The sequence below is a fragment of the Streptosporangium canum genome (genome assembly GCF_900113865.1).
Classification (GTDB): domain Bacteria; phylum Actinomycetota; class Actinomycetes; order Streptosporangiales; family Streptosporangiaceae; genus Streptosporangium; species Streptosporangium canum.
The window spans coordinates 1-54203 of record NZ_FOQY01000038.1 but is presented as its reverse complement, the minus strand read 5'-3'; the positions used below and the strand labels follow the sequence as shown (position 1 = coordinate 54203).

The window sequence follows — 54203 nt, the reverse complement described above, 5'->3', positions numbered from 1 at the left end:
TGGTTTATGCCCGAAGATGAAGACATCAGGACTGGTAGACATTGTGTTTTCGTCCTGCATGCCCATTTGGTCTTCGTGACGAAATATCGGCACGACGTGTTCGCCGACCGGCATCTGGCGCGCATGGAGGAGATCATGCGGGACGTGTGCGCCGACTTCGGAGCCGAGCTCCGCGAGTTCGACGGGGCCGGCGGCCACGTCCACCTGCTGGTGAACTTCCCGCCCAAGGTCGCCCTGTCCAAGCTCGTCAACAGCCTCAAGGGCGTTTCCTCCCGGCGGATGCGCGGGGAATTCCCCGAACTCGCCGCGCACTACTACCGGGCCAGCCGCCTCTGGTCGGGCTCCTACTTCGCCGGGAGCCTCGCCGGCGCCCCCGTCGCGGAGCTCCGCCGGTACGTCGAGCGGCAGAACCGGCCCGTCCGGGGAACGCCCCAGGATGTATCCCTGTGAGAAGCCCGCATCATGCCCGTGGCCGGCTCCCCAGGAGGGAGCCGGGGCTCCGGGCGGAGGTCATTTGTCGGAGCTGATGGGTAACGTGCCGTTCATGAGCGACGCGCAGCACAGCCCGATCGAGGGCGAGCAGTGGCGGCCGGGCGACATCGTGCTGGACGCCGACGGCGGCCTGTTCACCCGAGCCGGAGCGGAAGACCAGGCCAGGGGCCGGCCGTGGGGCTACCCCGGCGACCGGGCGCGCCTCGTCACCGGCGAGACCCGTCTGCCGGAGGGCGGCCTCCCGGAGACCGCGCCGGCCCGGCCGCTGACGCTCCTCGTCCGCGACGGCCAGCCCGTCCTGCCGGTCGTCCCCGACGACGCCTCCGGCGTGACCGGCACCGGGGCCCGCGACGCGGCGACGTCCACGGGCGTGGGCGGCCTGTTCCTCGCCGCGACCGCCTTCGACCCCGACGGCGCCGGCGACTCGCGGGCGGCCAAGCTCCGCGCCGGCCTGCTCGACAGCGTCGTCATCGTCGACAGCCCCCAGGTGCTGGGGGAGATGTTCGGCGGAGCCGCCGACGGCCTGCTCGTGGAGCTGGCGAACTGGCACGAGCGCAGCATGGGGGAGAACGCCTGAGGCCGCGTGGCGCGGGCGTCCGCCGTCCAGGACGCCACCGGCCGGATGCCCCCGAGGCGGAGCGGACCCGGCGCGGTCCACGGGGCCTGCCGAAGCCGGCCACCGCGCCGAGCGCGACGCCGGGCACCGGGCGCACCGTGCCAAGCGGTTCGCCGCTCCCGGGCCGAACCCCTCAGCGCCGGGGCGACGGCCAGGCGTTGGGGCGGCAGCCGTACAGCGACTTGGTCTGCTGGAGCATCACGGGGGCCCGCCTGCCCGGTCCCGGGCACGGCTGGTGGCCGTGGCCGAGGCCGTGGCCGACCTCGTGGTTGATGACGTACTCCCGGTAGGAGGCGACGTCGCGGCCGTAACCGCGCACGCCCGTGTTCCACCGCACCGCGTTGATGACCGCGCGCCCGTCGTTCCAGCACGAAAGCGTGCCGAAGGTGATCAGCGGATGGCACCGCCGGTCCGTCATCGCGGGGCTGGACAGCGACACCCTGATCTTCACCGGGCCGCGCTCCACCCGCTGGAACCGGAACCCCCAGCTCCGCCGGTCGTTGAGGATGCGGTGCACCTCGTCGGCGAACGCGCGTCCCTCGAACGGCAGGCCGCGCTCGACCTCGACCAGATACCGGATCACCTTGCCCGTGCGGCCCGCGGGAGGCCGGGCGCCGCCGGGGACGACCGTGTAACGGCCGCCCGCCGACTTCGGCACCGCCATCTTCGGCGGTTGCCGCCGCCCGTTGGCGAGCAGGAACGTCTGCTCGGCCTCGGGCGCCGCCGTCGGCTCCGGCGGCGGGGTGGGCGTCACCGAGACCTCGGGCAGGGGGGCCGCGGGCGGCGCGGCCCTGTCGGGGAGGGATATCGGTCCATCGGGGACCGGTGCGAGGTGACCGCTCAGCAAGGCACTGCCGCCGACCAGCAGCGAAGCTGAAATACTCAGGGCAAGAACCCACACAACGGATTTAAGGTCACAACGCTTTACGTTCCTGAACATAGGCCGTAAACCTTATTACCTCCATCGCTGTTGTCGATCAGGCCGAGGAGGTCGTGATCGGGCAGTGGCGTGACGGCGGATCGGCAGCCGACCCTCCGTCGCCGGTGCCGGACGGCGGCGACCGAACGGAGACGCCATGACGACGCAGACCACGCAGACGTCGCAGACCACGGAGGAGTTCGCCGAGCGGCTGCTCCGATCCGCGCTGGGCGCCTTTGAGGTGCTCTCGGTGCACCTGGGGGACCGGCTGGGCTGGTACCGGGCACTCGCCGGGCACGGACCGGCCACCGCCGCCGAGCTGACCGCCCGCGCCGGCGGCCACGAGCGATACGCCCGGGAGTGGCTGGAGCAGCAGGCCGCCTGCGGCATCCTGACGGTCGGCGAGGACGGCCGCTTCACCCTGCCGGAAGGCGCCGCGGAGGTGCTGACCGACGAGTCCAGCCTCGCCTACCTCGCGCCGCTGGCCCGGATGATCGCCGGAGCCGCCGCGCAGACGCCCGCCCTGCTGGAGGCATACCGGGACGGCGGCGGCGTCGGCTGGGCCGCCTTCGGGCCGGACGTGCGGGAGTCCCAGGCCGAGATGAACCGGCCCTGGTTCGAGCAGGCGCTGCCGGACGCCCTTGCCGGGGTGCCCGACCTCGACGCGCTGCTGCGCCGTCCCGGCGTCCGCGTCGCCGACGTCGGCTGCGGCGGCGGCTGGTCCACCATCGCCCTGGCCAGGGCCTACCCGCAGGCGGTCGTCGAGGGGATCGACATCGACGGCCCCTCGGTCGAGCTGGCCGTGCGCAACGCGGGCCGGGCCGGAGCCGACGTCGCCTTCCGCCACGGCGACGCGCACGCGCTCGCCGGGAACACCTACGACGCGGTCTTCGCCTTCGAGTGCATCCACGACATGCCCCAGCCGGTGGACACGCTCACCCGGATACGGCGGGCGCTCAGGCCAGGGGGGACGGTCGTCGTCATGGACGAGGCCACCGCCGTCTCACTCACCGCGCCCGCCGACGACACCGAGCGGCTGCTGTACGGCTTCAGCCTGCTCATCTGCCTGCCCGACGGTATGTCCCACCAGCCCTCCGCCGGCACCGGCACCGTGATGCGCCCCGCCACCCTGCGCCGCTACGCGGTCGAGGCGGGCTTCCGCGCGGTCGAGGTCCTGCCGATCAGCGACTTCGGGTTCTGGCGCTTCTACCGGCTGCTGCCGTGACCGTCCGCGCCCGGGAGCCGTCCCCGGAGCGCGCCGGCGGCGGGGGCGCGAGGTGGCCGGCGCCGTCGAGCTCCAGGTAGGCCTTGTCCAGCGAGGACGGCAGGCTGTTGTAGAACGGCTTCGAGTGCGAGGCCACCGGGGCGATCGTGTCGTTCTCGGCGCGCAAACCACGCAACCGCGTGGGCCGGAAGGCGAACCGCCAAGCAACAGCGGCTCAGGCCATCGTGCAGACGGAGCCCGAGCTGGCTGGAATCCCCCGACTTCAGTCGTGGGGAGCGCTTCAAGTTGAAGACGACGAAGCCCTGGGAGGCGATCCGGGGCGCGAGCCAGGCCATGCTGGACTTGTCGGCGGTGTAGCCGGGGGCGATGGCGACGGCCCCGAACGTCCCCTCGCCGGTGCCGGTCGGATAGTAGATCGTTCCTCCGCCGAAGCCGGTCACACGCAGTGACGAGACGTCGGTCTCCGCGATGGCGAACGGGCCCCGGACGGCCTCGATGCTGGAGACGGTGAGGTTGGGGCCGCGCTCGTACGGGTTCGCCGCGACCTGCGCGGCGGGGGCCGTGAAGGGCGCGGCGTAGGCGGCGGGGGCGCTCGTCCGCGGCGGCCCCGTGGCCTGCGCCGCCGCCCGCCCGGCCGCCGCGGGACCGGTGATTTCACCGATGCGCGGCCCCGGGACCGTCCTCCCGGCGGACCTTGACGGCCAGAGGCCACGCGCACCGCGTCCCGGTCCGGGGAGGGGGCGCCGCCGCCGCCCGCGCGCCGGCTCACCGCCCCGGCGCGGGTGCCCGGAGAGAGGTTCGGAGACGTGGATGAGCCTTCTGCCGTCCGTGAAACGCCGGCATGCCGGCTTGATCGGCTGCGCTCCACCCGGTATTCGGTGCGCGCGGTCCGGCCGGCCGCGACTGGCGTGTCCGCCAGCGGGCATCCTCTTGGCATGCCGTGTTGTCTCCGGAGTACGGCTTTCCGGCGACAACACGGATCGGACTTGTGGCTGGTGATCAGCTCTGAGCGGCCGGTCGCCGGCGGAGGGCCGGTCACCAGCGGAAGGAGGCCGTCATGCAGCATTTCGACGTGGCGATCATCGGTGGCGGGCCGGCCGGGCTGACGGCGGCGATGGCGCTCAGCCGGTCCCTGCGCCGGGTGGTGGTCCTGGACTCCGCGCGCCCGCCCCGCAACGCCTTCGCCGAGGAGATGCACGGCATCGTCGGCCTCGACGGGGTGAGCCCCGGCGAATACCGCCGCCGCGCCTGGGACGACCTGAAGAAGTACGGCATGGCCGAGCTGCACGAGGTCACCGGCACCGACGTGACCCCCGATCCCGAGGTCGGGTTCACCGTCACCGCCGAGGACGGCCCTCCGATGTGGGCCCGGCGGGTGCTGCTCACCGCGGGCATGGTCGACGTCCATCCCGAGATCGAGGGGTTCGGCGCGTGCTGGGGCAAGACGGTCATCCGCTGCCCGTTCTGCCTGGGCTGGGAGAACCGCGACCGCACCTGGGGCGTGGTGACCGGCGACCCGGAGTTCGCCGCGACCGCCGTCGCCGGGTTCTCCGCCTGGAGCGACGACGTGATCGTCCTGACGGACGGCGCCACGCCGGCGGGCGAGTGGGGTGGGGAGGTCGTCGAGGGGAAGATCCGCAGGCTGCACCACATCGGCGGGGACCTGCGCGCGGTCGAACTGGCCGACGGCACGGTCATCGACCGGCAGACCCTGCTCTGGCAGCTCGACCAGCGACCCGTGCCGCTGATCGCCCACCTTGCCGAACGCCTGGGCCTGGCGACGGACGAGGACGGCTACGTGGAGGTCGATGACTCCTTCCACACCAGCGTGCCCGGTGTCTACGCCGCCGGAGACCTCGTCACCGAGGCGCAGGCCGCGGTCGAGTCGGCCGCCGGCGGGTCGGGCGCGGCCTTCCAGATCATCGCCGACACCGGGAGGCCCTAGCGGGCCGTTCCCGGTCCGCTACCCGTCGGCGGCCCAGCCGTGAACGCCTCTCAGGACGGTGGCGACGCGGGTGAACCGCTCGCGGTCCAGGACCGAGCCCTCACGCCGGATGTCGTCCTCGTCGAGCTCAAAGATCCGGTCCAGCCGCAGGTAGGAGACCCGGTTGTCCTGGTCCCAGCGTCCGGGGCCGATCTCCAGCCACTCGCGGGGGTCGCCGCCACCGCCGCGGCTGGACAGCATCATCGCCAGCAGTCGTCGCCCGTGACGGCCGACCACCAGCAGAGGCCGGTCCTTGCCCCGGTCCGGATCCTCCTCATAGGGGACCCAGGCCCAGACGATCTCGCCGGGATCGGCGAACCCGTCCAGGTCGGGGGAGTAGTCGATGGTCGCCGCCCGGGCCACGTCGTAGACCTCCCGGACCGCGCCACGGGCCGGTCGCGGGTCCTCACCAAGATCGCGCATCAGGGTATTTTATTGGACGCCCGCCACACGGACGGCTGCGCCCCCTCTCGCGGCCGGCACCCGTCCGCAAGAGCCCGCGCCGTCATGCCCCGTTCCGTTCCGCGCCGTCACGCCCTGTTCCGAGCCGTTCCGAGCACGGTGACGAGCGGGAGGAATCCGCCTGCTATCCCCGTGCCTACGAGTTCAGGGCCCGGACAGCCGCCTCGACGGGGGTGTCGCCGCCGATGAGCTCCAGGGTGCGGCGGTGGCCGGCGGGGGTGTCCAGCAGCGCGGCGATCACCGTGGCGACGTCGTCGCGAGGCACCTGGCCAGGGGGCAGCGGCGGATCCGAGAGGGTGACCAGAGCCGTTCCGGGAACGTCGGTCAGCGCTCCGGGGCGGAGTATCGTCCAGTCCAGGTCGCGGCCGCGCAGGTCGTTCTCCGCCTCGGTCTTGGCCGTGATGTAGGCCGCCCAGACCTCGTCGCCGCCCGGCTCCGGCGGCTTGCCGGCACCCATGGACGAGATCTGGACGAAGCGGCGGACCCCGGCGCGCTCGGCCGCGTCGGCCAGCAGGACCGAGGCTCCGCGGTCGACGGTGTCCTTGCGGGCCGCGCCGCTGTTCGGCCCCGCTCCGGCGGCGAACACCACCGCGTCGGCCCCCGCCAGGTGAGCGGCCACCTCCTCCACCGAGGCCTTCTCCAGATCGCACAGGACGGCCCGGGCCCCGGCCGCCCGGATGTCCGGCTCGTGCTCGGGCCTGCGGATCAGCCCGGCCGGCTCGTCGCCACGTCCGGCGAGCAGCCGCTCCAGCCGTAGAGCGATCTTCCCGTGTCCACCCGCGATGACTATTCGCATGTCAGTCCCCCTCGGATGATCCTCGCACGGCCCCGCGGCCCGCGTCCCGGAGGGACACGGGCCGGCGTCGCCCGGCGCGGCCACCGTGACAGCCGTCACACCGTTCGAACCAGGGGGCGCACGATGCGCCGCACGACAGGCACGCCGGCGCCTTCACCAGCGGCCCGCGCCCGGCGACCAGGTCGACGATGCGGGCGGACGCGGCCTCCTCACCGGCGGCGGTCTCCGCCGGGTCCACGCCGCCGATGGCTCCGAACGACTGTGCCGCCGTGCGCAGATCGCGCATGGTGGCGGCGTACCGTTCCGCGTCTTCGAGGTCCAGGCGGGAGACCGCCGGCTCCGGCAGCGTCAACGCCCGCAGCGAGCCGCCGTTCAGCACGGCTGAAGCGATCCTGCCGAAGGCCCCGCCGGGGTCCAGGGGAAGGTTCATGAGCCGCCACACCGTCAGCCCGTCGCCGGGCCAGGCCGCGTCCACCGCTCCTCTCACACCGGCGGAGGCACGGGCCACCTGCCACATCTCCAGCAGGGAGTCGACGGGTGCGGGGTCCAGCCAGGAGTGGAAGGGCCGCTCGTCGCGGGCGGCCTGGTACCAGCCGTTGAGCGCGTGCGGGATCTCTCCCGGCCTGGGATCTCCGAGGTCGTGCCAGGCGGGGCGGAGACGGGCCCGGGCGAGCAGAAGATCGGAGGGAGCGCCGTTCGCGACGTGTACGGCGGCGCGCACGAGATCGGCGTCGGGGGAGAAACCGCAGACGCCGCTCCTGTAGACGGCCACCAGGCCGTCGCCCGCGCCGTGGCCCCGGCGTCCGGCTCGCCCGGCGATCTGGGCCGCCTCCCACAACCGCAGGGGGCGGCGCCGCCCGCCGTCGAACTTGCCGGTCTCGGCGAAGGCCACCGCGCGGAGCGGCAGGTTGACTCCGTGCCCGATCACGTCGGTGGTGACGATCACCTCCACCTCACCGGCGACGAGCCGGCGGATCTGCTCCCGGCGAGCCAGTGGGCTTCGTCGATCACGAGCACGTCGCCGGAGGTGCGGGCCGACTCGGCGGTGCAGCAGAGGATGTCGGCCTCCGGGTTGATCCGTTCCTCACCGGTGACGAGGCCGAGCCGTTCGGGCCGGACGCGCTCTCGCAGCCGCTCGTACGCCTGCCTGGCGAGCATCCGCAGGGGCGCGGCATAGGTCCCCTTCAGGCCGTGCCCGGCCTGGGCGAGAAGGAACTCGAGCCCGTCGTGGGTCTTTCCCGAGTTGGTGGGGCCCAGGCGCAGGACCACGTGCTCCGGCGGTGTGGCGCGTATCGGCAGGCGTGCGCGGGCACGTGCCTCGGCCTCCCGCCGCAGCGCGTGCCGGCGGTGTGCCTCCTCCTGCCGCGCCCGGAGCTTTTCGGCCCTGCCGTTCGCGCCGGTCATGCCTCTCCTCGTGAAAACGGAGTCGGCGGGAGCCGGAACCCGGCGTCCGGCCACGGGCCTGGACCGTGGAGTGCGGACATCGCGATCGTGTGGGGCGGGAAGGCGGGCCGGTCGTCGACGGGACCTTGGCCCGGCTTCCCGGGGCCGGCCTTCACCGGCTGGGGCGCAGGACGCCCTTTCCGTAGATCATGAATCCGATCATGCCGGATGTCTCCCTCATGCCGCAACGTCCGTACGGCCCTGGAGGGCGCGGGGAGCTGCGCCGCGGCGCGCCTCAGCGGGTGGGGTCCTCCGGCGGGTACGGGCTCCGCCCGGCCCGGATCGCCGCGGCCATCCGGGCGGTGTGGGCCTGTACGGCCCGGTGCAGGCCGGGGCCGAAGCTCACGCGGGCCACTCCGCTCGCGGCCAGTTCCCCGAGTGACGGAGTTCCGGCACGGAACAGGATGTTGATCGGGCCGTCGATCCCCTCGGCCAGCGCCCGGATCTCGTCGGCCCCGGAGGCGAAGATCGGGTAGACGCAGTCGGCGCCGGCCCGCAGGTAGCGGCGGCCGCGCCGGACGGACTCGGCGAGCCTCTCGGCGGGGGTCCCCTCGCCGTGCAGGTAGATGTCGACCCGGGCGTTGATCACCAGGTCGGTGCCCGCCTCGGTGGCCGCGGCGCGGACCGCCGCCAGGAAGGCGGCCTGCTCACCGGCGTCGATCATCTCACCCGTGCGGGGGTCGGAGTCCTCCAGGTTGCAGCCGGCCGCGCCGGTGGCGGCGAGCCGTTCCACCAGCTCCGCCGGCTCCAGCCCGTAGCCGCGCTCCAGGTCGGCGGTGACGGGGACGCCGGCCACCCGGACGATCCGGCCGACCGCGGCCAGCATCTCCTCGACCGGCGCGGCCTGTCCGTCGTCGTAGCCGAGTGCGGAGGCGACCGCGGCACTGCCGGTGGCGAGCGCCGGGAACCCGGCCGCCTCGACGGTGCGGGCCGACGCGGCGTCCCAGACGTTGGGCAGCACCAAGGGGGCGCCCGGTACGTGCAGTGTCCGGAGCGTCGCCGCTCGCTGTGCGGCTGTCGGGTTCATCGTGTCATCGGTGCCGGTCTCCGTCGTCATGGCAGGACTCTAGAGGAGCTGTGGACCGACTTTAAGAGCCGATAAGGGGGCGATCCGCTGGGCCACTTCCCGGAACCCCGGTGGCCTTCACACGTGCCCGGGAACGGAGGAGACCCCCGGCCCCCTGTCGGGGCCGGGGGTCTCCCGAGCCGGTCAGGCGCTCTTGCGGCGCTGGGCGCGTAGGATCGCCAAGCGCTCGTTGAGCACTTCCTCCAGGTCCTCGATCGTGCGGCGCTCCAGCAGCATGTCCCAGTGTGTCCGCGGGGGCTTGGCCTTCTTGGCCTCCGGCAGCTCGCCGTCGACCCGGATGGCGGTCGCGCCGCACATGCGACACTCCCAGGTCGCCGGGATCTCGGCCTCAGCGGCGAGCGGAACGTCGAATCGATGGCCCTTCGGGCAGGTGTAGGACACCTCCTGGCGCGGGGCCAGATCGGTGTTGCGGTCGTTCTCGTAGCTGGTCGCCCCGAGCCGGGTACCGCGTAGCGCACGCTCGCCCATGTCTGAATGCCTCCTGAGGGCCCCGTCGTGAGGGGTTCGTCTCCCACGGCGTACAACGCTTGATACCGTGTGTGGATTCCCACACATGGGGTGATCCAATCGCGCGTTCTTGACCCGGTCTGCGACAGAGCCCTTTCGGAGACGTTCTCAGACGCGGTCCGGCACCTCGTTTCCGGCGGCCCGGATGGCCTTGGGCAGGTTGACGGCGGCCAGCAGGACGAAACCGACCACGAAGAAGATCACCAGTGAGATGATGCCCAGGCGGTAGCTGTCGGTCAGCTGGAGCGCCAGGGCGAGGGTGAAGGAGCCGAGGAACGTCGAGCCCTTGTCGCTGATCTCGTACAGGCTGTAATATTCCGCCTCCTTGCCCGCCGGGATCACGTGCGAGAACAGCGAGCGCGACAGGGCCTGGGTGCCGCCCATCACGATCGCGATGGCGAAGCCGAGCGCGAAGAACGCCGGCGCCGAGCCCTTGGGCAGGAAGTAGGCCACCCCCACCACGACCGTCCAGCCGACCAGCGCGCTCATCACGACGCGTTTGGCCCCGTAGGAGGCGGCCAGGCGGCCCAGCAGCAGGGCGCCGCCGAAGGCGACGAACTGCACCATCAGGATCGCCCCGATCTGCACGCTCTGGCCCAGTTCGAGCTCCTTGTCGGCGTAGGTGGCCGAGAAGGAGATGACGGTCTGCACGCCGTCGTTGTAGATCAGGTAGGCGACCAGGAAGCCCAGGGTCAGCGGGTAGCGGCGCAGCTCCACGATCGTACGGCCGAGCTGACGGAAGGAGCCGGCCACGGCCTGCCCGGCGCTCTCGGAGCCCGAGGCGAGCGCGCGCCGGTTGCGCAGCCGCAGCAGCGGGATGATCGTGAACCCGGCCCACCACAGACCGGCCGAGGACAGGGCGATGCGTACGGCCTGGCCCTCGGTCACGCCGAAGGACTCGTGGCCGAGGAAGAGCGCGAGGTTGACGGCCAGCAGCAGGCCGCCGCCGAGATAGCCGAAGCCCCAGCCCTGGGCGGAGACCCTGTTGCGCTCGTCCGGCGTGGAGATCTCCGGCAGGAACGAGTTGTAGATGACGAACGCGGACGCGAACGCGGTGCTGGCTGTCACGAACAGCGCGCCGCCCAGCAGGTAGCGCCCGTCGGACAGGAACCAGAAGCACATCGTGGCCCCGGCGCCCAGGTAGGCGAACAGGCCCATGAGCTCCTTCTTGCGGCCGGTGTGGTCGGCCAGGGCTCCGGCGACGGGCATCAGGATGATCTGCAGGATGGCCGCGGTGCCCACCACGAAGGAGTAGTAGGCGCTGGGCCGTACGTCGAACCAGAGCACGTCCACATACGGGCGGCCCTGGGCGGCGGTCTCGGCGATCGTCGTCAGGTACGGGCCGAGGAAGACCGTCATGACGGTGGTGGGGAAGGCGGAGTTCGCCCAGTCGTAGAAGTACCAGCCGCGCTGTTCACGGCGGCGGGTCTGGGGGGAGTCCTCGACGACCTGTTCGGCGGTCATGGGCGATCCTCGGTTCACTGGGGGGATTTCTCGGGGGTACGGCTCACGCGGCGAGCCGGCCGGGGTGCCACTGGCCGCGCGCCTCCAGAACCTCGCGGAGGCCGGAGATGTTGTCGGTCATCACGCCGTCCACGCCGAGGTCGAGCAGGCGCCCCATCAGCCGGGTGTCGTTGATGGTCCACACGTGGATCTGCATGCCGAGGGCGTGTGCCGTACGGACCAGGGAGGCCGTGGTGACCCGCAGGCCGCGGAAGCCCAGCGGCACCTGCGCGCACGGCACCCCGGCGCGGGCCAGGCGGGTGAGCAGGCGGCCGTAGCCGGAGGTGGTGGCGGCGGCCCGCAGGGCCGCGACGCCGCGCGGCCCGAGCGAGGAGCAGACCTCACGGCCGATCGCGGCGCGGGCGCGGGTCAGCCGCTCGTCGGAGAAGGAGGTGAGGCAGATCCGGTCGTAGGAGTTGGTCCGCCTGACCGCCTCGGCCAGCGGCGCGATGGCCGAGGCCTCCTTGACGTCGATGTTGAAGCGCGCCTGCGGCCAGGAGCCCAGCAGGTCGTCCATGAGCGGGATCTCCTCCACGCCGCCGATCCGCGCCTCGCGCACCACGCGGTAGGGCAGTTCGGCGATCCGGCCGCGCCGGTCGGTCACCCGGTCGAGGGTGTGGTCGTGGAAGGCCAGCAGCACCCCGTCGGAGGTGGCGTGCGCATCGGTCTCCAGGTAGGTGTAGCCGAGCTCCACGGCGCGCGCGAAGGCGGCATGGGTGTTCTCCCGGCCCTCGGCCGCCCCGCCCCGGTGGGCGAAGGCGAGCGGGCCGGGATGATCGAGGAAGGGGTAACGGCGCTGCACGTGCAGGAGTATGCCCGGTATGAGCGCGGCTCGTCATCGCGGGCGGGTGAACGTTTGGGTCACGGGAGCCCGCGCGGCGCTCATTCCCCGTCCGGGGCCTCCTTGCCGGACCATTCCCGGCGGCGGGCCTCGGCCAGCGCTATCGCCGTCGCGACCGCGACGTTGAACGAGCCCACCCGGCCGACCTGCGGGATGTAGCAGACGCCGTCGGCGGCCTCCAGCAGCGCCGGTGAGCAGCCGTGGTCCTCGCTGCCCACGACCAGGCACACGTCGCCGCCGAGCTCCGCCGCGTGCAGCGGCGCCGCGTCTCCGGTCAGCTCCACCGCCACGACGGTGAACCCGTCCGCCTTGGCGGCCCGTACGGCCTCCACCGCGGGGACCGGCTCCTCCCAGGCCACCAGCCGGTCGGTGCCCAGGGCGGTCTTCTGCGCCTTGGGGTTGGTCGGGGGAGTGGCGTTGCCCGCCAGCCAGATCCGCTCCACCCCGAAGGCGGCGGCCGTGCGGAAGATGGAGCCGATGTTGAACGGACCGGTCACCGACTCCACGATCAGGGCGAGCCGGCCCTCGGTGTTCCGGCGCCAGGTGCGGTTGAGCCGCTTGACGTCGGTCGGCCGCAGCTGCCTGCGCGGGTTTGCAATCATCGTTCGTTCACCGTTTCTCGTCCGTTCCGCGGGAGGCCCGTGCCTCGCCCGCCGTTCTTCTGACTGACCCCGCCCGCCGGGCCGGGGTCACCGGCCCGGTTCGCCGGGCCGGGCCTGGACCTGGAGGACCCGGTAGGAGGACCGGGAGGCCGTACGGGTCGTGGGCCAGCCCTGCTCGTTCAGCCAGCGCTGCAGGGAATCGGATCCCAGGTGCTTCTGCACCACCAGGTAGGCGACGCCGTCCGGGGTGAGGCGGGACAGCCAGCGGGTCAGCATCTCGTGCAGCGCGGCCTTGCCGATGCGGATCGCCGGGTTGGACCAGATGGTCCTGTAGCGGATCTCCGGCGGGACCTCGTCGACGTGCACTGACCTTACTTTGTCAAGGGCGGCGGCCTGTGCGTTCCTGGCGCACAGCTCGACCGAACGGCGGTTGACGTCGACCGCCCAGACCGTGGCCCCGGGAGCGCGCGAGGCCATCGTCAGCGCGATCGGCCCGTATCCGCAGCCCAGGTCCAGCAGGTCGCCCTCGGGCGGGGGAGGGGGCACCGTCTCCAGCAGGATCCGGGTGCCCTGGTCGACCCGCTCGGGGGAGAAGACCCCGCTGTCGGTCTCCAGTCTCAGGTGAAGGTCGGGGAGCACGAGCGTGACCGAGCCGGGACGGCTGGCGGTCTCGGGACGCTCCTCGAAGTAATGTGCCACGTCGTAGAACGTTACCAATGGGCGGGACCGGCTCAGGGCAGCCGCGACCCCAGCAGCAGGCCCGCCACGGCGACCAGCAGGCCGGTCAGGAGCGCCGCCACCACGAACCACTGGCTGATCTCCTGGTGGACCGTCCGGTAGCCGAGCGAGGTGCCGATCTGCTCGTAGACCTCCCGGAGCTGGCTGCCCGACTCCGCCTCGTAGGCACGGCCCGAGGTGCCCTCCGACAGGGTCTGCAGGGTGGCCTTGTTCACCGGTACGTTCACGTCGCGGCCGTCGATCGAGACGGTGCCCTCCTGGGTGCCGTAGGCGATCGTGGAGATCGGCACGCGCGCGCTCATCGCCGCGTCGACGGCCTCGGCGACCGACCGGCCGGAGGTGTTGTCCCCGTCGGACAGCAGCACGATCGCGGCGGGCGGCGGGTCGGTGACCGCCTGCTGGTCGAAGGAGCGGACGGCGTCGAGGGAGTTGAACACCGCCTCGCCGATGGCGGTGCCCGCCCGGGTGGTCAGGTTGCCCAGCGAGGCGGACACCGCCTGGTGGTCGGTGGTCGGTGAGACCACGACCGAGGCGGAGCGGGCGAAGGCGACCACGCCGACGTTGAAGCGTTCCGGCAGGTCCTCGACGAACTTCTGGGCGGCCTCCTTGGCGGCCGTGATCCGGTTGGGCTGGACGTCGGCGGCCTCCATCGACAGCGAGATGTCCAGCGCGATGATGATGGTCGCGCGGTCACGGGGAACCCGGACCGAGTCGGCCGGCCGGGCCGCGCCGATGATCAGCAGGCCCATCATCAGCAGGAACAGGGCCGGGGCCACATGCCGGCGCCAGCCGGGCCCCGAGGGGGCCACCAGCGCCAGCAGCGGCAGGTTGGTGAAGCGCACCGCGTAGCGCCGCCGGGCGAACTGGGCGGCCACGTAGCCCGCCACGACCAGGGCGAGCGCGGCGAACAGCCACAGCAGGGCCGGAGAGAGGAAGGTCACCGCGTCACTCCTGGGGTCGGGTGCCGGTGCGTCAGGTGTGCCATGCGCCGCTGCCGCAGCACGAACTGGGCGATGTCGAGGATCCAGTCGCGGTCGGTGCGCAGCACCAGGTGCGCCACCCCGCACCGGCGCATCGCCATGGCGGTCGTGGCCCGCTGCGCCGCGGCCGCCTCGGCGTAGGCGGCGCGCACCTTGGCGGTGAGCTGGATCCGGCGGCTCCGCCCGGTCTCCGGATCGGTCAGGTTGATCAGCCCCACCGGCGGCAGCTCCAGCTCGCGCGGGTCGATCACCTCGATGGCCAGCACCTGGTGGCGGGCGGCCAGGCGGCGGATCGGCCGCTCCCAGGGCAGCTCCAGGCCGGGGTCGAGGCTGGGCTCGGCGTCCAGGAAGTCGGAGACGACCACGCGCAGGCCCCGCCGCCGCCGTGCCGAGGCGAGCACCCCGATCGCCTCGGCCAGGTCAGGGGCACCGGCGACGGGACGGCCCCGCGGGGCCTCCATCAGGGAGTGCAGCAGGCCGTACAGGGCCGGACGGCCGCCCCTGGCGGGCATCCGGTGGACGTACTCGTCGTGCAGCACGTATGTGCCGAAGCGGTTGCCGATCCGGCCGGTCAGGAAGCCGACCGCGCCCAGCGCGGCCACCACCAGGTCCCGCTTCTCCATCCCGGAGGTGCCGAAGTCCATGCTGGGCGACAGGTCGGCCAGCGCCCAGGTCTCCAGCTCCCGGTCGGCGATCAGGTCCCGCACGTGCGGGACGGTCGTGCGGGCGGTCACCGCCCAGTCCATCCGGCGGATGTCGTCCTCACCGAGGACGTAGACCCGGCTGTCGCCGAACTCGCTGCCGGGGCCGGGCAGAAGCCCCTGGTAGGAGCCGTGCAGCAGCCCGTCCAGCCGGCGGACGACGGTCAGCTCCAGCCGGCGCAGCGCCTGCTCGGCCGTGGCCGCCGGCACGCCTCCGCGGCCGGTCGCCGAGGGGCCCGCTCCCACGCCGCCGGGGGCGGCACGGCGGCTCATCGGGAGCCCTGGTTCCACACCACCAGGGGCGGCGGCACGACGGCCAGGATCTGCCTGACCACGTCCTCGGGGTCGACCCCGTCGGCCAGCGCGTCGAAGGTGAGCATCAGCCGGTGGGACATCACGTCCACGGCCACGTCGCGGATGTCGTCGGGGAGCAGGTAGTCGCGGCCCCGCAGCAGGGCCAGGCCGCGTCCGGCGGCGACCAGGCCGAGCGTGGCGCGGGGGCTGACCCCGATCTCGATGTTCTCCTCCAGGTCGGTCATGCCGTACTCGCCGGGGGAGCGGGTGGCCATCACCAGCCGGACCACGTAGTCGGCGACGAGCTGGTGGACCGAGACCTGGTCGGCCATGGCCTGCAGCGCGATCAGCCGCGCGGGGTCGAGCACCGCCCTGGGGGTGGGAGGGGCCACGCTCATCCGGTGCAGGATCTCCAGCTCCTCGTGGGCGCTGGGATGGGTGACGCTGATCTTGAAGAGGAACCGGTCGCGCTGGACCTCCGGGAGCGGGTAGACGCCCTCGGACTCGATCGGGTTCTGGGTGGCCAGCACGATGAACGGCCTGGGCAGCGGATGGGTCTTCCCGGCCAGGGAGACCTGCCGCTCGGCCATGACCTCCAGCAGCGCGGACTGCACCTTGGCCGGGGCGCGGTTGATCTCGTCGGCGAGCAGGAAGTTGACGAACACCGGGCCGAGCTCGACGTCGAACGCCTCGCGGGAGGGATGGTAGATCCGGGTCCCCACGATGTCGCTGGGGACCAGGTCGGGGGTGAACTGGATGCGGGCGAAGTCGCCGCCCACCACGGTGGCCAGCGTGGAGGCGGCGAGGGTCTTGGCGACCCCCGGCACGCCCTCGAGCAGGCAGTGGCCCCGGGCGAGGAGCGCCACGAGCAGCCGTTCCACCATGTGCTCCTGGCCCACGATGACCCGCCGGACCTCGGCCAGGGCCTCGCGCAGCAGTCCGGTGTCGGTCTCGCTCGGCAGTTCTTCGGCGACGGTCATGTTGATATTCCACCAAACGAAATGCGGGGCCGCACAACCGGCCGACTGCGTATTTCCCGTTAGTACCCAAACGCGTTTCGTGTCAGCACCCACACGGGCGCTGACCGATCGCGGTCATGTGCTTTCATGGCAGGCGTGGCCAGTCCGCTCCAGTACGGTGACCCGCCCCATCTGGGGCCCTTCGTTCTCCAGGCCCGCCTGCGGGTGGGGCCCGCGGGGCTGGTCTACCTCGGACAGGGCTCCGACGGCCGGGCGGTTTCGGTCGCGGTGCTGACCAGGGGCGCCGCGCTCGACCCGGCGGCCCGCGACCGGTTCGTCACCGGGATCCGGGAGGCGACGGCCAGCCGTTCGGGTGTGCGGGGCTGGATGGCCAGGGCGACGCGCGGCCGCACCGCGGTGGCCGACGCGGCCCCCCAGGTGCTGGCCATGGACGGTGGGAGCGCGCCGTGGGTGGCCACGCCGTACGAGCCGGACCGGGCGGGGGCCGAACGCTTCCTGGAGCCGGTGCTGGTGCGCGGCACGCTCATCGGCGAGCAGCACGGCCCGGACTTCGCGCCGCACTGGATCAGTGACCGCTCGCCCGCGCTGCCCGCCCCGCCCAAGGGGGCGCCGCCGCCCGTCGAGACCCGCCGATCGGTGATCATCGCCGGGGTCGTGCTGACCGTGCTGCTGGTGATGCTGGCCGTGATGGCCTGGCTGCTGCTCCGCAGCGACGAGGAGGTCCAGCCGCCGCCCAAGCCGTTGCCGCCGACGATGTTCGTGCCGACCCCGCCCCCGGTCCCGGCGTCGCCGGAGCCCGGGCAGCCCACCACGTCGCCGTCTCCCGCGCGGAGCGGCACGGGGACTCCGGGGCCGAGGCCGGGCGATGAGGACGAGGGCTCGCCCATCTAGGGCGGGAGCGTCTCGGGCCGGGGACCGGGGCCGGGGAGGGCCTTCTCACCGCGGGGGAAGCACCTCGGCGACGCGGTCCGGGGAATCAGGGGCTCCGAGGCGTGCCCGTCTCAGCTCGGGGAGACGAAGCCCGATTCGTAGGCGGTGATGACGGCCTGGGTGCGGTCGCGCGCCTCCAGCTTGGCCAGCACGTTGCCCACGTGGGTCTTCACCGTCTCCATGCTGATGACCAGCTCGCCGGCGATCTCGCCGTTGGACAGGCCCCGGGTCATCAGGCGCAGCACGTCGGCCTCGCGCGAGGTCAGCCGGTCGATGCCGGGGACGGCTCGGACGGCCTCGCGACGCGCGACCAGTGCGCGGATGGCGGCGGGGAAGAGCAGGGAGTCGCTGGCGGCCACCGTCCGGATCGCCTGGACCAGCTCGGCGGGGCGGGTGCGCTTGAGCAGGAAGCCGCTCGCCCCGGCCCGGAGCGCCTCGTAGACGTAGTCGTCGTTCTCGAAGGTGGTGACCACCACGACCTTGGGCGGCTCGGGCAGCGCGGCCAGCCGACGGGTGGCCTGGATGCCGTCCACGGCCGGCATCCGCACATCCATCAGCACCACGTCCGGCCGGTGCTCGCGCACCACCGGCACGACGGCCGCGCCGTCCGCGGCCTCGCCCACCACGGTGAGGTCGGGCTCGGAGTCGATGATGATCCTCAGGCCCGCACGGATCAGGTCCTCGTCGTCGGCGATCACCACTCGCAGCGTCATGACCCACGACCTTACAGAGGACCGCCGCGGCCCGGGAAAGCGCAGGGAAGACGCCGCGGGAGGCCGGGGCACGCCGTGACGCAGGCCCGCCGCGGGCTCCTGAGGCCGATCTTCCCGGGTAAGGGGACGGGTATGACCGAACTCCGGGCGGCGTGGAACGGGCGGTCGTCTCCTTGCTGAAGCGCTCCCCCTGAGCCGCCGGGGCTTCCCCGTCCGGCCACCCGGCGGCGCCTGGGTGAGCGCCGCGAACGGCGCCGGGACCGCGACATGAATCGTGGCGACATGGGCATGGGCCTGGGAAAGGAGAGAGGTGATCTGAAGATGCCGGCACGACAAGAGCTCCCGTCGACCCTGCAGCGCTCCCCCAAGAAGGCGCGGGACACCTGGATCAAGGCCCATGACTCCGCGGTGCGGACCTACGGCGAGGGGCAGCGGGCCCATCGCACGGCCTTCGCCGCGCTGAAGCACTCCTTCGAGAAGGTCGGCGACCACTGGGAGCCGAAGGCCGGGAAGGGCCCCTCCGACGCCCAGGCGGCCCGGAGCACCCCGAAGCCGGGCAAGACGGCCGAGGGGGTCGACGCCAACGCGTCCAAGCAGCACCTGTACGACGTGGCCAGGCGGCTGGGCGTGGAAGGGCGGTCCACGATGACCAAGGACCAGCTCGTCGAGGCCATCAAGAAGGCCAACCGGCGGGCCACGGCCAGGTCCCGCTGATCCATGGTCCGTCAGATACCGCCGATCCGCGGCCTGCCAGGTTCCACTGATCTGCGGCCTGTCAGGTCTCGCTGATCCGCGGCCTGTCAGGTTCCGCCGGCCCGTGGTCCGTCCGGGCGCGGTCAGGAGGCCGTTCATGTGACCTTCCCTCTTGCGGAGATTCTTTTCTTTCAGTGCTATAAGGCGCCTTTTGTCGGATATGGAACCCCCGTGTGCCGACAAGATTCGGTACGCCGGAAATGATCGCCGCAAGGAGGGAAGCGTCATCATGACGGACGTGTCGAGCAGGGGACAGCAGCCGGGCGACGAGCGGCCGGTGCTGACCAACCGGCAGGGACACCAGGTCTACGACAACCAGAACCAGCGCACGGTCGGCGCGCGGGGCCCGGCCACGCTGGAGAACTACCAGTTCCTGGAGAAGATCAGCCACTTCGACCGCGAGCGGATCCCCGAGCGGGTGGTGCACGCCCGCGGGGCGACGTCCTACGGATACTTCGAGGCCTACGGCAAGCTGGGCGAGGAGCCGATCGGCCGCTACACCAGGGCGAAGCTGTTCCAGGAGGCGGGCAAGCGGACCGACCTGGCCGTGCGCTTCTCGACCGTGATCGGCGGCAGGGACTCCTCCGAGGCGGCGCGCGACCCTCGCGGGTTCGCGGTGAAGTTCTACACCGAGGACGGCAACTGGGACCTCGTCGGCAACAACCTGGCCGTCTTCTTCATCAGGGACGCCATCAAGTTCCCCGACGTGATCCACGCGCTCAAGCCCGACCCGGTGACCTTCCGGCAGGAGCCCAACCGGATCTTCGACTTCATGTCGCAGACGCCGGAGAGCATGCACATGCTGGTCAACCTGTTCAGCCCGCGCGGCATCCCCGCCGACTACCGCCACATGCAGGGATTCGGCGTCAACACCTACAAGTGGCTGAACCAGGAGGGTGAGACGCACCTGGTGAAATACCACTGGATGCCCAAGCAGGGCGTGCGGAGCATGACCGCCGCCGACGCGGCCGCCGTACAGGGCCAGGAGCTCGGGCACGCCACCAAGGACCTGCGTGAGGCGATCGACCGCGGCGACTTCCCCGAGTGGGAGCTCCTGGTGCAGATCATGACCGACGAGGAGCACCCCGAGCTGGACTTCGACCCGCTGGACGACACCAAGGTATGGCCGGAGAACGAGTTCCCCGCGCTGCCGGTCGGCCGGATGGTCCTGGACCGGAACGTGGCCAACAACTTCGCCGAGAACGAGCAGATCTCCTTCGGCACCGGCGTCCTGGTCGACGGGCTCGACTTCTCCGACGACAAGATGCTGGTGGGCCGGACGTTCTCCTACAGCGACACCCAGCGCCACCGGGTGGGCCCCAACTACCTGCAGCTCCCGGTCAACCAGGCCAAGCACGCCGAGGTGCGCACCAACCAGCGCGACGGCCAGATGACCTACCTCGTCGACGACCAGGGGGAGAGCCCGCACATCAACTACGAGCCGTCCCTGCTCGGAGGGCTGCGCGAGGGGCACTACCCCACCCACGACGAGCAGGGGCCGGTCGTCTCCGGGCGCCTGACCCGCAAGCGCATCCCGAGGACCGACGACTACACCCAGGCCGGCCAGCGCTACCTGCTGATGGAGCAGTGGGAGCGCGACGACCTCGTGCTCAACCTCGTCACCCTCCTGTCCCAGGCCGAGCGCCCCGTCCAGGAGCGCATGGTCTGGCACTTCCTGATGGCCGAGGACGAGCTCGGGCTGCGTGTCGGGCAGGGACTCGGGATCGGTCCCGAGGACGTCGCCCACCTCGAACCGCTGGCGAGCCAGGAGCTGAGCGGGCAGGAGCGCGAGCGGCTGTCCAACCTGGGGAAGAACGGGCCGCGCGACGTGGGCGACCTGAAGATGACCCACTGCGTCCCCGACGAGCGGGCGCAGCCTGCCGCGTGAGGGCCGGTCGCCGTCCAGGAGGTTCCCGGGGACGCGGCGAAGGCGCCGCGTCCCCGCCGGCAGGCTGATCGTTTGCTCCGCAGGCTCAGGGGTAATGGTCTGCGATGTCTGAAATATCCGATCTTCAGCGCCTTGTGCCTGCCCAGCAGGACCTCCGGGTCCGCTGGCGGCTGTCGCGCTCGACGCGATCGGCCACGAGGACATGGCCGGCCAGGTCCGTGACATGGGGCCCCGGCTGGTCAGGGAGAGCGGGCTGGGCGAGGAGGAGGACCTGATCGACCACCTCGACGAGACCGAGATCACCGGCCCGAGGTCCTTCCGGTTCCGCTGACGCCGGGAGCCCCGTGAAAACCGAGGTCAAGGCCCTGTGATTTTTCATCCGAAAAGGTATGAATGGGTTTTCTGCGGGCACCCGATCCAGAAGTTGAGCCGCCCACCGTCAGCTTCTCCACGTTCATTGGATCCCGCCTATGTCTGTTCAGGGCACCGTCATTCCCATCATTCACTGGTCCCGCCGCTCCTCCTGCCTCACCGAGGACCCTGAGCTCTTCTTCCCCGTGTCCTCCGAGGGGCCCGGACGGCAACAGTACGAGCAGGCCAAAGCCGTCTGCCGCCGCTGCCCCGTACGGCTGCGCTGCCTGGACTACGCCCTGAACACCCACCAGATGTACGGCGTGTGGGGCGGCACCACCCCCGACGAGCGCAGAGCCGCCATGGCGGAGACCAGGCGCAGGGCGCGGTGACCGCCGGGCGGGGGGCGGCGGCCACCGATCATCCGGGAGCCCGCTCCGCCTCCGAACCGCCGAGGAGGACGGCGAGCCGTTCCGCGTTGCGCTGCGAGTTGTCCCCGCAGCAGTTGTTCAGGAGCACATGGGTGGTCGAGGCCCGCCCGGCGAGTTCGCGGATCCGGGCCGCCCACCGCCCGAGCTCGGCCTCCGAGTACAGATAGGCGAAGCGTTCCTCGATCTTCTTGCTGGTCCACTTGCCGGAGTGGCCGTGCAGGCGGACCACGGCGAGGTCGGAGGTCGCGGCCAGGACCGGCGGGATCGACGACGGATGCCCCTGCGGCATGTCGACGCAGACGTAGGGGATGTCGTGCGAGGCGAGGAAGCCGAGGGTCTCGGCGCGGTTCTCCTCCTCCATCCAGGTGTGGTTGCGGAACTCGACGCACATGCGCATGGGCCCGCAGCGTCGCGCGCATTCGAGGATGTAGCGCCGGTTGCCCTGCCCGATCGGGAACCACGGCGGGAACTGGAAGAGCAGCGTCCCCAGCTTCCCCGCCTCGTGCAACGGCCTGAGCGCGCTGAGGAACCGCTGCCAGACCTCCTCGGCGATCTCCGTACCGACGTCGCGCAGGTAGACCGTCCGCTTCGGCGTACCGAGCCTGTCCCGCAGGTCCTTGTAGAGGGACTCCGGCCGGGTGGGGTGGTTGGTCAGCAGGGAGAAGGCCTTGACGTTGAAGGTGAAGTCCCGCGGGGTGCGGTCACGCCAGGCCTCCACGGTGCGCTGCGCCGGCGGGTGGTAGTAGGTGGCGTCCACCTCGACGATCGGCAACCGCGACGCGTAGTAGGCCAGGCGGGCGGCGGGGGTGGACACGTCGTCGGGATACCAGCCCGACTCCAGCAGGGACCTGTCCGTCCACGAGGCCGTGCCGACGAGGATCCTTCTCGCTCCCGGCCGTTCCTCCGTGCCCCCGGCCGGTCGGGTGACTCCCTCCAGGGAGAGCTGCGTCGCCATGTCCGTCCCCTGCCCCGTCCCGGCGCCTCCTCACCTGGGTGACGGGGCGCCGGGAGCGACGTCGAGGGGCACCGGCCGTGACCGGGACCTGCTCACCGCCCTCGCCCTGTACGGCGCCGTCCCGCGCCGCCAGCACCTCGCACACCGCCCCCTCGGGGGTGAGGGCCGCCCGCACGCCCTCCACCTGGGCGGCGTCGACGCCGTCGGCGGCGAGAATGGCGATCTTCCTGGTCGCGACGCTCCGCACCGGGTCGTGGCCCTGGCTGAGGGCCGGGGAGCCGTGGCCGTGGTTGGGGACGGCGGCCTCTGCGGGCGGCTCCACGCCGACGCCCTCGGCGACCATGACGGCCAGGTCGTGGTCGACCTGGTTGAGGTTGCGGACCACCCCCTCGCGGATGTGGACGTGGTCCACCTTCCCGAGTTCGAAGCGGAAGGCCGCGACGATGTGCTCCTTCTCCCAGTCGGCAATGCTGTTCCAGAACAGGGTGGCCTGGCTGTAGTGGTCGCCGAAGCTCTCGCTGCGCTTGCGGATCTTGTTGCCGTCCACCCGCTCCTGGTGGTGCGTGTAGGCGCCCTCGCCGCCGACCGCGGGGCAGCCGCCGCCCAGGGAGTTGGGGTGGTAGCTCTCCTGCCCTCTACGGCCGGCCGCCGACCCCGCTCGCCAGCTCGCCGGCCCGCGCGGGACCGCCGGCGCCGGGCGACAGGGGCGGGGTGTCCATGCCCGCGGAGGTGCGCAGGCCCTCCAGCAGCTCCTTCAGGGCGTCGACCGCCGTATGGCGCGGCTGCCAGCCGAGCTCGGTACGGGCGCGGGTGACATCCATGATCGGCATTCTGAGCACCAGGTCGACCAGGCCGGGTGCGGCGGGGGTCAGACGCATGTGCCAGGCCAGGGCGGCGGCACTCCTGAGCGCCCAGCCGGAGACGGGCACCAGGCGGGCGCCGAGCAGCTCGGCCAGCACGGACGGTTCGATCACGGGATCGGCGGCGATGTTGAAGGCGCCCGACACCGGCCGGGTGACCGCCAGGCGGTAGGCCTCGCCGACGTCCTCGGCGTGGACCGCCTGGAACATGAGCCCGGGGGTGTCGGGGACGATGGGGATCAGGCTCGGCCGTACCAGCCGCTGGGGCACGAACGGCCCCCCGAACAGCCGGCGCTGCTCGGTCGCCGCCTCCCGTTTGAAGATGAAGCCCGGCCGTAGCCGCACGACCCGGGTGCCGGGGTGGTCCCGCTCGAACACGTCGAGCACGCGTTCCACGTACGCCTTCTCCCGGCCGTAGGCGGCCCCCGGCCAGCCGTGGGTGGGCCAGTCCTCGGTGACCGGCCGGTCCTTCGGGCCGGGGGAGTAGGCGCCCACCGACGAGGCGTGGACCAGCACGGGGACGTTGTGCCGTGCGGCGGCCTCGAAGACCCGCGTGCTGCCCAGGACGTTGGTCCGCCAGGTCGTCACCGGATCGCGCGTGGGCTGGAACAGCCACGCCAGATGCACCACCGCGTCGGCGCCGGCGAGATACGGCTCCAGGTCGCCGGTGCCGATGTCCACGGCATGCCAAGTGGTCCTGTCCGGCCGCCAGTCCGGCAGCCGCCGGGCCAGGCCCACGACGGAGGTGATGTTCTGGTCGGATGCGAGGGCGGACACCACGCTTGTGCCCACGTTCCCGGTCGCACCGACGACTACTACGCGCATGTGTACCGCCTGCCCACGGTGGGACGGCCGAACCACCGCGGGCCAGGGCTTTGCCGTACGGTGCCGGAGATCTGCTGGCGTCCTGGGGTTCCGGGCGATGCCCGGCCTCCCCGGCCGGGCCCGTACCGCCCGCACCGGATTTTCTCCCGGGGTGTATCGCCGGGGTGAGCTGGTGGAAGGCGGCGGCACGCGAGGCCGGGCCGCCGGTCGGCCGCATGGGCCGTGCGGGAGGGGGCAGGCTTCGGATGCCCGTTGGAAGATCGTTGCGGCGGATCCGCCGTGATCGTCATCCGCGGCGGGGCGGGTGAACGACGAGCTCACATCGCCTCAGGCCGGCGGGCGTTCAATCGGGACACCCCAGACGGGAGGACATGGTGATACCAACCAACCGTGACAAGCCGAACGGACAGGAGCCGATCGGAGCGGGCGGACCACGCCGGAGCGTTCAGCGGCCGCTGACCGTCGCCGCGGCCGTGGTGCTGCTGACGTCGGGCGGCATCGGGATGGCCGCGGCGTCGGCGGCGACGCCCGCGCCGCCGCCCGCGGAGACACCCACCCCGACGCAGACGGTCAGCGAGACACCCACGGCGACTCCCACCGAGCCACCGGCCGAGACCCCCACCGAGCCGCCGGCCGAGACCCCCACCCCTACGCCCACAGCCACGGCGCTGCCCACCGTGCACCCCCTGGAGTTGACCGGCGCGGTGCACGGCGAGTTCCTGGCGGGGACGGAGGACCCGTGCGTGTTCGTCACGGTGTTCGCGCAGACGGGCGAGGCGACGGCCGTGACCGAAGAAACGATCACCGTGCGGAGCCGCGACGGCTTCGAACAGGTGTACACGATCACCGACACCACCCGCGTCGTCGCGGGCAAGCGCGGCAACAGCGAGGTCAGGCAGGGGGACTGGGTGGCCCTGACCTCGACGCGAGAGGGCGCGACGGCGACGGCCGCCTATGTCTACGACCTGTCGCGGCAGGGCAGGAAGAGCCCGCGCGGCAACGACCGGTGGCATCACCGGCAGTGGTGGCCCGGCACGGCCAGGTGGCGGACCCCCACGCCCTGCCCCACACCGCCGCAGACCCCGACCCCGACGGTGACCGAAACGCCCACCGTGCCGCCCACTCCGGCCCCGACACCCCCGCAGACGCCGGCCCCGACCCCCAGCGTGACGGCAACGGTCACCCCGACCCCGACCCCTTGAGCATCCGCTTGCGCCCCTGATCGAGGGCCGGTGCGACGGCCCGGGCACGGCATCCCCGTGCCCGGGCCGTTTCACGACGTCCCCCACGTGCTCCGGCCCGCTGAGGACATCCCCGCCACCTCGTGACGTTCATCCCGGACGGAGACTCACCCCAGGTAGTCGCGCAGCGCCCGGGCGCGGACCGGGTGGCGCAGCTTGGACATGGTCTTGGACTCGATCTGGCGGATCCGTTCCCGGGTGACGCCGAACACCTTGCCGATCTCGTCCAGGGTCTTGGGCTGGCCGTCGGCCAGCCCGAACCGCAGGCGCACCACGCCGGCCTCACGCTCGGACAACGCGTCCAGCACCGCGTGCAGCTGCCGCTGCAGCAGGACGAAGGTCACCGCCTCCTCGGGCAGGATCGCCTCGGAGTCCTCGATCACGTCGCCGAACTCGGCATCGCCCTCGGCGCCGAGGGGGGTGTGCAGGGAGATCGGCTCACGCCCGTACTTCTGCACCTCGGTGATCTTCTCCACCGTCATGTCCAGCTCGACGGCGAGCTCCTGCGGGCTGGGCTCGCGGCCGAGGGTGACCATCATCTGCCGCTGCACCCGGGCCACCTTGTTGATCACCTCGACCATGTGCACCGGGATCCGGATGGTGCGGGCCTGGTCGGCCAGCGCGCGGGTGACGGCCTGCTTGATCCACCAGGTGGCGTAGGTGGAGAACTTGAACCCCTTGGTGTAGTCGAACTTCTCCGCCGCGCGGATCAGTCCGAGGTTGCCCTCCTGGATCAGGTCGGCGAAGGCCATGCCGCGGCCGGTGTGGCGCTTGGCGATCGAGACGACCAGCCGGAGGTTGGCCTCCAGGAGGTGGTTCTTGGCGCGCAGGCCGTCCTCGGCCAGCCATTCCAGCTCCGCCCGCACATCCGCGGACGGCGCCTTGGCCTCCGTGCCGAGGCACTCGGCGGCGAACAGCCCGGCCTCGATGCGCCGGGCGAGCTCGACCTCCTGCTCGGCCGACAGCAGCGCGACCTTGCCGATCCGCCGGAGGTAGTCCTTGACCGCATCAGAGCTGGCAGCGGTCGCCGCGGCACCGGCGGAGCGGTCTTCTTCGTCGTGGTCGGACAGGATCAGCACGTCGTCATCGATGGTGGTCGTCACAGCGGCGGCACCTTTCCCGGGGCGAAACCTGTGCCGATCACGGTACGTCCCCGGCGGGCATGCTATGGTCGCCGCCGCTTCCGCGGCCGCCTGGCGGCGTACGGATCTCAACGGGCGGGCAGCGGGATGGCCCCGGCGGCGGCGAGCAGGGCGACGGCGAGCACGGCCGCCAGGACCGCCCAGGTGAGGGGATGGCCGAGGTTCATCGTCCAGCTGGCGCCGCCTGCCCGCTGGTGCACGTAGAGGGCGGGGTCGGCGCGGTTGGCGTAGACGAACCCGCCGAGGTGCCAGTGCCGGTCGTCGTCGCGCTGCACGAGATCGGAGTCCTCGGCCTCCTCGCCGGGCTCCGGCGGGAGCCGATGCCCGGCCTGGCCGACGCGGAGCTCGAAGACGATCCAGGCCACCAGGGCGGCGCCCAGGGGCAGGTAGGTGACGACGGTCACGATCACCGAGGGCCGCAGGATCTCCCAGATCTGCAGGGCGATGAGGAACACGCTCAGGTTCGCGCACGCGGCGGTGGCGAAGGCGAGCCTGAGCACCCCCTTCAGGTAGGCGCGGTAACGGCGGGCGGACCCGGCGGGACGGGCGGCGTCGAGCTCCGGGCGGGCACGCGTCAGCCCGGCGGCCAGCAGCGGCATGAGCACGGTGAGGACGGCCTGGACCAGGACGGGGGCGAAGGCGATCGGCGGGGTGGTGCTCACGCGGTGTGCGAGGTCCACGCCCATCCCGCGCTGGGTGGGCAGGGTCGCCGGCAGCCCGCCGTACCGGGTGATCCCGGTGACCGCGCCGGCGATCAGGACGAGGGCGGCGGGAGCGAGCCAGAGCCACGGCACGCGTACGGGATCGGTGCGCAGCGTGGTGTCCGCGGTGACGCCCTGCCGGCTTCCGGCGTACCAGTTCCCGCGGCGCTTGGCCGTCCGCACCGCGCGGTATGCCAGGTAGTAGGCGACCGCGTCGGCCGGCACCAGAACCGCCGGGACGAGGGCCGGCACCCGCTCGGGCCCGCCGAGCATGAGCAGCGGAGGCGAGACGAGCGCGGCGAGCACGCCCAGGCCGAGGACGCGGCGCGGGTAGACGCGGCGCTGCTCGGTGACGGCCCGGTCGGTGACGCGGCCGGGAGGGACGCGCACGCCGAACGGCAGGCTTGGGCGCGCCAGCGCGGGCATCGCCCATGCCGCCGCCGTGACCAGCGCGACGAGCAGCAGGTCGGCGACGAGCAGCATGGTCATGTCATTGATCCCTTCGGTGTGGCGAATGACTCCAGCACGCTACCCGCGCGTTGCTGGACCTCCTGCGGGGAGAGCCCCTGGGCGACGGCCTCGGCGAGCAGCGTGCGCAGCCTGCTCTGCCATTCGTCGGCGAAGCCGGCTTCGGGCGGGCCGGACAGCCGGTCGCGCCGCACCACGGCACCGCTCTTGCGGTTGATCCGGATGAATCCCTGCCGGCGCAGCAGGTCGTAGGCCTTGTTCACGGTGTGGAAGTTGATCGCCAGATCCATGCCCAGTTGCCGGGTGGAGGGCAGGGCCGCGCCGGCCGCCAGGGCGCCGTCGGCGATGGCTTCCACGATCCGATCCCGGATCTGCTGGTAGATCGGGACCTCGCTGTCGAGATCGAGCGTCAGTTGCACGGCGCCAACTATAGCTGTTATACAAATAATAGAACAGATACATGAGATGGGACATTCTGATGACGATGTCGAACCAGGTGATGGTTCGGGGCCTGACCAGGCACTTCGGCCAGGTGGCCGCCGTCACCGATCTGAGCTTCACGGTGGAGCCCGGGGTGGTGACCGGCTTTCTGGGCCCGAACGGCGCCGGGAAGACCACGACCCTGCGCATGCTCCTGGGGCTGGTCCGGCCCACCTCGGGCACCGCGACGATCGGCGGCAGGCGGTACGCCGACCTCACTCACCCCGCCCGCACGGTCGGCGCGGTTCTCGACGCGTCGAGCTTCCACCCGGGCCGTAGCGCGCGCAATCACCTGCGCGTCTACGGCGACATGATCGGCTGCTCCGAGCGCCGGATCGACGAGGTCGTGGACCTGCTGGGCATGCCGGAGTTCGCCGACCGCCCGGTCCGCGGGTTCTCCACCGGGATGCGGCAGCGGCTCAACCTCGCCACCGCGATGCTGGGCGATCCCCCGGTGCTGGTGCTCGACGAGCCCGGCAACGGGCTCGACCCGGAAGGCATCGCCTGGCTGCGCCGCTTCCTCCGCGCGATGGCCGACGAGGGCCGCACCGTCCTGGTCTCCAGTCACGTGCTGAGCGAGGCCGAGCAGATGGTCGACCAGGTCCTCGTCATCCGCCGCGGGCGGCTGATGAGCGCCGGGCCGCTGGCCGGCCTGACCGGCGACGGATCCACCCTCGAGCAGGCGTTCCTGCGTCTGACAGGAGGTGCCGCATGAGGCGGCTCGTCAAGGCGGAGTTCCGCAGGCTGTTCACGACGGCGCTGTGGAGGTGGGGGCCGCTCGCCGCCGTCGTCTGCGGTGGCGTCCTGGTCGGCCTGGCCACGCTGGTCGGGCCGGAGAACTTCGAGCCTTCGATGCCGGGCGTGCGGACGGAGGAGGGCGTCCGCACGGTCCTCAGCCTGACCGGCCTGACCGTGATCGTCCCCGCGCTGTTCGGGGCGACCGCTGTGACCTCGGAATACCGGCACAAGACGATCACCTTCACCTTCCTGTTCGCCCCCCGGCGGCAGACCGTGCTGGCCGCGAAACTGCTCACGTACGCGGTCGCGGGAGCGGCCTACGGCCTGGTGGTCACCGCGTCCGCCGCGGCCGGCCTGTACGGGGGAGCCGCGCTGCGAGGAGTGAGCGTCGGCGCCGGACCGGGCACGGTCGCCGAACTCCTGCTCCGCCTGGCCGCCGCCATGACCGTCTACACCATGCTCGGCGTCGGGATCGGAGCGCTGCTGCGCAACCAGACGGCGGCCCTCGCGGCTCTCGGCCTGTACCTCTACATGGTCGAACACGCGCTGGCGCTGATTCCCGGCGTCAACCTCATCTACCCCTACCTGCCTGGCGGAGCCACCGCGGCGCTTACCAACTTCAACCTGATCAGCCAGGCGGCCGCGGAGATCTCCGTCTCCTCGGCACGGCTCCTGCCGCCGGTGCTCGGCGCGCTCGTCCTGGCGGCCTACGCCGTCACGGCCACCGCGCTGGCGATCGGCGTCCCCATGCGCCGCGACGTGACCTGACCCCCCGGTCGTGACCGGAAAGGGCGCATGGCCACGGACGTGAGCAGGAGGGCCCACGCGCGAGGTCGCAGGCGCACGATCCGGGTTCGGCTAGGGTTCATTGGGAAAGTGCCGGTCCAGCCGTCCATGGACGGCTGCGGCCGGCAGGGTTGCTTCGTACGGGAGACCGCGCACGTTGTCCGAGAAACGCGAACACGCGGAGCCCTCCGCCGGGGAAGGCCACCTCAGCCTGCGAGCCGACTGCGAGAGCTGCTTCGCGCTGTGCTGCGTCGTGCCGGCGTTCTCGGCCTCGGTGGACTTCGCGATCGACAAGAAGGCCGGGCAGGCCTGCCCCAATCTGCGGCAGGACTTCCGCTGCGGCATCCACACCCGCCTCAGGCAGCAGGGTTTTCGGGGCTGCACCGTCTACGACTGTTTCGGCGCCGGGCAGAAGGTCTCCCAGGTCACCTTCGGCGGCCAGGACTGGCGGCGGTCCCCGCAGACCGCGGAGCAGATGTTCGAGGTGTTCCCGATCATGCGGGACCTCCACGAGCTGCTCTGGTACCTGACCGAGGCGCTGGCGTTGCGACCGGCCCGCCCGCTCCACGGTGAGCTCCGCCTCGCACTGGAACAGACCGAGCGCCTCACTCACGACAGCCCCGGCGCTCTCGTCGAACTGGACGTGGCGGCCCACCGGCGAGACGTCAACGCCCTGCTGCTGCGCGCGAGCGAGCTCGTGCGAGCCGAGGTCCGGCACAAGAAGAAGGACCGCAGGGGAGCCGACCTCATCGGCGCCAAGCTCAAAGGCGCCGACCTCAGGGGCGCCAACCTGAGAGGGGCCTATCTCATCGGGGCCGACCTCAGGGGCGCCGACCTGAGAATGGCCGACCTCATCGGGGCCGACTTCAGGGGCGCCGACCTCAGGGGCGCCGACCTCACCGAGAGCATCTTTCTCATCCAGTCCCAACTCGACGCGGCGAAGGGCGACAGCGCGACCAGGCTGCCGCCGTCGCTCACGCGGCCGGCGCACTGGTAGCCGCCGGGCGCCTCTGACGGCTACCTCTCCGACGGGCGGATCCGGATAACGACGGCGGTACGGATCCGCGGTGCGAGGTGTGCGCTGTCCTGCCTGGCCGACGCCCCGCCTCCCCCGGGGACGCCGTCGGCGAAGTGCGTCCGGCCAACGCTCCCGGTCACCATCGAAGTCACCCCCCGTAGCGGGTCGCTACGGAACGTAGTATATATTTACGGTCATGATCGTATCGATGCGGCGGGTCGCACAGCACGGAGGCATTCTCTCCGCGGTGTGCCTGGCCGTGCTCGGTATTGTCGTGTTGCTGCATCTCGGGCTGCACCTCACGCATGACCATTCGGCTCACCGTCATGAGCCCGGTACGGAACAGTCGGCGGCCGCCTGCGACAGAAGCGCCGAGCTCCACGCCGCGATCGACGCGGTGGCGTTCCCGTGCGGATCGCCGTGTCCCCAGCTGCCCGCCGGTGATGATCACAGCCTGTGCGGCGCGGCGGCCGGGTCGCCGATCATCAACGTGCGCGTCCTGCTGCCCGGCGGACACGCCATCGGCGATTCGACCACCGTTGCGACAACCACGACGGCATCGCCGACGTCGGCACGGCGCTCCTCGCAGCCGGCCCACCTGCCTCCAGGGGCGGCGTTGCTCCTGCTCAAATCCGTTTCCCGCATATAACCGCCCCGCGGGCAGGCACGCGAACGACTCAACGCTCGACTTGATCGGCATGAGCCGTCGCTTCCGCATGCCCAAAAGCGAGTCGACCACATCGCACCCACGGGGAACGGATCATGACATACATACTTAAATCAACGCAGACCACCACCCCTTCGCTCGGCCAGATGATTACCGGAAACACCTGCCACACCCCTGAACATGTGGTCGGCAACACACCGGTCCTATGGGTTCCGGAGATCGTCTCGGGACAGGACCGCGGCTTCTGGGCAAAGCTGGAGGGCAACAATCCGGGGGGGATCAAAGACCGCTCCGCGCTCTACATCGTGGAGCGGGCGCGCGATCGCGGCGAGCTGCGACCCGGCGCGCCCATCGTGGAGTCCACCAGCGGGACCTTCGGCCTGGGTCTGGCGCTGGCCGGCATCGTCTACGGGCACCCGGTGACACTGGTGACCGATCCGGGGATGGAGCCGCTGATGCGCCGCCTGCTGTCGGCCTACGGAGCCCGTGTCGTCATCGTCGCCGAGCCGCATCCGGTGGGCGGCTGGCAGCAGGCACGCCGAGAGCGGGTGCGCCGGCTGCTGGGCGAGCATCCCGACGCTTACTGCCCGGACCAGTACAACAACCCCGACAACGTCACCGCCTACGCGGGGCTGGCCGCCGAGCTGGCCGGCCAGCTCGGGCGGATCGATGTCCTGGTGTGCAGCGTGGGCACCGGCGGCCACAGCGCCGGCGTCTCCCGCGCGCTTCGCCGCTTCTACCCCGACCTACGGCTCGTCGGCGTCGACACGATCGGCTCGACGATCTTCGGCCAGCCCGCACGCTCCCGGCTCATGCGGGGCCTGGGCAGCAGCATCTATCCGCGCAACGTGGACTACGAGGCCTTCAACGAAGTCCATTGGGTCGCGCCGCCGGAAGCGGTATGGGCCTGCCGGCGCCTGGCGGCGCTTCGATACGCCACCGGCGGCTGGAGCGTCGGGGCGGTGGCTCTGGTGTCGTCCTGGGTGGCCCGCACGCTGCCCGGCCACACGCGGATAGCGGCGATCTTCCCCGATGGCCCGCACCGCTACTTCGACACGGTGTTCAACGACGACTACTGCGCCGCTCACGGCCTTCTCGGCTCGCCGGTGGCGACGGATCCAGAGGTGATCGACCATCCGGCGGAGCGTGAGCCGACCCGCTGGACGCGATGCGCGACCGTGGTCGACCCGGCCGGTATGCGACCCCCTGCCGTCGCCGAAGGAGCACGCGTCACCGAAAGGGCACGGCGGTGAAAAGCACGCTGGCCTTGGCGCGGTCCTTCGACCGGCCGGTGAAACTGCTGCTGGTCAACCAGCTCACCATCAACACCGGCTTCTACATGCTGATGCCCTACCTGGCAGGTCACCTGTCCGGCACGCTGGCGCTGCCGGCGGCGCTGGTCGGCCTCATCCTCGGCGTCCGCAACCTCAGCCAGCAGGGCATGTTCCTGGTCGGGGGCACCCTCGCCGATCGGCTCGGCTGCAAACCCATGATCGTCGCCGGATGCGGGTTGCGTACCGTCGCATTTCTGCTGCTGGCGGTGGCCGACTCCATCCCCGCCCTGGTGGTCGCCTCGGCGTTGACCGGATTCGCCGGGGCGCTGTTCAACCCCGCAGTGCGGGCCTATCTCGCCCAGGAGGCGGGCGAGCGCAAAATCGAGGCGTTCGCGGCGTTCAACGCCTTCTACCAGCTCGGCATCCTGATCGGGCCCCTCATCGGCCTGGTGCTCAACGGTATAGCCTTCAAGCTCGTCTGCCTCACCGCGGGACTGATGTTCGCCGCCCTGACGATCGCCCAGACGCGGGCCCTGCCGGCACAGGCCAAGGAGCAGGGGCGAAGGCAGGGGCAGGAAAAGCGCGGAGTGCTCCTCGACTGGCGCGAGGCGATCACCAACCGTCCCTTCCTGCTGTTCTCCCTGGCCATGATCGGCTCCTACGTGCTGAACTTCCAGGTCTATCTCGGCCTGCCGCTGGAGGTCCGCCGGGTGACGGCCGGCGAGCTCGGCGTCACCCTCATCTTCGTGGTCTCCGGCCTCATGACCATCGCCGGCCAGGCACGGGTGACGGCGTGGGCGTCCCGGCGATGGCGCCCACCCCAGGCCATCACCTGGGGACTCGGGCTGATGGGACTGTCCTTCACCCCACTCGCGCTGGCCGCGCCTCTGGCGGGCGCGGCCGCTACCCCGGTCGACGGGATCGCCCACGCGCTTGTGCTGCTGCCGGTCCTCGGTACGGCGGTGCTGCTCAGCCTGGCCACCATGATCATCTACCCGTTCGAGATGGCGACCATCGTCACCGTCGGCGGTCAGCGCATGGTGGCTACCTACTACGGGCTCTACAGCACCCTGGCCGGCATCGGCATCGCCGCAGGCAACCTGCTGTCGGGCTGGGCGCTGGACCTCGGCGGAGCGGTGGGCCTGCCGAGCCTGCCCTGGGTGGCCCTGGTCTTGATCGGCCTAGGATGCGCGGCAGCCGTACGCGCCCTGGACCGATCAGGACGCCTGGCGGCCTCACCCGAGACGGCGCCGGCGGCGGCGTAGGCCTTGCATGGACTCCCGGCCGGTACGGGGTCGGCCGCCGGCCGGGAATCCATCCGGATCGAGCCGCGATCCGAGCCCGGGCGCAGACCGGCGACCCATGTCGTTCCGCTCCTGACCTCGGAGATCGTCGCAAATGAGGGCCCGGTTGCCCGATTCCTCAGCCGCGCATCCGTGAAGTGAGATCGCGCAATGCCGCGGCGAGCAGGTCGACGTCGTCACGCGAGGTGAACAGCGCCGGAGTCACCCGGACGCAGTCGCCCCTGGCAGGCCCGCCCCGGCGCACGGTGAAGATCCGGTGCCGGTCGAGCAGGTCTTTGGCGATCGCGACGTTGTCGGCCTCCGAGGTGCGCCCGGTGATCCGGAACGCGGTCATGGTCCCGTACATGGCGGGGTCCTCGGGGGTGAGGATCTCCAGATCGGGCAGGTCGCGCACCTGGTGGACCCAGCGGTCGCGCAGGAAACGCAGGCGTGACTGCTTGACCGGGCCGCCGAGGACCTCGTGGAAGTCCAGGGCGGTGCCCACCGTGAGGATGGGCGCGACGTCCATGGTGCCGGAGTGGACCCGCGAGCGGATGTCGTCGCCGGGGTAGGTCTCGTCGGCGAAGGCGGCGTCGATGTCGGCCAGGCGGCCGGCGCGGATGTAGAGGAACCCCGATCCCAGCGGCGCTCCCATCCACTTGTGCAGGGAGAAGAAGGCGAAGTCCGCCCCGAGGTCACCGATGGTGAAGTCGAGCTGCCCCCAGGAGTGGGCGGCGTCGACGATGACGTCGACGCCTCTGTCGCGGGCCATCGCGGTGATCTCCCGGACCGGCAGGACGAGTCCGGTGCGGTTGTTCATGTGGCTGAGCAGGAGCAGCTTGACCTTCGGGCGGTCGCGCAGCGCCTGGGCGTAGGCGTCCAGTACGGCCTGCCGGGTCGCCGGCTCGGGGACGACCATCCGTTCGACGCTCACGCCGCGGCGCTCACGCAGCCAGTTCATGGCGTAGCGTGCGCTGTGATAGTCGAGGTCGGCGTACATCACCGCGTCGCCGGGGCGCAGCCGGTTGTAGCCGCCGATCAGGTTCTGCAGGGCTTCGGTGCCGCCGCGGGTCAGGGCGATCTCCTGCGGCGATGCGCCCAGGACGGTGGCGACGCGCTCCCTGATCCGGTCTGCCTCGGCCTTGTAGGAGGTGCGCAGCAGGTGGGAGTTCAGCTCGTTGAGACGGTCGACGTTGCGGTGGTAGGCCAGGCGCACCGGCTCGGGCATGATCCCGTAGTAGCCGTTCTCCAGGTTGACGAAGTCCGGGCTGACCCGGTATTGCCGGGCGACGGTACGCCAGAAGCCCTCGTCCCCGGCGAGCTGGTCGGGTGTGCGACCGGGGGGAACGGCCGGCGGCTCGGGAGCCGGTGATCGCGAGGGTGGCGGTTTCGGGGCAAGGGAGGTGGCCAGCGCACCGAGCCCAGCGACCATCGCACGCCTCGACAGGGTCATTGAGCCTCTCCCCAGGGATCAGCGAGAGTCCGTGACACAGCGGAGCCTCACATGTTGTAGTGATCGAGTTCCAGTGTGCGGGGACTCGGCCTCCGGGGGACGCATCCGTGCTGTTCAGGCGTGGCGTGGCGAATACCGGGCAGCGAGCGATCGGGTTGACGGTGCGTCTGGGCCGGGGGCGGGCGCGGATGACGGGCCTGTCACGGGGCGGTTGCGTGGTGGAGTGCCTGGCCCGCTGCGCGGCCGAAACCGGTGCGCTCGGCGGTGTCGCCGGGCCGGCCACGGCCTGTCAACGGGCGCTCTTTCTCTGTTTGACGGCCGGAGCGATGACAGCCTGTAACCTTCTACTCTCGATAGAGCCAGGCGAATACGGAGGAGGCGGAACGCGTGCGGCTCGGCAATCTGGAACGCTCGATCATGGAAGCCCTGTGGAACCGTCCCGAGGGGGCGCTCGCCCAGGACCTGGCCGGCGCTCTGCCGTCGCGACCCGCGGTCACCACCGTCCTGACCGTGCTGGTACGGCTCTCGCACAAGGGCATGGTGACCAGGGAACGCCTGGGCCGGGCACATCTCTACAGGGCCGCGGCCACCAAGGACTCCTTCGTCGCCGAGACCATGAGGGCCGCCCTCGACGAAGCGGGTGATCTCGAAGCGGCGGTGAACCGTTTCGTCGGCACGGTGTCGCCCGAAGTGGCCGCGGCCCTCCGGGACGCGCTCGCGGGGCGGGACGGATCCGTTCCGTGATCCTCTGGCTGATCGTCGCGGGGATCTCCTTGACGCCCGTCGTGTTCGGAGGGCCGGTGGCCGGACGCCTGGCCGCCGCCCGGTGGACGCGCCGCTGTCCCCGTGCCGCACTGGTGCTCTGGCAGGCCATCGGCCTGTCGGGCGGGCTGGGAGCGGTCGGAGTGGGCCTGGTGGCCGCGGTCGCGCCGCTGGCCGCGCTCTTCCCGCACGGCATGCACACCCTGCTCCAGCAGCTCGCGGCGGGACACGGGCTGAGCGGGCTCGGTCCCGCGCATGTCGCCGCCCTGGGATGGTCGATCGGCCTGATCGTGTGGCTGTCCGTCCACACGATCAGGATCACCGTCAAGACCGTCGCCGAGCAGCGGCGGCAGCGCCTGCTGGTGGACGTGGTCGCCGACCACTCCTCCCACCACGACGCCTACGTCCTGCCGAGTGGAGAGCGCGTGGCGTACTGCGTGCCGGGACGGCGTGCCCGCATCGTGCTGAGCCAGGGCACACTGGACCTGCTGGGCCCGCAGGAACTGCAGGCCGTGCTCGGGCACGAGCGCGCGCACGCGCGAGGCCGCCATGACCTCGTCCTGCTGCCGTTCATAGCGCTGGAGCGAGCCTTTCCCCGGCTGCCCGTCGCCCGGACGGCCCGCGGGGTCGTGCCGGTGCTGCTGGAGATGCTGGCAGACGACCAGGCCCGCCGCGCCCACGGCGAGCTGACGCTGGCCCGCGCCCTGGTGCGGATGGCCACTCCCGCGGCCGGCCCGGCGCAGGCGGGCACGCTCGCCCTGGCGGACAAGGCGGTCGTCCACCGGGTGGAGCGACTCCTCGACCAGCGAGACAGGCGGTCGTGCTGGGCGCCCGCCGCGGCCTACTCGACAGCCGGCCTCCTGCTCAGCGGACCTCTCACCGTGCTGGTGGCGCCCCTGCTCTGCATCACCGTCTGGCCCGTCTGACGGGGAAGCGCACTGTGACGACCTCCTGGGCTCGGAGGCCGGGCGGCCGTAGTCTTCGTTCGACATAATGTAGAAGTTTGGAAGTGTCCACGCCGTCCGCGAGGTAGCCCCATGTTGGAAATCGTGTCCGCGCTCCTTCCGCCCTTGGTGGTCGGAGGCGCATTCGTGACAGGAATCGTCTGGCTACTGCGGAGTGAGGCGCGGGCCAAGGCCTCTGAAGGCGCCGAACAGATCGAGCGCGATGCGCCGCGCGAGTAAAGATCACATGCCCGTTCGAAGTGCCGCGGCTGTCCGACGACGGAAAAGAGTCAGCTCCATGTCCCTCCGCAGGGTAGCGATCCTGCTCATCGCGGTCGTGGCTGCCATGTGGCCCATGACGGCAGCTCAGGCACACGACATTCTGAAGTCGAGCAATCCGGCGAAGGACGCCGAGGTCTCCGATCTCAGTGAAGTCGTCCTGGAGTTCAACAACGCCGTGAAGTTCCCCAAGGTCGTCGTGCTGAACGCCGCGGAGGAACAGTTCCAGTCAGGCGAGGCCGGCTTCCGGGGCAAGAAGGTCGTTCAGCGACTCTCCGGCGCGTTGCCGCCCGGCAAGTACACGATCGGCTACCGGGTCGTCTCCTCCGACGGCCATCCCCGCACCGGCGAGATCCCTTTCACGGTGACCCCCTCCTCCACGCCCACCCCGACTCCCGGTCCGGCCGCTGCCGAAGAGCCGGATACACCGGCACCGAGTCCGCGGACGCCGAGTGCCCTGCCGGTTGCGCCGACGTCGACTCCGCAGGCGAACGAGGACAGCCCTCCGGTGAGCGGTGGATCGCCTCTGCTCACCTATCTCGTCATCGGACTCGGAGTCGTCGTCGCCGGGTTCGGCGTCGTGCTGGCCGGCCGCCGCCGACGTTCCGGCGGTTGACCGGTCTTCAGATCAGCGTGATCCAGTAGTACCAGAAGCGCCGCAGAATCAGGCCGACGATCGCGAGCATCCAGAGCGTGAGAACGACCGTGTGATACCGGGCCGCCCAGAAGGCGGCCCGGCGGGCGCTCCCGGGCAGCGGGATCCGTCCGGCTTCCAGGTTGGCGAGCGTGACGTACCAGAAGACAGGGATCGTCACGGCCCACACCACCATGCAGTAAGGGCACAGGGCGCCGATGCGGTAAAGGCTCTGGAAGATCAGCCAGTGGACGAAGACGACGCCCGCGACGGTGCCGACCTGCAGGCCGTACCAGAACCACTTCCGGAAACGGGCCCCCGCCAGCAGTGCCATACCCACTGTCGTCACCACGCAGAACGCCGCGATGCCGATGAGCGGATTGGGGAAGCCGAAGACGGAGGCCTGCTCGGTCTTCATGACCGAGCCGCAGCTCAGGATCGGATTGATGCTGCAGCTGGGGACGTAGCCGGGATCGGCCGCCAGGCGGAGCCGTTCGATCACGAGCGCGAACGCCGCCAGGACGCCGAGGCCACCGCCGATCGCGAGGATGAACGGCAGCGATCTGGTGACGATCGGCCGTGTCGCGTCAGCCTCGGCGGCTGCTCCGGGCCGATCGGCCTGCACCGTGGTCACGATGCGAGCGCTGCGTCGATCTTGGCCTTCAGGTTCTCGTAGCTGGGCTCTCCGTCCAGCAAGGCGCCGTTGAAGAAGACCGTCGGTGTGCCCTGGATGCCAAGAGCGAACCCGTCATCCTGGTCCTTCTTCACCCGTTCGGCGGTCTCGGGCGCCTTGAGATCCTTCCGGAAGGCGGCCATGTCGAGACCTGTCTGCTTGGCCAGGTTGAGGAAGAACTCCTCCTTGGACTCGGAGGCCTCGCCCCACTGGCTCTGGGTCTGGAACAACGTGGCGTACATGGCCTCGAACTTGTCCTGCTTGCCGGCCGCCTCAGCGACCCGTGCCGCGAGCTCGCCGTTACGGTGACCGGGAAGGGGGAAGTAGCGGACCACGAAATTGATCTTCCCGTCGTACTCGGCGCGGATACGCTCCATGTGCGGGAAGGCCGCCCCGCAGGACTCGCATTCGAAGTCCAGGAACTCCACCAAAGTGACCTTGTCGTCGGCCGCGGTGGACAGCTTGTGGCTGTCTGCGCGCACGAGATACTCCGCGGGGACGGGCTGCCCCGACGCCGTGTCGACCACCGGCTCCGTGACGCTCCCCTCGGGGCGGCCGAACAGCACGATCGCTGCGATCACTGCGGCCATACCCGCAGCGATGATCAGCGTTATCTTCAGATTCGTCGTCATATTTTGCTCTCACATGATGGTTCGCGAAGCATCCCTGCCTCTATCTTCTACCAGATGTAGAAGATAGAGGCGGCGAACGAAGGTGAGCTCGCCGGGGGTTCGCCGGCGCTGTTGATCACCAGCGAGGTCAGGAGCGCCGACCACGCCTGAGCACACGGAGGCGCTCGCCCCGGCCGCCGGACGACCACCGCGAGGCCGCCGGCGTCTCGGACGAGACCGGCACCTGCCCTACCGGCCGCTAGCATGGGATGCTTTGCCGCTTCCGGTGTTCGAGATCACTGGACGGGAACGCCGCGACTCCTGCGGCAAGAACATCCGACCATCGAGCCCGGAAGGCCCTGACCTCGAACATGGCCCCTGTCACCGTCGTGATCCCCACGTTCAACGAGGTGGACAATCTTCCACTGATCGCGGAGGCGCTGCTCGCGTTGCCGCTTGACGGTCTGCGGCTCCTGGTCGTCGACGACAATTCCCCGGACGGCACGGGCAAGGTGGCAGACGGACTGGCCGCCGCGCATCCCGGCCGGGTCGGCGTGGTGCACCGGCCAGGCAGGGAAGGGCTCGGGCGCGCCTACGTCGAAGGCCTGAAGGCCGCGATCTCGGACGGAGCGGAGTTCGTGGTGCAGATGGACGCCGACTTCTCGCATCCCGTCGACGCCGTTCCGCGCCTGCTCGGGACCGCGCAGGCGACAGGGGCGGCGTGCGTGATCGGCAGCCGGTACGTGCCGGGCGGGACGCTGGCCGCCGAGTGGAGCCGGTGGCGACGGGCCCTGTCGGCCTGGGCGAACTTCTACGTCCGCACCATCCTGCGCGTCAGGCTGCGGGATGTGACCGCCGGGTTCAAGATCTGGCGGGCCGAAAGCCTCGCCGCGCTGGACCTCGGGGAGATCTCCTCGGGCGGCTACAGCTTCCAGGTGGAGATGCACTACCGGGCGACCAGGGCGGGGATGACGATCGTCGAGATCCCCATCCACTTCTCCGACCGCCGGGCGGGCAGCTCGAAGATGAGCCTGCGGGTGCAGCTGGAGTCGGCGCTGATGCCGTGGCGGCTGAGATTCAGTAGCAGGGGGCGGGCGCGCGGAAACCGCGGGTGAGGGATCCGGGGGAGGGGATGGAACGATCGGCGGCGCAGGCGGGGGTGTTTCCCGCGCAGTGTGGCGTGACCGGCCGTTCCGTTCCCGAGAGGCTTTCCGTGCCCGGGCATCGGCCTGGTGCGGCGGGCCGGGCGCAAGCTCAGGCGAGCCGCTTGTAGTAGAAACTGCAGTCTTCGGGGGAGCCGGCCGGGTCGACGGCGTAGCCGGGGACGATGCCGTAGCGGGTCCAGCCGGCGGCGCGGTAGAGGTGGTCGGCGGCGCTGCCGGTCACGGTGTCCAGGAGCAGGAGGGTGGCTCCGGCTCGGGCGGCGGCCTGCTCGGCGGTGGCGAGGAGCGCGCGGGCCAGGCCCCGGCCGCGAGCGTCGCGGTGGACCATGAGCTTGACGATCTCGGCGCGATGCCGGCCGTTGGGCTTGCGCTCCAGGGCCAGGCTGACGGTGCCGGCGATGCCGCCGGGCCCGCGGGCGACCCAGACGGCGAGGCTGCCGTCGGACACGGCGGGCTGCTGGGTGTGCCACCAGGCCGCCGCCCCGTCCTGGTCGAAGGGGAGCAGGAAACCGAGGGAGGAGCCGTCGGCGACGACGTCGGCGAGGAGGTCGGCCAGGCTCTTCACGCTGTCGTGGAAGTCGTCGGCGGCCAGGCGGGTGATGGTGTGCAACGTGAGATTCCTTGTCATGTGCGGGAGGGGCCGCCGTCTCGGCCATCAGCAGCAGATCCAGCTGTTCCACGGTCCTGTCGGTCAGGGCGTGCAGGAAGGCGCGGATGCGGGCGGTCGCCTCGGCGCCGGGCCCGAGTGGTGGCGGACCCTCGATGAAGGCCGCCTGGAACTCGCGCTCCCGCTCGTCGATGAGTGCGTAGGCCAGCCCCGAGCGGTCGCCGAAGCGGCGGTACAGCGTGCCGACGCCGACTCCCGCGGCGGTGGCCACCTCCGCCATGGACAGCCCCTCGACGCCGTGGGTGGCGACGATCCCGGCGGCGGCGGTGAGGATCTTCACCCGGTTGCGCGCCGCGTCGGCCCGCTCGCGTCGCGGGCTTGTGATGCCGTTCACGATCACAGGGTACTGGACGGCTTGCAAACGGAATCAGTTCCGTTTTAAGGGAGGCATCATGACACGCAGGGTCGCGCTCGTCACCGGGGGAGCCGTGGGATCGGCGCCGCCATCGCCGTGCGGCTGGCCGATCCGGCGTCCGCGAGGGCGTGCGGGGCGTCGGGCCGGCGTCGCGTTAAGCTGTGGGGTGTGAGGGCGCCGCGCCACTGGGCGGAGCCCGCGGCGGTGGGGCCCGCCGTGCCCGAACCGCGGTGTTCCGCTGCCGTCAACGGTCCCTACCCGTGACAGCACACGCCCGTCTTCGCGGGCGCACGCCACGTGTGGGGAGAGACATGCGTTCGGATCAGGTGAGGTTCGCGGCAGTGACCGAGCCCGTCGACCCCGATGTCGAGCTCGCCGACGCGCGTCGGCGGGGCGGACTGCGCCGATCACACTACGGTGTGCTCGCGATGGTCGCCGCGGGCGGCTCGATCGGCGCGGGAGCCCGCTACGGTGCGGCCCTGCTGTGGCCGACCGCGGCCGGCTCCTTTCCGTGGACCACGCTGGGCGTCAACGCCTCCGGCTGCCTGGTCATCGGGATCCTCCTGGTGGCCTTGACCGAGGTGTGGACGGCTCCGGCCTGGGTGAGGCCGTTCTTCGCCACCGGCGTGCTGGGCGGATACACCACCTTCTCCACCTACTGCCTGGAGATCGAACGCCTGGTGGCCGCCGGCCGGCCCGAGGCGGCGCTGGGCTACCTGGCGGCGACGCTCCTGGCGGCCCTGGTCGCGGTGACGGCCGGGGCGTGGACCACCCGCCGGCTGCTGGTGAGCAAGACGGCAAGGAGGGCGTGATGACTCTGTCCGGACGGGCCCTGCGGCTGACGGTCTTCGTCGACGACACCGACACCTGGCACCACCGCCCCATGTACACCGAGATCGTGCACCGCGTGCACGCCGCCGGGCTGGCCGGGGCGTCGGTCTTCCGCGGCATGGAGGGGTTCGGCGCCACCCAGGTCGTGCACACCACCCGGCTGCTGTCGATGGCCGACGACCTGCCGGTGGCCGTCGTCGTCGTCGACACCGAAGAGCGGATCCGCGCGTTCCTGCCCCAGCTGGACGACCTGCTCATCGAGGGGCTGGCCGTCCTGGACGAGGTCGAGGTCGTTCACTACCGAGGCCGGCGGGTGGCGGGGTGAACTGGCTGCTGGTGCTGCTCGGCGGCGCGATCGGCGCGCCGTTGCGTTATCTGACCGACCGGGCCGTGCAGGCCCGCCACGACACGGTCTTCCCCTGGGGCACCTTCACCGTCAACGTGGTCGGCGCGATGATCCTGGGTGTGCTGGCCGGGGCGGTGCTGGCCGGAGCGGTGGGCAACGCCGCGCAGCTGCTGCTGGGCACCGGACTGTGCGGGGCGCTGACCACGTACTCGACGTTCTCGTATGAGACGCTGCGGCTGGCCGAGACCGGCGCGCTGTTCCTCGCCGTGGCCAACGTCGCCGCCTCGGTCGTCGCCGGTCTGGGCGCGGTGTTCATCGGCCTCACGCTCGCCCAGGCCGTTTTCGGATGAGACGTCCGCCGGGCCGCCGAAGAAAGCCGAAGAAAGCCGTCGCCGGATGTAGAGGACCCGCCTCCCGCTCCGACTGATGGGTGACAGCGCGCCCGCGGGGCGCGCGGAACCGAGGGAGACCGAGATGAAGTACGTAGCGATGATCTACGGTAACCAGGCCAAGTGGGACTCCTTCCCGGCTGAGGCGTGGCCGGAGGCCCTCGCCCGGCAGGAGGCGTTCAACGAGAAGTACCGGCAGACCGGGGAACTGCTGGGCGCCTACGGCCTGGCGGACGCGGCCGCCGCCATGCTCGTACGGCGCAAGGACGGGGCCCCGGCGGTCACCGACGGGCCGTACCTGGAGACCAAGGAGTATCTCGCCAGCTTCTACCTGCTGGACTGCGAGAGTGAGGAGCGCGCGCAGCGGATCGCGGCGGACATGCCCTTCGCCGACGTGGAGCCGGTCGAGCTGTGGCCGATCCTGCACGAGTCCGCGGCGGACCTGTGAGTGTGGATCGGAGCGCCGAGGACCTGCTGCGCGAGCTGGCGCCGCAGGTCCTCGGCGCGCTGGTCCGCCGCTACGGCGTCTTCGACGCCTGTGAGGACGCCGTCCAGGAGGCGCTGCTCGCCGCCGCGCTCCAGTGGCCGGCCGAGGGGACGCCGGACAACCCCAGGGGCTGGCTGGTCACCGTCGCCTCGCGCAAGCTGGTGGACCAGGTACGCAGCGAACAGGCGAGGCGGCGGCGCGAGGACCGCATCGCCCTGGGCACCCCGCAGGCGGAGCTGCTCAGTCACGCCGCCGACGCCGGACCGGGCACGGATCGCGACGACTCCCTGGAGCTGCTGTTGCTCTGCTGCCATCCGGCGCTGTCCGACCCCAGCCGGATCGCGCTGACGCTGCGCGCCGTCGGCGGCCTGACCACAGCCCAGATCGCCGCGGCGTTCCTGGTGCCGGAGGCGACGATGGCCCAGCGCATCAGCCGGGCCAAGCAGACCGTCAAGGCCTCCGGCACGCCGCTGCGCATGCCGGAGTCGGCCGGCCAGGCCGGTCAGGCCGAACGGCTGGACGCGGTGCTGCACGTGCTGTACCTGATCTTCAACGAGGGGTACACCACCACGGGCGGCGCCGACCTGACCGCGCCGGCGCTGTCGGCCGAGGCGATCCGGCTCACCCGGCTGCTGCACCGGCTGCTGCCCGACGACGGCGAGGTGGCGGGACTGCTCGCGTTGATGCTGCTCACCGACGCGCGCCGGCCCGCGCGCACCGGGCCCGGAGGCGACCTGGTGCCGCTGGCCGAGCAGGACCGCGGTCAGTGGGATCGCCGGCTCGTCACCGAGGGAATCGACCTGATCAGCCGGACCCTGCCCCGGGGGCAGGCCGGCCCGTACCAGTTGCAGGCGGCCATCGCCGCCGTCCACGCCGAGGCCGAGCACGTCGACGCCACCGACTGGCCGCAGATCCTCGTGCTGTACGGGCTGCTGGAGCGGATCGCGCCGAACCCGATGGTCACCCTCAACCGCGTGGTCGCCGTCGCCATGGTGCACGGCCCCGCCGCCGGCCTGGACCTGCTCGCCACGCTGGAGTCCGACAGGCGGCTGGCACGTCACCACCGCCTGCTCGCGACCCGCGCCCACCTCCTGGAACTGCTCGGCGAGCACGGCGCCGCCGCGGACGCCTACCGCGACGCCGCCCGGCGCACCACCAGCGCACCGGAACGGCGCCACCTCACCTCCCGTGCGGCACGGCTCGTACCCGAGCGGAACTGAGACGCCCCGGAAGGTCTCTCCACGACCGGCCACACGAGGCACCGGGAAACCGCCGCCGGACAGAACCCGGGCCGTCGCGGGCCGGGCCAGGCCGGACCGGTCGTCGTCAGTCGTCCAGGCCGCGGGCGCTGAGCGCCTCGCCCAGCGCGTCCGCGTGCCGCAGTACGCTCACCACCAGCGGGACGGCGAAGGCCCGTACGCTCCGCTCCACCCCCCTGGCGCGCTGGGCCTCCCGGACCCGGGAGGCCAGCTCGGCGACCACCGGCACGCTGCGCAGGGTGAGGGAGAGCAGCAGTGACAGGCGGAACGGGTCCAGGCCCACGAGCCTGGCGGGGGCCAGGCGGCGTTCCAGGCAGGCCATCATGGCGGCGGTGCGCGTCGTGAGGGTGACCAGCCCGGCCAGGGCGACGGCGAGCACGACGCGGAGCGTCGAGGACACCGCGCCGGGCAGGTCCACGAACAGCAACTGCATGCCGAACAGGGCCACGGCGAACCAGCGGACGGGCCGGATCTGCGCCCAGGCCGCGGCGCCGCCCACCCCGGAGACGGCGTACAGCAGCGCCACGACGGCCGCGGCGCCCGCCAGCGCCACGGGTGAGCGCAGCAGCAGGAGCCCCGTGCACGAGGCGGCGAGCCCGGCGAGCTTGGCCCCGGCGGGGAGACGGTGCAGGAGCGAGCCGCCCGGCACGTAGGCTCCGGTGAGCCCGCTCACGACATGATCTTCCGGTAGTGGCCGATCGCCGCCTCCGGCTCGGCGTCGGCGACGATCCGCCCCCGGTCCAGCACCAGCACGCGGTCGAAGTCCTCCAGCAGCGCCAGATCGTGGCTGACCACCACCACCTGCTGCGACAGGCCCCGCAGCAGGTCGGCGACCTGGCGGGAGTGGCGCAGGTCCAGCAGCGTCGTCGGCTCGTCCATGACCAGGATGTCGGGTTCGAGCACCATGACCGAGCAGAGGGCGAGCAACTGCTTCTGGCCCCCGGACAGGTGGTGCGCGGGATGGTCGGCGTGCTCCCGCAGGCCGTACCGGGCCAGCGCCTCCTGGACGCGGTGCTCGACCTCCTCACGTGGCAGCCCCTTGCGCCGCAGGGAGAAGGCCACGTCCTCGGCCACGGTCGGCATCACGATCTGCGCGTCGGGGTCGGTGAACAGGAACCCGACCCTGCGCCTGATCCGGGCGGCGTGGCGGCGGGTGTCGAGCCCGAGGACGGTGACGCCGCCCGAGGACGGCCGGGCCAGGCCGTTGATCAGGCGGGCGAACGTGCTCTTGCCGGAGCCGTTGGCGCCGATCACGCCCACGCGGCGTTCCGGCAGCGAGACCGTTATGCCGCGCAGCACGTCGCGCTGCCCGAGCCGCACGTGGACGTCGGCCAACTCGATCACTCACACCACCTCGAACAGGGCGGCGACCCCGAGGCCGCCGCCGACCGCGGCCGTCGCCAGGCCCAGCGTCCCCGCCGGCGCGTCCGAGCGTACGAGCCTGCTGAACAGCCTGGTGACCACCACGGCGCCGGTGGCGCCCCACGGATGGCCGAGGGCGAGCGCGCCGCCGTCGGCGCAGACCCGGTCCCTGTCGGCGCCCAGGGGATCGAGGCCGAGCGCGTCGGTCACCGCGAGCACCTGCGCCGCGAACGCCTCCACGATCTCCACCGCCGCCACGCGCTCCAGGTCCGCGCCCGCGCGCCGCAGCACGCGCCGTACGGCGAGCACCGGCCCCCATCCGGGAAGCTCGGGGTCGCAGCCGACGACGGCCCCGGCCCGCAGCCGCAGTCCGGGCAGGCCCGCGGCCGCCCGCAGCCGTTCCGGGACGATGGCGACGGCCGCCGCGCCGTCGCTGACCGGGGAGGAGTTGCCGGCGGTCACCGTGCCTGCGGGCACGAACGCCGCGGGCAGCCGTGACAGCGACTCCATCCGCAGGGCACGCGGCCGCTGGTCGGCCACCCGGCCGCCGACCGCGACGATCTCCTGCTCGAACCTGCCCGCCTCCCGCGCGGCCAGCGCCTTGGCGTGGCTCTGGCAGGCGTAGGCGTCCTGACGCTCCCGGCTCACGCCGCGCGCCGCGGCGAGCGCCTCCGCGGCGGGGCCCATGTCCGGGTCCGGGTGACCGGCGGGGACGAACGGCGCCCGCTCGTAAGGCACCGCCGCCTCGCCCGCGAGCCCGCGGTGGGCCCGGAGCGGCGCGGTGGAGGCGCTCTCGGCCCCTCCGGCGATGACGAGGTCCATCTCCCCGCCGCCGACGGCCTGGCCCGCCAGCAGGATCGCGGCGAGACCGCTGCCGCACTGCCGGTCCACCGTGACGCCCGGAACGCCGTGTCCCATCCCGGCGGCCAGCGCCGAGACGCGTGCGACGTTCCCTCCGGGACCCGTGCAGTTGCCGAGCACCACGTCCTCGACCGGGACGCCGAGGTGCGCGACCTCACGGGCGACCGCCCCGATGACGGGGGCGGCGAGCCGGTCGACCGTCAACGACCTGAACGCGTGCGCGGCGGTGCCGATGGGGGTGCGGCGGGCCGCCACGACGACCGGTTGCTCGCGCACGTCAGGCCAGCCGCCGGAAACCGGGGTCGCCGTCGGCCAGGCGGGCGGCGAGCAGGCCGCGCGCCGGCTTGCCCGCGGGGGTGCGGGGCAGGCTCTGGACGGCGTACCAGCGCCGCGGCCGCTGCGCCGCGTCCAGCCCGCCGCGCGCCATCGCCTCCAGCGCCGCCCGCGGCGGCGGGGACGCGCCCTCCGCCTCGAGGATCGCGGTGACCACGGAGCCCAGGTGCGGGTGCGGCGAGCCGACCACCACGATGTCGCCGACTCCCGGCAGCCTCCTGAGGACCTCCTCGACGTCCTCGGGCACGACGGTGGCGCCACCGGTCTGTATCGCGCCGTCACCGCGGCCGCGCAACCGCAGCACCTCGCCGGGCCGGTACGGCTCCGCCACGTCGCCGACGGTCGTCCAGCCGTCGCCGTCCCGCCGCAGCGGACCCGTCGCGCCGGCCAGGTAGCCCTCCGACAGCCAGGGCGAGCGCACCCACACCTCTCCCAGCGCCTGCCCCGGCGGCACCCGCACCTCGATCTCCACACGGGGAAAGGGCCGCAACCCCGAGCCGTCGGCGTCCACCGCGACGAAGGACAGCTCGGTGGCGCCGTAGTAGGACACGACGCGCACGCCCGCGTCCGCCGCCAGGGCGCGCGACTCGACCGGCAGCGCGGCGCCGCCGATCACCGCCGTCCGCAGCGGGCCCCCGATCTCGCGCAGGCTCTCCAGTACGGCGGGCAGGTGGTGCGGCACCAGGTGGACCACGGTGGACCGCCGCAGGTGGGCGGCCAGCGACGCGGAGGGCCGGCGCCCCGGCACGACGGCCGTCGCGCCGATCGCCAGGGCGTGTACGGCCGCGAAGCCGTACAGGGAGGAGACCAGCGGGCCGGGGACCAGCACGACGTCGTCCGGGCCGATCCCGGCGAGGTCGTCCAGATACGGGAACGACGCCGTCCAGGAGGCGCGGGTGCGGACCACGGCGCGGGGCCTGCCGGTGCTGCCGGAGCTGAAGCAGGCCCACGCCCGGTCCGCCGGTGAGGCGCCGGACCGTACCGGCGGTCCCTCCGCGGCGGGCGGCGGCACGACGATGCGGGCGTCCACGGGGACCGCGTCCATGACCCGCGCCCGCTGCTCCCGGTCCCAGGCGGGGTCGCACACCAGCGGTGTGGCGCCCACCAGGTCGGCGGCCAGCACGGCGACGAGCAGGGCCACCGGATCGGCCAGGCTGATCGCGGCCAGCGCGCCGCGGCCGATCCCCCGGGCGGACAGGTGCCGTGCGGCACCGTTGATCTCGGTCGCGAGCCCGGCGTAACTCAGATCGCCTCCCGGACCGCTCAGCGCGAGGTGGCGCGGACGGTCGGAGGCGTGTCGCATCACCTGCGCGGCTACCGGCATGGGCGGGTCAACGCTCCCCGGAGACCCGGAGCCGCTCGGTGTGCACGGCGGGAACCGCGTCGGGGTAGGCCCGCTGCGTGCCCCTCACCACGATGGACGCGAGCACCGCCTTGATCACGTCGCCGATCAGGAAGGCGGAGCTGAGCAGTGCGGCCTTGCCCAGCGGGAGTCCGGTGAGCGCCGCCTGCACGGGGACGCCGAAGAGGTAGACCACTGCGACGCCGCCGGCCAGGCAGGCGGCCAGCAGCCGGACGATGCCCGGCGACCGGCCGCCGCGCTCGACGATCCAGCCGGTTACGGCCGCGCCGGGGAGCCAGCCGATCAGGAATCCGGCCGAGGGTCCGGCGAAGACGCCCAGGCCGCCGCGGCCGCCGGCCAGCAGGGGCAGGCCCGCGGCGACGAGCACGAGCAGGACCGCGATGGCGAGAGCGGCCCGCCGGGCGCCCAGGATCGCTCCGGCGAGCATGACGCCGAAGGTCTGCAGCGTGATCGGCACCGCGTTGCCCAAGACATTCAGCGCACCCGGCAGGCCGAGCGCGGCGATCAGCGCGGCGAACACGCTGATCCGCGCCAGATCCCCCGTGGGGAACCTGCGGCCTGGCAAGGAGCCTGCGGCCTCTCCGGGCTCTGGCAATGCCTTCCCTTCATCATCTGTCATGGAGTCGATCTCACACCAGGACGCTCCGGTTCGCGCATGGGGGATCCCACAACATTCTGCATGATCGTATGGGGGGCGGATACGTGGCCACCGTACGCGCACTGCCCGTATGCGTGGTCCGGAGGGGGCGGCCCTCGGGGGAATCGGCTGGCCAAAAAAGCGCCAAGCGTCCGTCTCTGGGAGCTTCTGGTGGTTGATATAGGGGATTACGCGGATTGAGATGAGTGCGACCATTTTTGCTCTTTGCGGCGCAGCGGGTGTCCCGCCAGACGGTCGTGCTGTCCCATGCCCGTCGATCCAACGACACGACTCGGAGCCGAAAACCCATGGCAGAAAACAAGGTGGTCCTGGAGCCGGCAGCCCAGAAGTTCGCCGACGCCAACTCCAGGGAACCGTTCATCTACCAGCTCCCGCCGGAGCAGGGCCGCCAGGTCCTGGAGGATCTCCAGTCCGACAAGAGCGTCCCCAAGCCCGACGTCACCGAAGAGTGGATCGAGGTCGAGGGCGGCCCCACGGGCACCGTGCCGGTGCGCGTCGTCAAGCCGGCCGGCGCCGCGGGCACACTGCCGGTGATCTTCTACATCCACGGGGCCGGCTGGGTCTTCGGCAGCGCCAACACCCACGACCGCCTGGTGCGCGAGCTGGCGGTCGGCTCGGACGCGGCGGTGGTGTTCCCCGAATACGACCGTTCGCCCGAGGCCAGGTATCCGACCGCGATCGAGCAGAACTACGCCGCCGCCCAGTGGGTGACGCGGCACGGGGCGGAGAAGGGCCTGGACGCCTCACGGATGGCGGTGGCCGGTGACTCGGTCGGCGGCAACATGGCGGCCGTCCTGACCCTGATGGCCAAGGAGCGCGGCGACGTGAACCTGGTCCACCAGGTGCTGTTCTACCCGGTCACCGACGCCGACTTCGACACCGGGTCCTACCGGCAGTTCGCCACGGGGTACTACCTCAACCGCGACGGCATGAAGTGGTTCTGGGACCAGTACACCACCGATCCCGGACAGCGCACGGAGATCTACGCCTCGCCGCTGCGTGCGACCGTCGACCAGCTCAGGGGGCTGCCGCCGGCGCTGATCCTCAACGGTCAGGCCGATGTGCTGCGCGACGAGGGGGAGGCCTACGCCGCCAAGCTCCGTGAGGCCGGTGTCGAGGTCACCGCCGTACGGCTGGCGGGCATGGTCCACGACTTCGCCATGATCGACCTGCTGCGCGACACCAACGCCAACAGGGCCGCCATGGAGCTGGCCACCACCGCCCTGCACAAGGCCCTGCACGCCTGACCGGGCGGCCCGGGCCGCCCGGCACCGGTCCGAGGGGCGCGGCCGGCCGCGCCCCTCGACGCGGTCGGCCGGCCGCGCCCCTCCTCGTCACGCCGGGCCGCGGGGCGGGGGCACGTGCCGCCGCGCTGTCAGCAGCCCAGGTTGTCGCCCGGAGCGACCCTGAGGATCTGGGCGAACCTCTGGTAGGCGTTGATCCGGCTCTGGACCTGCCGGGGGTTGCCGCCGTCGCACTCCAGGCGGCCGTTGATGCTGCGGATCGTCTCACCGAAGCCCGCGCCGTTGACGATGGCGTTGTGCGAGGTCATCGTGCCGGGACCGTTCTGGGTCATCCAGTACCAGACGCCGGTCACGCGGTCATCGGCGATGTCGGGGCCGGGCGTGCCCGGTGGTCCCGGATCGCGGGGCTCGTTGGTGAGGTCCTAAACCCGCCGGTCCTCCGGCCGCGGCAACTGCTGGACTGGGCGCGTGCCCACAGCAACCACCACCTCCGCCACCCCTGCCGCGCCGACACGATCACCGCTGATCGGCTGGCTGGCCGTCATATCGGTGATGATGGGGATCTTCTCGATCGTCACCGCCGAGATCCTGCCGATCGGCCTGCTGACGTCCATCGGGTCCAGTTTCGACGTCTCCGACGGCGCCGCGGGCCTGATGATGACGATGCCCGGCATCCTGGCCGCGATCGCCGCCCCGGTGGTCACCGTCGCGACCGGACGCCTCGACCGGCGCCTGATGCTGTGCGCCCTGATGCTCCTGCTGGCCGTCGCGGACTTCCTGGCGGCCGCCGCGCCGTCCTACTGGGTCATGGTGATCTCCCGGATCCTGGTCGGGCTGGTCATCGGTGGTTTCTGGTCGATCGGCGCCGGCCTCGCCGTACGGCTGGTGCGGCCGGAGCGGGTCGGCACGGCGACCGCGGTGATCTTCTCCGCCGTCCCCCTGGGATCCGTTCTCGGGGTACCCGCGGGCACCCTCATCGGGCATCTCGCGGGCTGGCGCGAGGCCTTCGTCATCATGGGCGTGATGACGGTGGGGGTGTTCCTCGCGCTGGTCGTGCTGGTGCCACCGCTGCCCGCCGTCCAGGCGACCCGGTTGAAGGTCCTCGGCGACCTGTTCCGCAGCACCGGTGTCCGCATCGGACTTGTCCTGACTTTTCTCATAGTGACAGCTCATTTTGGGACCTACACCTACGTGACTCCTTTCCTGCAGCAGGTCACCCAGGTGAGCCCCGGCCTGATCACCACGTTCCTGCTCGTGTACGGCGTGGCCGGAATCGCCGGCAACTTCATCGCGGGCGCGACGGTGACACGCAACCTGCGGGCCACGTTCATCGTCGGCGGCTGCATGCTCGCCGGCGCGACCTTGCTCCTTCCGGTCCTCGGCAGGGGACATGCCGGTGCGATCGTGCTGCTCATCGTGTGGGGGCTGGCCTACGGCGCCGTCCCGGTCTGCTCGCAGACCTGGTTCGTCACCTCGGCCCCGCACGCGACGGAGGCGGCCTCCATCCTCTTCACCTCCTCCTTCCAGGCCACCATCGCCCTCGGAGCCCTGCTCGGGGGTGTCGTGGTGGACGCCGCCTCCCCGTCGGCCGTCATGGTGCTCGGCGGTGCGGTCGCGGTCCTCATGGTGCTGACGGCCGCCGCCGCCCGAGCCGTACCCGCAGCGGCGTCACCGCGTCCGGACACGAGGTAGGCGAGGGTCCTGCGGGCGCGGTGCCGTAGGACAGCCGAACACGGAGGCGCGCTCCGGCGCTCCTCCCGGACCGCCGCGGGGCGCGCCGGCCCCCGTCGTGTTCGGTAGGACCCGGAGTCGCGCGCCGCAGCCCGGCTCAGGTAGTGTTACCGGCTCCAGCAGTGAACGTATCGAGGAGGTGGGATCCATTACCGCTGTATCAGGTCGGGTGCTCCCATCTCGCGACCGTGCGGTCCATCCGGCATAGGTGACCGCGGGAGCGCCCACAGGCATCCCGAAAGGCTCTCATGTCGGTTCCCCCGTCGCCCCTGTCTCGATCCGTCGCCTCCCCCGAGCCCCTGTCTCGATCCGTCATCGTCACCGCGCTCCGGGCCGCCGGCTGTGTCTTCGCCGAGGACGAGGCGCAGTTGCTCATCTCCACGGCACAGACCCCGGCCGACCTCGCCGCCATGGTGGACCGGCGAGTGGCGGGCCTGCCCCTCGAACACGTCCTCGGCTGGGCGGAGTTCTGCGGCCTGCGGATAACCGTGGACCCCGGGGTCTTCGTGCCCCGCCGCCGCACCGAGTTCCTCGCCCGCCAGGCCGTCGCCCTCGCCCGCCAGGTCGCAGCCGCCGCCGCCCCCGCCGCCCCCGCCGGCCAGGCCGATCAGGCCGATCAGGCCGTCCGTGTCCGGCCGCGGACCGTCGTCGTCGACCTGTGCTGCGGTTCGGGCGCGGTGGGCGCCGCGCTGGTCGCGGCCCTGGACCGGGTCGAGCTGCACGCCGTCGACATAGGCCCCGCCGAGGTGCGGTGCGCCCATCGCAACGTCGCCGCCGCCGGCGGTCGGGTGTACGAAGGCGACCTCTACGAGCCGCTCCCCGCCACGCTGCGAGGCCGCGTCGACGTCCTGGTCGCCAGCGCGCCCTACGTACCCACCGAGGCGATCGACCTGCTGCCCCCCGAGGCCCGCATACACGAGCCGCGGGTGGCGCTCGACGGTGGCGCGGACGGGCTTGACGTCGTACGGCGGGTGATAGCCGAGGCGCCGCTGTGGCTGGCGCCGACCGGATGCCTGCTGGTCGAGATGAGCGAGCGCCAGGCGCCGCAGGCCCTCGAAACCGTCGCCCGCGCCGGACTGATCCCACGGGTGGCCAGTTTCGACGAGCTGAACGCAACCGTCGTCATCGGCACCAGGCCCGCTCTCCAGCGTGGATCGGGCGGCTGATCCGTCCTGCGGACGGGGCCGGACCGCCGGCGTGCGCAGTCGCGCCGTCAGTCCTCGTCGTTCTCGGTCACGGAACGGACAGTGGCGGCGGGTTTCCCGGAGGGGCAGGTCAGACTGATGGCGGCCTTGCGGTCGTCCGACTCGAAGACCACGGAGGCGGTGGAGGCGGGACCGCGCTCGACCTCGTCGACGCCGTATCCGGGGGCGGGACTCCAGGACAGCAGGAGGGCCCGGCCGGCGTCGCAGGCGGCGGTCACCGACCCTTCGGCGTAGGAGAAGTTGCCGGTCTCCGCGGACGGCCCGGCCGAGGCGGCGGGCGCGATGGCCGGTCCCGCGGAGGTGGTGGTCAGGGCCCGCTCGACCTCCTCCAGCGTCATGGAGCGGACGGCCTGCCCGGTGATGTCGGTGCCGATCAGGGACACCGCCCAGGTGCCGGTGGCCGTGGTGAGGACGGCGGCCGCGAGCCAGCCACCCAGGCCCAGGAGCGCACGCCGGCGCATCGATCGACCACCCTTCGCTGTCCTTTACGATTCATGGGGGAGTTTTCTACCTTTGCCAGCATTATTATCCAGTTCAAGAGAGGCTGGCGCGTTGCCGTGGCACAGTTGCTCCTCGTCGAGGACGACGCCCAGGTCAGGTCCGCGCTGACCCGCGCGCTCACCGAACGCGGGCATGCCGTCACGTCCGCTTGCGCGGGCATGCCGGGGCTGACGCGGGCACTGGAGGACCGGCCCGACCTGGTCGTGCTCGATCTGGGCCTGCCCGACCTCGACGGCTGCGAGGTACTGCGCATGCTACGCGCCGTCAGCGCCGTCCCGGTCATCGTGGCGACCGCGCGCGACGACGAGCCGGAGATCGTCCGGGCGCTGGACGCCGGAGCCGACGACTACGTCGTCAAGCCGTTCAGCGCGGCCCATCTGGACGCCCGGATCCGGGCCGTGCTGCGCCGGGGCAGGGA

Annotated in this window: 62 protein-coding genes and 2 pseudogenes; 30 read left to right on the top strand and 34 right to left on the bottom strand. The window is 71.8% G+C overall.

Annotation, left to right across the window (positions count from 1 at the left end; genetic code table 11):
- Positions 1-6: 6 nt before the first annotated feature.
- Positions 7-450, top strand: coding sequence for an IS200/IS605 family transposase (gene tnpA, locus BM085_RS36170; RefSeq protein ID WP_093891285.1), 444 nt, complete (start codon positions 7-9; stop codon positions 448-450).
- A gap of 94 nt (positions 451-544) precedes the next feature.
- On the top strand, positions 545-1069 hold the full coding sequence (locus tag BM085_RS36165; protein WP_143121215.1) for a hypothetical protein: 525 nt from the start codon (positions 545-547) through the stop codon (positions 1067-1069).
- A gap of 172 nt (positions 1070-1241) precedes the next feature.
- On the opposite strand, the gene BM085_RS36160 is transcribed toward BM085_RS36165, so the two are convergent.
- On the bottom strand, positions 1242-2009 hold the full coding sequence (locus BM085_RS36160; RefSeq protein ID WP_093891283.1) for a DUF3152 domain-containing protein: 768 nt from the start codon (positions 2007-2009) through the stop codon (positions 1242-1244).
- 175 nt (positions 2010-2184) lie between these two features.
- Here BM085_RS36160 and BM085_RS36155 point away from each other — a divergent pair, with 175 nt between their 5' ends.
- Positions 2185-3252: a class I SAM-dependent methyltransferase gene (locus BM085_RS36155; RefSeq protein ID WP_093891282.1), complete on the top strand. Its 1068-nt coding sequence runs from the start codon at positions 2185-2187 to the stop codon at positions 3250-3252.
- Here the strand turns inward: BM085_RS36155 and BM085_RS47705 are convergent.
- Entirely contained in the window at positions 3209-3388 is a 180-nt protein-coding gene (locus BM085_RS47705; RefSeq protein ID WP_483883306.1) for a hypothetical protein, read from the bottom strand. The two genes, BM085_RS36155 and BM085_RS47705, sit on opposite strands and share 44 nt — an antisense overlap.
- A 175-nt stretch (positions 3389-3563) precedes the next feature.
- Positions 3564-4178, bottom strand: a pseudogene (locus tag BM085_RS47700) (poly(ethylene terephthalate) hydrolase family protein); the annotation flags it as partial.
- A 131-nt stretch (positions 4179-4309) separates the two neighbouring features.
- On the opposite strand from BM085_RS47700, the gene BM085_RS36145 reads away from it, so the two are divergent.
- A complete protein-coding gene (locus BM085_RS36145; RefSeq protein ID WP_093891280.1) occupies positions 4310-5197 on the top strand; it encodes an NAD(P)/FAD-dependent oxidoreductase in 888 nt (295 codons plus the stop codon).
- An 18-nt stretch (positions 5198-5215) separates the two neighbouring features.
- On the opposite strand, the gene BM085_RS36140 is transcribed toward BM085_RS36145, so the two are convergent.
- The 13 genes from BM085_RS36140 to BM085_RS36080 all read right to left on the bottom strand — a co-directional run bounded on the left by BM085_RS36140 (position 5216) and on the right by BM085_RS36080 (position 16170).
- Complete coding sequence (locus tag BM085_RS36140) at positions 5216-5659, bottom strand: type II toxin-antitoxin system PemK/MazF family toxin (RefSeq protein ID WP_093891279.1); 444 nt, start codon at positions 5657-5659, stop codon at positions 5216-5218.
- Between the two features lie 175 nt (positions 5660-5834).
- Positions 5835-6494 (bottom strand): SDR family oxidoreductase, encoded by a 660-nt coding sequence (locus tag BM085_RS36135; RefSeq protein ID WP_093891278.1) that lies wholly within the window; start codon positions 6492-6494, stop codon positions 5835-5837.
- 1 nt (position 6495) lies between these two features.
- On the bottom strand, positions 6496-7440 hold the full coding sequence (locus tag BM085_RS36130; RefSeq protein WP_143121214.1) for a P-loop NTPase family protein: 945 nt from the start codon (positions 7438-7440) through the stop codon (positions 6496-6498).
- Complete coding sequence (locus tag BM085_RS36125) at positions 7437-7898, bottom strand: DEAD/DEAH box helicase (RefSeq protein WP_093891276.1); 462 nt, start codon at positions 7896-7898, stop codon at positions 7437-7439. The genes BM085_RS36130 and BM085_RS36125 overlap by 4 nt, the downstream gene beginning before the upstream one ends.
- Positions 7899-8172: 274 nt before the next feature.
- A complete protein-coding gene (locus BM085_RS36120; protein WP_093891275.1) occupies positions 8173-8994 on the bottom strand; it encodes an isocitrate lyase/PEP mutase family protein in 822 nt (273 codons plus the stop codon).
- Positions 8995-9147: 153 nt separating this feature from the next.
- Positions 9148-9492 (bottom strand): RNA polymerase-binding protein RbpA, encoded by a 345-nt coding sequence (locus tag BM085_RS36115; protein ID WP_012892001.1) that lies wholly within the window; start codon positions 9490-9492, stop codon positions 9148-9150.
- 147 nt (positions 9493-9639) lie between these two features.
- Positions 9640-10995: an MFS transporter gene (locus BM085_RS36110; protein ID WP_093891274.1), complete on the bottom strand. Its 1356-nt coding sequence runs from the start codon at positions 10993-10995 to the stop codon at positions 9640-9642.
- A gap of 43 nt (positions 10996-11038) precedes the next feature.
- Positions 11039-11836: a glycerophosphodiester phosphodiesterase family protein gene (locus BM085_RS36105; protein WP_093891273.1), complete on the bottom strand. Its 798-nt coding sequence runs from the start codon at positions 11834-11836 to the stop codon at positions 11039-11041.
- An 80-nt stretch (positions 11837-11916) separates the two neighbouring features.
- Positions 11917-12477 (bottom strand): RNA methyltransferase, encoded by a 561-nt coding sequence (locus tag BM085_RS36100; protein WP_012891998.1) that lies wholly within the window; start codon positions 12475-12477, stop codon positions 11917-11919.
- 87 nt (positions 12478-12564) lie between these two features.
- The gene (locus BM085_RS36095; protein WP_093891309.1) at positions 12565-13176 is read right to left on the bottom strand and encodes a class I SAM-dependent methyltransferase; all 612 of its coding nucleotides are present in this window, start codon (positions 13174-13176) and stop codon (positions 12565-12567) included.
- Positions 13177-13208: 32 nt separating this feature from the next.
- Positions 13209-14156, bottom strand: a complete 948-nt coding sequence (locus tag BM085_RS36090) for a VWA domain-containing protein (RefSeq protein ID WP_093891272.1) — start codon at positions 14154-14156, stop codon at positions 13209-13211.
- A complete protein-coding gene (locus tag BM085_RS36085) occupies positions 14153-15169 on the bottom strand; it encodes a DUF58 domain-containing protein (protein WP_245789903.1) in 1017 nt (338 codons plus the stop codon). Before BM085_RS36085 ends, BM085_RS36090 begins: the two co-directional genes overlap by 4 nt.
- On the bottom strand, positions 15166-16170 hold the full coding sequence (locus BM085_RS36080; RefSeq protein WP_143121213.1) for an AAA family ATPase: 1005 nt from the start codon (positions 16168-16170) through the stop codon (positions 15166-15168). Before BM085_RS36080 ends, BM085_RS36085 begins: the two co-directional genes overlap by 4 nt.
- A gap of 126 nt (positions 16171-16296) precedes the next feature.
- Between BM085_RS36080 and BM085_RS36075 the strand changes: the two genes are divergently transcribed.
- A complete protein-coding gene (locus BM085_RS36075) occupies positions 16297-17061 on the top strand; it encodes a hypothetical protein (RefSeq protein ID WP_093891271.1) in 765 nt (254 codons plus the stop codon).
- Between the two features lie 110 nt (positions 17062-17171).
- Here BM085_RS36075 and BM085_RS36070 read toward each other — a convergent pair whose 3' ends face one another.
- Positions 17172-17813, bottom strand: coding sequence for a response regulator transcription factor (locus BM085_RS36070; RefSeq protein ID WP_093891270.1), 642 nt, complete (start codon positions 17811-17813; stop codon positions 17172-17174).
- A 321-nt stretch (positions 17814-18134) separates the two neighbouring features.
- Here BM085_RS36070 and BM085_RS36065 point away from each other — a divergent pair, with 321 nt between their 5' ends.
- The 4 genes from BM085_RS36065 to BM085_RS36055 all read left to right on the top strand — a co-directional run bounded on the left by BM085_RS36065 (position 18135) and on the right by BM085_RS36055 (position 21197).
- On the top strand, positions 18135-18527 hold the full coding sequence (locus tag BM085_RS36065) for a ChaB family protein (protein WP_031172475.1): 393 nt from the start codon (positions 18135-18137) through the stop codon (positions 18525-18527).
- A 268-nt stretch (positions 18528-18795) separates the two neighbouring features.
- Positions 18796-20454, top strand: coding sequence for a catalase (locus BM085_RS36060; protein WP_093891269.1), 1659 nt, complete (start codon positions 18796-18798; stop codon positions 20452-20454).
- Positions 20455-20656: 202 nt separating this feature from the next.
- Complete coding sequence (locus BM085_RS47070) at positions 20657-20785, top strand: hypothetical protein (protein WP_281249901.1); 129 nt, start codon at positions 20657-20659, stop codon at positions 20783-20785.
- A 139-nt stretch (positions 20786-20924) separates the two neighbouring features.
- Complete coding sequence (locus BM085_RS36055; RefSeq protein ID WP_086575422.1) at positions 20925-21197, top strand: WhiB family transcriptional regulator; 273 nt, start codon at positions 20925-20927, stop codon at positions 21195-21197.
- A gap of 28 nt (positions 21198-21225) precedes the next feature.
- Here the strand turns inward: BM085_RS36055 and BM085_RS36050 are convergent, their stop codons facing one another.
- From BM085_RS36050 to BM085_RS36040, 3 genes are all read right to left on the bottom strand, one after another.
- Positions 21226-22050: a DUF72 domain-containing protein gene (locus BM085_RS36050; RefSeq protein ID WP_245789902.1), complete on the bottom strand. Its 825-nt coding sequence runs from the start codon at positions 22048-22050 to the stop codon at positions 21226-21228.
- Positions 21938-22738, bottom strand: a complete 801-nt coding sequence (locus BM085_RS47255; protein ID WP_245789901.1) for a catalase-related domain-containing protein — start codon at positions 22736-22738, stop codon at positions 21938-21940. Before BM085_RS47255 ends, BM085_RS36050 begins: the two co-directional genes overlap by 113 nt.
- A gap of 88 nt (positions 22739-22826) precedes the next feature.
- Positions 22827-23876: an NAD-dependent epimerase/dehydratase family protein gene (locus BM085_RS36040; RefSeq protein WP_093891268.1), complete on the bottom strand. Its 1050-nt coding sequence runs from the start codon at positions 23874-23876 to the stop codon at positions 22827-22829.
- Between the two features lie 371 nt (positions 23877-24247).
- Between BM085_RS36040 and BM085_RS43760 the strand changes: the two genes are divergently transcribed.
- Positions 24248-25078, top strand: a complete 831-nt coding sequence (locus BM085_RS43760; protein ID WP_143121212.1) for a hypothetical protein — start codon at positions 24248-24250, stop codon at positions 25076-25078.
- A gap of 146 nt (positions 25079-25224) precedes the next feature.
- On the opposite strand, the pseudogene BM085_RS36025 reads toward BM085_RS43760, so the two are convergent.
- The 3 genes and pseudogenes from BM085_RS36025 to BM085_RS36015 form a co-directional block, all read right to left on the bottom strand.
- Positions 25225-26205, bottom strand: a pseudogene (locus BM085_RS36025) (RNA polymerase sigma factor); the annotation flags it as partial.
- A 122-nt stretch (positions 26206-26327) separates the two neighbouring features.
- On the bottom strand, positions 26328-27449 hold the full coding sequence (locus tag BM085_RS36020; RefSeq protein ID WP_093891264.1) for a DUF1648 domain-containing protein: 1122 nt from the start codon (positions 27447-27449) through the stop codon (positions 26328-26330).
- Positions 27446-27847, bottom strand: coding sequence for a GntR family transcriptional regulator (locus tag BM085_RS36015; RefSeq protein ID WP_093891263.1), 402 nt, complete (start codon positions 27845-27847; stop codon positions 27446-27448). Before BM085_RS36015 ends, BM085_RS36020 begins: the two co-directional genes overlap by 4 nt.
- 41 nt (positions 27848-27888) lie before the next feature.
- On the opposite strand from BM085_RS36015, the gene BM085_RS36010 reads away from it, so the two are divergent.
- From BM085_RS36010 to BM085_RS35985, 6 genes are all read left to right on the top strand, one after another.
- A complete protein-coding gene (locus BM085_RS36010) occupies positions 27889-28623 on the top strand; it encodes an ABC transporter ATP-binding protein (RefSeq protein ID WP_342742927.1) in 735 nt (244 codons plus the stop codon).
- Positions 28620-29414 (top strand): ABC transporter permease subunit, encoded by a 795-nt coding sequence (locus BM085_RS36005; RefSeq protein WP_093891261.1) that lies wholly within the window; start codon positions 28620-28622, stop codon positions 29412-29414. The genes BM085_RS36010 and BM085_RS36005 overlap by 4 nt, the downstream gene beginning before the upstream one ends.
- Before the next feature lie 175 nt (positions 29415-29589).
- The gene (locus BM085_RS36000) at positions 29590-30429 is read left to right on the top strand and encodes a pentapeptide repeat-containing protein (protein WP_093891260.1); all 840 of its coding nucleotides are present in this window, start codon (positions 29590-29592) and stop codon (positions 30427-30429) included.
- A gap of 217 nt (positions 30430-30646) precedes the next feature.
- Entirely contained in the window at positions 30647-31099 is a 453-nt protein-coding gene (locus tag BM085_RS35995; RefSeq protein WP_143121211.1) for a hypothetical protein, read from the top strand.
- Positions 31100-31212: 113 nt separating this feature from the next.
- The gene (locus tag BM085_RS35990) at positions 31213-32370 is read left to right on the top strand and encodes a PLP-dependent cysteine synthase family protein (protein WP_093891258.1); all 1158 of its coding nucleotides are present in this window, start codon (positions 31213-31215) and stop codon (positions 32368-32370) included.
- Positions 32367-33656: an MFS transporter gene (locus tag BM085_RS35985; RefSeq protein ID WP_093891257.1), complete on the top strand. Its 1290-nt coding sequence runs from the start codon at positions 32367-32369 to the stop codon at positions 33654-33656. Before BM085_RS35990 ends, BM085_RS35985 begins: the two co-directional genes overlap by 4 nt.
- Before the next feature lie 157 nt (positions 33657-33813).
- Here the strand turns inward: BM085_RS35985 and BM085_RS35980 are convergent, their stop codons facing one another.
- Positions 33814-35127, bottom strand: a complete 1314-nt coding sequence (locus BM085_RS35980) for an aminotransferase class V-fold PLP-dependent enzyme (protein ID WP_093891256.1) — start codon at positions 35125-35127, stop codon at positions 33814-33816.
- A 387-nt stretch (positions 35128-35514) separates the two neighbouring features.
- Here BM085_RS35980 and BM085_RS35975 point away from each other — a divergent pair, with 387 nt between their 5' ends.
- From BM085_RS35975 to BM085_RS35965, 4 genes are all read left to right on the top strand, one after another.
- Positions 35515-35871 carry a BlaI/MecI/CopY family transcriptional regulator gene (locus BM085_RS35975; RefSeq protein ID WP_093891255.1) on the top strand — a complete coding sequence of 119 codons (357 nt, stop codon included), beginning with the start codon at positions 35515-35517 and terminating at the stop codon, positions 35869-35871.
- Entirely contained in the window at positions 35868-36815 is a 948-nt protein-coding gene (locus BM085_RS47060; RefSeq protein ID WP_093891254.1) for a M56 family metallopeptidase, read from the top strand. Before BM085_RS35975 ends, BM085_RS47060 begins: the two co-directional genes overlap by 4 nt.
- 111 nt (positions 36816-36926) lie before the next feature.
- Positions 36927-37073, top strand: a complete 147-nt coding sequence (locus BM085_RS44895; RefSeq protein ID WP_177245446.1) for a hypothetical protein — start codon at positions 36927-36929, stop codon at positions 37071-37073.
- A 58-nt stretch (positions 37074-37131) separates the two neighbouring features.
- Positions 37132-37728, top strand: a complete 597-nt coding sequence (locus tag BM085_RS35965) for a copper resistance CopC family protein (protein ID WP_177245445.1) — start codon at positions 37132-37134, stop codon at positions 37726-37728.
- A 7-nt stretch (positions 37729-37735) separates the two neighbouring features.
- Here BM085_RS35965 and BM085_RS35960 read toward each other — a convergent pair whose 3' ends face one another.
- A complete protein-coding gene (locus tag BM085_RS35960; RefSeq protein ID WP_093891252.1) occupies positions 37736-38380 on the bottom strand; it encodes a vitamin K epoxide reductase family protein in 645 nt (214 codons plus the stop codon).
- Complete coding sequence (locus BM085_RS35955) at positions 38377-39051, bottom strand: DsbA family protein (protein ID WP_093891251.1); 675 nt, start codon at positions 39049-39051, stop codon at positions 38377-38379. Before BM085_RS35955 ends, BM085_RS35960 begins: the two co-directional genes overlap by 4 nt.
- A 350-nt stretch (positions 39052-39401) precedes the next feature.
- Between BM085_RS35955 and BM085_RS35950 the strand changes: the two genes are divergently transcribed.
- Positions 39402-40145, top strand: coding sequence for a polyprenol monophosphomannose synthase (locus tag BM085_RS35950; protein ID WP_093891250.1), 744 nt, complete (start codon positions 39402-39404; stop codon positions 40143-40145).
- Positions 40146-40284: 139 nt separating this feature from the next.
- Here BM085_RS35950 and BM085_RS35945 read toward each other — a convergent pair whose 3' ends face one another.
- Entirely contained in the window at positions 40285-40803 is a 519-nt protein-coding gene (locus BM085_RS35945) for a GNAT family N-acetyltransferase (RefSeq protein WP_218158923.1), read from the bottom strand.
- A gap of 753 nt (positions 40804-41556) precedes the next feature.
- Here BM085_RS35945 and BM085_RS35935 point away from each other — a divergent pair.
- The 5 genes from BM085_RS35935 (at position 41557) to BM085_RS35915 (ending at position 44488) form a co-directional block, all read left to right on the top strand.
- Positions 41557-42027 carry a FluC/FEX family fluoride channel gene (locus tag BM085_RS35935; RefSeq protein WP_218158922.1) on the top strand — a complete coding sequence of 157 codons (471 nt, stop codon included), beginning with the start codon at positions 41557-41559 and terminating at the stop codon, positions 42025-42027.
- Positions 42027-42371, top strand: coding sequence for a DUF190 domain-containing protein (locus tag BM085_RS35930; protein ID WP_093891248.1), 345 nt, complete (start codon positions 42027-42029; stop codon positions 42369-42371). The genes BM085_RS35935 and BM085_RS35930 overlap by 1 nt, the downstream gene beginning before the upstream one ends.
- Positions 42368-42742 (top strand): fluoride efflux transporter CrcB, encoded by a 375-nt coding sequence (gene crcB, locus BM085_RS35925; protein ID WP_093891247.1) that lies wholly within the window; start codon positions 42368-42370, stop codon positions 42740-42742. The genes BM085_RS35930 and crcB overlap by 4 nt, the downstream gene beginning before the upstream one ends.
- 124 nt (positions 42743-42866) lie before the next feature.
- Positions 42867-43229 carry a YciI family protein gene (locus BM085_RS35920; protein ID WP_093891305.1) on the top strand — a complete coding sequence of 121 codons (363 nt, stop codon included), beginning with the start codon at positions 42867-42869 and terminating at the stop codon, positions 43227-43229.
- A 2-nt stretch (positions 43230-43231) separates the two neighbouring features.
- Entirely contained in the window at positions 43232-44488 is a 1257-nt protein-coding gene (locus tag BM085_RS35915) for an RNA polymerase sigma factor (RefSeq protein ID WP_218158926.1), read from the top strand.
- A gap of 106 nt (positions 44489-44594) precedes the next feature.
- Here the strand turns inward: BM085_RS35915 and BM085_RS35910 are convergent, their stop codons facing one another.
- From BM085_RS35910 to BM085_RS35890, 5 genes are read right to left on the bottom strand one after another with little or no spacing between them, the layout of a single operon-like run.
- Positions 44595-45200 (bottom strand): energy-coupling factor transporter transmembrane component T family protein, encoded by a 606-nt coding sequence (locus tag BM085_RS35910; RefSeq protein WP_093891245.1) that lies wholly within the window; start codon positions 45198-45200, stop codon positions 44595-44597.
- Positions 45197-45871: an energy-coupling factor ABC transporter ATP-binding protein gene (locus BM085_RS35905; RefSeq protein WP_093891244.1), complete on the bottom strand. Its 675-nt coding sequence runs from the start codon at positions 45869-45871 to the stop codon at positions 45197-45199. Before BM085_RS35905 ends, BM085_RS35910 begins: the two co-directional genes overlap by 4 nt.
- Entirely contained in the window at positions 45872-47026 is a 1155-nt protein-coding gene (locus BM085_RS35900; protein WP_093891243.1) for a thiolase family protein, read from the bottom strand. It abuts the gene before it with no gap.
- 1 nt (position 47027) lies between these two features.
- Positions 47028-48407 carry a class I adenylate-forming enzyme family protein gene (locus tag BM085_RS35895; protein WP_093891242.1) on the bottom strand — a complete coding sequence of 460 codons (1380 nt, stop codon included), beginning with the start codon at positions 48405-48407 and terminating at the stop codon, positions 47028-47030.
- A gap of 7 nt (positions 48408-48414) precedes the next feature.
- The gene (locus tag BM085_RS35890) at positions 48415-49065 is read right to left on the bottom strand and encodes a biotin transporter BioY (protein ID WP_093891241.1); all 651 of its coding nucleotides are present in this window, start codon (positions 49063-49065) and stop codon (positions 48415-48417) included.
- A 326-nt stretch (positions 49066-49391) separates the two neighbouring features.
- On the opposite strand from BM085_RS35890, the gene BM085_RS35885 reads away from it, so the two are divergent.
- Entirely contained in the window at positions 49392-50351 is a 960-nt protein-coding gene (locus BM085_RS35885) for an alpha/beta hydrolase (protein ID WP_093891240.1), read from the top strand.
- Positions 50352-50479: 128 nt separating this feature from the next.
- On the opposite strand, the gene BM085_RS35880 is transcribed toward BM085_RS35885, so the two are convergent.
- Complete coding sequence (locus BM085_RS35880; RefSeq protein WP_245789900.1) at positions 50480-50701, bottom strand: chitinase; 222 nt, start codon at positions 50699-50701, stop codon at positions 50480-50482.
- A gap of 115 nt (positions 50702-50816) precedes the next feature.
- Here BM085_RS35880 and BM085_RS35875 point away from each other — a divergent pair, with 115 nt between their 5' ends.
- Complete coding sequence (locus BM085_RS35875; protein ID WP_093891239.1) at positions 50817-52040, top strand: MFS transporter; 1224 nt, start codon at positions 50817-50819, stop codon at positions 52038-52040.
- 287 nt (positions 52041-52327) lie between these two features.
- On the top strand, positions 52328-53245 hold the full coding sequence (locus tag BM085_RS35870) for a putative protein N(5)-glutamine methyltransferase (protein WP_093891238.1): 918 nt from the start codon (positions 52328-52330) through the stop codon (positions 53243-53245).
- Between the two features lie 47 nt (positions 53246-53292).
- On the opposite strand, the gene BM085_RS35865 is transcribed toward BM085_RS35870, so the two are convergent.
- Positions 53293-53745: a hypothetical protein gene (locus BM085_RS35865; RefSeq protein ID WP_093891237.1), complete on the bottom strand. Its 453-nt coding sequence runs from the start codon at positions 53743-53745 to the stop codon at positions 53293-53295.
- Between the two features lie 96 nt (positions 53746-53841).
- Here BM085_RS35865 and BM085_RS35860 point away from each other — a divergent pair.
- Positions 53842-54203, top strand: a 362-nt coding sequence (locus BM085_RS35860; protein WP_143120897.1) for a response regulator transcription factor, incomplete at its 3' end; no start/stop codon positions are given.

Coding starts and splice junctions, on each gene's coding strand:
- BM085_RS36120 (WP_093891275.1), bottom strand. CDS start 8,994: ATGACGACGGAGACCGGCACCGATGACACGATGAACCCGACAGCCGCA.
- BM085_RS36080 (WP_143121213.1), bottom strand. CDS start 16,170: ATGACCGTCGCCGAAGAACTGCCGAGCGAGACCGACACCGGACTGCTG.
- BM085_RS36115 (WP_012892001.1), bottom strand. CDS start 9,492: ATGGGCGAGCGTGCGCTACGCGGTACCCGGCTCGGGGCGACCAGCTAC.
- BM085_RS36060 (WP_093891269.1), top strand. CDS start 18,796: ATGACGGACGTGTCGAGCAGGGGACAGCAGCCGGGCGACGAGCGGCCG.
- BM085_RS35890 (WP_093891241.1), bottom strand. CDS start 49,065: ATGACAGATGATGAAGGGAAGGCATTGCCAGAGCCCGGAGAGGCCGCA.
- BM085_RS36145 (WP_093891280.1), top strand. CDS start 4,310: ATGCAGCATTTCGACGTGGCGATCATCGGTGGCGGGCCGGCCGGGCTG.
- BM085_RS36070 (WP_093891270.1), bottom strand. CDS start 17,813: ATGACGCTGCGAGTGGTGATCGCCGACGACGAGGACCTGATCCGTGCG.
- BM085_RS36155 (WP_093891282.1), top strand. CDS start 2,185: ATGACGACGCAGACCACGCAGACGTCGCAGACCACGGAGGAGTTCGCC.
- BM085_RS36085 (WP_245789903.1), bottom strand. CDS start 15,169: ATGAGCCGCCGTGCCGCCCCCGGCGGCGTGGGAGCGGGCCCCTCGGCG.
- BM085_RS36065 (WP_031172475.1), top strand. CDS start 18,135: ATGCCGGCACGACAAGAGCTCCCGTCGACCCTGCAGCGCTCCCCCAAG.
- BM085_RS35955 (WP_093891251.1), bottom strand. CDS start 39,051: ATGACGACGAATCTGAAGATAACGCTGATCATCGCTGCGGGTATGGCC.
- BM085_RS36165 (WP_143121215.1), top strand. CDS start 545: ATGAGCGACGCGCAGCACAGCCCGATCGAGGGCGAGCAGTGGCGGCCG.
- BM085_RS36055 (WP_086575422.1), top strand. CDS start 20,925: ATGTCTGTTCAGGGCACCGTCATTCCCATCATTCACTGGTCCCGCCGC.
- BM085_RS36135 (WP_093891278.1), bottom strand. CDS start 6,494: ATGCGAATAGTCATCGCGGGTGGACACGGGAAGATCGCTCTACGGCTG.
- BM085_RS35990 (WP_093891258.1), top strand. CDS start 31,213: ATGACATACATACTTAAATCAACGCAGACCACCACCCCTTCGCTCGGC.
- BM085_RS35920 (WP_093891305.1), top strand. CDS start 42,867: ATGAAGTACGTAGCGATGATCTACGGTAACCAGGCCAAGTGGGACTCC.
- BM085_RS36005 (WP_093891261.1), top strand. CDS start 28,620: ATGAGGCGGCTCGTCAAGGCGGAGTTCCGCAGGCTGTTCACGACGGCG.
- BM085_RS36020 (WP_093891264.1), bottom strand. CDS start 27,449: ATGACCATGCTGCTCGTCGCCGACCTGCTGCTCGTCGCGCTGGTCACG.
- tnpA (WP_093891285.1), top strand. CDS start 7: ATGCCCGAAGATGAAGACATCAGGACTGGTAGACATTGTGTTTTCGTC.
- BM085_RS36100 (WP_012891998.1), bottom strand. CDS start 12,477: ATGATTGCAAACCCGCGCAGGCAGCTGCGGCCGACCGACGTCAAGCGG.
- BM085_RS36140 (WP_093891279.1), bottom strand. CDS start 5,659: ATGCGCGATCTTGGTGAGGACCCGCGACCGGCCCGTGGCGCGGTCCGG.
- BM085_RS35930 (WP_093891248.1), top strand. CDS start 42,027: ATGACTCTGTCCGGACGGGCCCTGCGGCTGACGGTCTTCGTCGACGAC.
- BM085_RS36125 (WP_093891276.1), bottom strand. CDS start 7,898: ATGACCGGCGCGAACGGCAGGGCCGAAAAGCTCCGGGCGCGGCAGGAG.
- BM085_RS35965 (WP_177245445.1), top strand. CDS start 37,132: ATGTCCCTCCGCAGGGTAGCGATCCTGCTCATCGCGGTCGTGGCTGCC.
- BM085_RS47070 (WP_281249901.1), top strand. CDS start 20,657: ATGGCCGGCCAGGTCCGTGACATGGGGCCCCGGCTGGTCAGGGAGAGC.
- BM085_RS35885 (WP_093891240.1), top strand. CDS start 49,392: ATGGCAGAAAACAAGGTGGTCCTGGAGCCGGCAGCCCAGAAGTTCGCC.
- BM085_RS35895 (WP_093891242.1), bottom strand. CDS start 48,407: ATGCCGGTAGCCGCGCAGGTGATGCGACACGCCTCCGACCGTCCGCGC.
- BM085_RS44895 (WP_177245446.1), top strand. CDS start 36,927: ATGTTGGAAATCGTGTCCGCGCTCCTTCCGCCCTTGGTGGTCGGAGGC.
- BM085_RS36110 (WP_093891274.1), bottom strand. CDS start 10,995: ATGACCGCCGAACAGGTCGTCGAGGACTCCCCCCAGACCCGCCGCCGT.
- BM085_RS43760 (WP_143121212.1), top strand. CDS start 24,248: ATGGTGATACCAACCAACCGTGACAAGCCGAACGGACAGGAGCCGATC.
- BM085_RS35980 (WP_093891256.1), bottom strand. CDS start 35,127: ATGACCCTGTCGAGGCGTGCGATGGTCGCTGGGCTCGGTGCGCTGGCC.
- BM085_RS36010 (WP_342742927.1), top strand. CDS start 27,889: ATGAGATGGGACATTCTGATGACGATGTCGAACCAGGTGATGGTTCGG.
- BM085_RS35995 (WP_143121211.1), top strand. CDS start 30,647: ATGATCGTATCGATGCGGCGGGTCGCACAGCACGGAGGCATTCTCTCC.
- BM085_RS36075 (WP_093891271.1), top strand. CDS start 16,297: ATGGCAGGCGTGGCCAGTCCGCTCCAGTACGGTGACCCGCCCCATCTG.
- BM085_RS35870 (WP_093891238.1), top strand. CDS start 52,328: ATGTCGGTTCCCCCGTCGCCCCTGTCTCGATCCGTCGCCTCCCCCGAG.
- BM085_RS35950 (WP_093891250.1), top strand. CDS start 39,402: ATGGCCCCTGTCACCGTCGTGATCCCCACGTTCAACGAGGTGGACAAT.
- BM085_RS35865 (WP_093891237.1), bottom strand. CDS start 53,745: ATGCGCCGGCGTGCGCTCCTGGGCCTGGGTGGCTGGCTCGCGGCCGCC.
- BM085_RS36040 (WP_093891268.1), bottom strand. CDS start 23,876: ATGCGCGTAGTAGTCGTCGGTGCGACCGGGAACGTGGGCACAAGCGTG.